The 57,671-nt window shown below is 66.7% G+C and carries 53 protein-coding genes (2 of these 53 cut by a window edge); 32 read left to right on the top strand and 21 right to left on the bottom strand.

What is annotated here, in order from left to right; translation table 11 throughout:
• The 6 genes in view from G1H11_RS14360 to G1H11_RS14385 are tightly spaced (at most 14 nt apart) and all read left to right on the top strand, a layout consistent with a single transcriptional unit that may run on beyond the window.
• Nucleotides 1-138: the final stretch of an ABC transporter substrate-binding protein gene (locus G1H11_RS14360; protein ID WP_163819273.1), read on the top strand. It extends 1,131 nt beyond the left edge of the window; 138 of the gene's 1,269 nt are visible here — the last part of the coding sequence; its start codon lies beyond the left edge, outside the window; its stop codon occupies nt 136-138.
• Nucleotides 135-1,028: an ABC transporter permease subunit gene (locus G1H11_RS14365; protein WP_163819274.1), complete on the top strand. Its 894-nt coding sequence runs from the start codon at nt 135-137 to the stop codon at nt 1,026-1,028. Before G1H11_RS14360 ends, G1H11_RS14365 begins: the two co-directional genes overlap by 4 nt.
• Nucleotides 1,015-1,857: a carbohydrate ABC transporter permease gene (locus G1H11_RS14370; RefSeq protein WP_163819275.1), complete on the top strand. Its 843-nt coding sequence runs from the start codon at nt 1,015-1,017 to the stop codon at nt 1,855-1,857. Before G1H11_RS14365 ends, G1H11_RS14370 begins: the two co-directional genes overlap by 14 nt.
• Nucleotides 1,854-2,783: a dihydrodipicolinate synthase family protein gene (locus tag G1H11_RS14375; RefSeq protein WP_163819276.1), complete on the top strand. Its 930-nt coding sequence runs from the start codon at nt 1,854-1,856 to the stop codon at nt 2,781-2,783. Before G1H11_RS14370 ends, G1H11_RS14375 begins: the two co-directional genes overlap by 4 nt.
• Complete coding sequence (locus G1H11_RS14380; RefSeq protein WP_163819277.1) at nt 2,780-4,417, top strand: FAD-dependent oxidoreductase; 1,638 nt, start codon at nt 2,780-2,782, stop codon at nt 4,415-4,417. Before G1H11_RS14375 ends, G1H11_RS14380 begins: the two co-directional genes overlap by 4 nt.
• A 14-nt stretch (nt 4,418-4,431) precedes the next feature.
• The gene (locus tag G1H11_RS14385) at nt 4,432-5,904 is read left to right on the top strand and encodes an FAD-dependent oxidoreductase (protein WP_163819278.1); all 1,473 of its coding nucleotides are present in this window, start codon (nt 4,432-4,434) and stop codon (nt 5,902-5,904) included.
• 117 nt (nt 5,905-6,021) lie between these two features.
• Here G1H11_RS14385 and lhgO read toward each other — a convergent pair whose 3' ends face one another.
• On the bottom strand, nt 6,022-7,236 hold the full coding sequence (gene lhgO / locus G1H11_RS14390; protein WP_163819279.1) for an L-2-hydroxyglutarate oxidase: 1,215 nt from the start codon (nt 7,234-7,236) through the stop codon (nt 6,022-6,024).
• Between the two features lie 58 nt (nt 7,237-7,294).
• Between lhgO and G1H11_RS14395 the strand changes: the two genes are divergently transcribed.
• The 11 genes from G1H11_RS14395 (at nt 7,295) to G1H11_RS14445 (ending at nt 20,307) form a co-directional block, all read left to right on the top strand.
• On the top strand, nt 7,295-8,332 hold the full coding sequence (locus G1H11_RS14395; protein ID WP_163819280.1) for a GntR family transcriptional regulator: 1,038 nt from the start codon (nt 7,295-7,297) through the stop codon (nt 8,330-8,332).
• Entirely contained in the window at nt 8,329-9,291 is a 963-nt protein-coding gene (locus G1H11_RS14400; protein ID WP_163819281.1) for an ABC transporter permease subunit, read from the top strand. Before G1H11_RS14395 ends, G1H11_RS14400 begins: the two co-directional genes overlap by 4 nt.
• Nucleotides 9,288-10,196: an ABC transporter permease gene (locus G1H11_RS14405; protein ID WP_163819282.1), complete on the top strand. Its 909-nt coding sequence runs from the start codon at nt 9,288-9,290 to the stop codon at nt 10,194-10,196. Before G1H11_RS14400 ends, G1H11_RS14405 begins: the two co-directional genes overlap by 4 nt.
• On the top strand, nt 10,193-11,197 hold the full coding sequence (locus tag G1H11_RS14410) for an ABC transporter ATP-binding protein (protein ID WP_163819283.1): 1,005 nt from the start codon (nt 10,193-10,195) through the stop codon (nt 11,195-11,197). The genes G1H11_RS14405 and G1H11_RS14410 overlap by 4 nt, the downstream gene beginning before the upstream one ends.
• A gap of 98 nt (nt 11,198-11,295) precedes the next feature.
• The gene (locus G1H11_RS14415; RefSeq protein ID WP_163819284.1) at nt 11,296-12,021 is read left to right on the top strand and encodes an ATP-binding cassette domain-containing protein; all 726 of its coding nucleotides are present in this window, start codon (nt 11,296-11,298) and stop codon (nt 12,019-12,021) included.
• An 18-nt stretch (nt 12,022-12,039) separates the two neighbouring features.
• On the top strand, nt 12,040-13,707 hold the full coding sequence (locus G1H11_RS14420; RefSeq protein ID WP_163819285.1) for an N-acyl-D-amino-acid deacylase family protein: 1,668 nt from the start codon (nt 12,040-12,042) through the stop codon (nt 13,705-13,707).
• Nucleotides 13,704-14,738, top strand: a complete 1,035-nt coding sequence (locus G1H11_RS14425) for a dipeptidase (RefSeq protein ID WP_163819286.1) — start codon at nt 13,704-13,706, stop codon at nt 14,736-14,738. Before G1H11_RS14420 ends, G1H11_RS14425 begins: the two co-directional genes overlap by 4 nt.
• Before the next feature lie 52 nt (nt 14,739-14,790).
• Entirely contained in the window at nt 14,791-16,404 is a 1,614-nt protein-coding gene (locus tag G1H11_RS14430) for an ABC transporter substrate-binding protein (RefSeq protein ID WP_163819287.1), read from the top strand.
• 2 nt (nt 16,405-16,406) lie between these two features.
• On the top strand, nt 16,407-17,213 hold the full coding sequence (locus tag G1H11_RS14435; protein ID WP_163819288.1) for an amidohydrolase family protein: 807 nt from the start codon (nt 16,407-16,409) through the stop codon (nt 17,211-17,213).
• A 31-nt stretch (nt 17,214-17,244) separates the two neighbouring features.
• Nucleotides 17,245-18,741 (top strand): amidase, encoded by a 1,497-nt coding sequence (locus tag G1H11_RS14440; protein WP_163819289.1) that lies wholly within the window; start codon nt 17,245-17,247, stop codon nt 18,739-18,741.
• A gap of 108 nt (nt 18,742-18,849) precedes the next feature.
• Nucleotides 18,850-20,307, top strand: coding sequence for an aldehyde dehydrogenase family protein (locus tag G1H11_RS14445; RefSeq protein ID WP_163819290.1), 1,458 nt, complete (start codon nt 18,850-18,852; stop codon nt 20,305-20,307).
• A 497-nt stretch (nt 20,308-20,804) separates the two neighbouring features.
• Here G1H11_RS14445 and G1H11_RS14450 read toward each other — a convergent pair whose 3' ends face one another.
• Both G1H11_RS14450 and G1H11_RS27445 read right to left on the bottom strand, forming a co-directional pair.
• Nucleotides 20,805-21,695 carry a 2-hydroxy-3-oxopropionate reductase gene (locus G1H11_RS14450; protein ID WP_163819291.1) on the bottom strand — a complete coding sequence of 297 codons (891 nt, stop codon included), beginning with the start codon at nt 21,693-21,695 and terminating at the stop codon, nt 20,805-20,807.
• Nucleotides 21,692-21,862, bottom strand: a complete 171-nt coding sequence (locus G1H11_RS27445) for a hypothetical protein (protein ID WP_425501228.1) — start codon at nt 21,860-21,862, stop codon at nt 21,692-21,694. Before G1H11_RS27445 ends, G1H11_RS14450 begins: the two co-directional genes overlap by 4 nt.
• Nucleotides 21,863-22,440: 578 nt before the next feature.
• Here G1H11_RS27445 and G1H11_RS27450 point away from each other — a divergent pair.
• Together G1H11_RS27450 and G1H11_RS14460 are read left to right on the top strand one after the other, a co-directional pair.
• Nucleotides 22,441-22,758 carry a TraR/DksA family transcriptional regulator gene (locus G1H11_RS27450; RefSeq protein ID WP_163819292.1) on the top strand — a complete coding sequence of 106 codons (318 nt, stop codon included), beginning with the start codon at nt 22,441-22,443 and terminating at the stop codon, nt 22,756-22,758.
• 600 nt (nt 22,759-23,358) lie between these two features.
• Nucleotides 23,359-23,829 (top strand): DUF4383 domain-containing protein, encoded by a 471-nt coding sequence (locus tag G1H11_RS14460; protein ID WP_163819293.1) that lies wholly within the window; start codon nt 23,359-23,361, stop codon nt 23,827-23,829.
• A 60-nt stretch (nt 23,830-23,889) separates the two neighbouring features.
• On the opposite strand, the gene G1H11_RS14465 is transcribed toward G1H11_RS14460, so the two are convergent.
• From G1H11_RS14465 to G1H11_RS14475, 3 genes are all read right to left on the bottom strand, one after another.
• Nucleotides 23,890-24,591, bottom strand: coding sequence for a dienelactone hydrolase family protein (locus G1H11_RS14465; RefSeq protein ID WP_163819294.1), 702 nt, complete (start codon nt 24,589-24,591; stop codon nt 23,890-23,892).
• A 51-nt stretch (nt 24,592-24,642) separates the two neighbouring features.
• A complete protein-coding gene (locus G1H11_RS14470) occupies nt 24,643-25,602 on the bottom strand; it encodes a TIGR03557 family F420-dependent LLM class oxidoreductase (RefSeq protein ID WP_163819295.1) in 960 nt (319 codons plus the stop codon).
• A 239-nt stretch (nt 25,603-25,841) separates the two neighbouring features.
• On the bottom strand, nt 25,842-26,447 hold the full coding sequence (locus tag G1H11_RS14475; protein WP_163819296.1) for a flavodoxin family protein: 606 nt from the start codon (nt 26,445-26,447) through the stop codon (nt 25,842-25,844).
• A gap of 119 nt (nt 26,448-26,566) precedes the next feature.
• Here G1H11_RS14475 and rfbA point away from each other — a divergent pair, with 119 nt between their 5' ends.
• On the top strand, nt 26,567-27,427 hold the full coding sequence (rfbA, locus tag G1H11_RS14480) for a glucose-1-phosphate thymidylyltransferase RfbA (RefSeq protein WP_163819297.1): 861 nt from the start codon (nt 26,567-26,569) through the stop codon (nt 27,425-27,427).
• Nucleotides 27,428-27,511: 84 nt separating this feature from the next.
• Here rfbA and G1H11_RS14485 read toward each other — a convergent pair whose 3' ends face one another.
• The 12 genes from G1H11_RS14485 to G1H11_RS14540 all read right to left on the bottom strand — a co-directional run bounded on the left by G1H11_RS14485 (nt 27,512) and on the right by G1H11_RS14540 (nt 39,974).
• The gene (locus tag G1H11_RS14485; RefSeq protein ID WP_163819298.1) at nt 27,512-28,438 is read right to left on the bottom strand and encodes an RNA polymerase sigma-70 factor; all 927 of its coding nucleotides are present in this window, start codon (nt 28,436-28,438) and stop codon (nt 27,512-27,514) included.
• A complete protein-coding gene (locus G1H11_RS14490; protein ID WP_163819299.1) occupies nt 28,435-29,355 on the bottom strand; it encodes an NAD-dependent epimerase/dehydratase family protein in 921 nt (306 codons plus the stop codon). Before G1H11_RS14490 ends, G1H11_RS14485 begins: the two co-directional genes overlap by 4 nt.
• A 304-nt stretch (nt 29,356-29,659) precedes the next feature.
• Nucleotides 29,660-31,156 (bottom strand): amidohydrolase, encoded by a 1,497-nt coding sequence (locus G1H11_RS14495; protein ID WP_163819300.1) that lies wholly within the window; start codon nt 31,154-31,156, stop codon nt 29,660-29,662.
• A gap of 72 nt (nt 31,157-31,228) precedes the next feature.
• Entirely contained in the window at nt 31,229-32,113 is an 885-nt protein-coding gene (locus G1H11_RS14500; RefSeq protein ID WP_163819301.1) for an arginase family protein, read from the bottom strand.
• Between the two features lie 54 nt (nt 32,114-32,167).
• Nucleotides 32,168-32,638, bottom strand: a complete 471-nt coding sequence (locus G1H11_RS14505; RefSeq protein ID WP_163819302.1) for an Lrp/AsnC family transcriptional regulator — start codon at nt 32,636-32,638, stop codon at nt 32,168-32,170.
• A 2-nt stretch (nt 32,639-32,640) separates the two neighbouring features.
• The gene (locus G1H11_RS14510) at nt 32,641-33,870 is read right to left on the bottom strand and encodes a M24 family metallopeptidase (RefSeq protein ID WP_163819303.1); all 1,230 of its coding nucleotides are present in this window, start codon (nt 33,868-33,870) and stop codon (nt 32,641-32,643) included.
• A complete protein-coding gene (gene lat / locus G1H11_RS14515; protein WP_163819304.1) occupies nt 33,863-35,200 on the bottom strand; it encodes an L-lysine 6-transaminase in 1,338 nt (445 codons plus the stop codon). The genes G1H11_RS14510 and lat overlap by 8 nt, the downstream gene beginning before the upstream one ends.
• Before the next feature lie 45 nt (nt 35,201-35,245).
• Nucleotides 35,246-36,535: a TRAP transporter large permease gene (locus G1H11_RS14520; RefSeq protein WP_163819305.1), complete on the bottom strand. Its 1,290-nt coding sequence runs from the start codon at nt 36,533-36,535 to the stop codon at nt 35,246-35,248.
• Entirely contained in the window at nt 36,532-37,056 is a 525-nt protein-coding gene (locus G1H11_RS14525; protein WP_163819306.1) for a TRAP transporter small permease, read from the bottom strand. The genes G1H11_RS14520 and G1H11_RS14525 overlap by 4 nt, the downstream gene beginning before the upstream one ends.
• On the bottom strand, nt 37,053-38,078 hold the full coding sequence (locus tag G1H11_RS14530) for a DctP family TRAP transporter solute-binding subunit (RefSeq protein WP_163819307.1): 1,026 nt from the start codon (nt 38,076-38,078) through the stop codon (nt 37,053-37,055). The genes G1H11_RS14525 and G1H11_RS14530 overlap by 4 nt, the downstream gene beginning before the upstream one ends.
• Before the next feature lie 56 nt (nt 38,079-38,134).
• Entirely contained in the window at nt 38,135-39,103 is a 969-nt protein-coding gene (locus G1H11_RS14535; RefSeq protein WP_163819308.1) for a DctP family TRAP transporter solute-binding subunit, read from the bottom strand.
• 388 nt (nt 39,104-39,491) lie between these two features.
• Nucleotides 39,492-39,974, bottom strand: a complete 483-nt coding sequence (locus G1H11_RS14540; RefSeq protein WP_163819309.1) for a hypothetical protein — start codon at nt 39,972-39,974, stop codon at nt 39,492-39,494.
• A gap of 146 nt (nt 39,975-40,120) precedes the next feature.
• Between G1H11_RS14540 and G1H11_RS14545 the strand changes: the two genes are divergently transcribed.
• Nucleotides 40,121-41,026, top strand: coding sequence for a transglutaminase-like domain-containing protein (locus G1H11_RS14545; protein WP_216843760.1), 906 nt, complete (start codon nt 40,121-40,123; stop codon nt 41,024-41,026).
• A gap of 24 nt (nt 41,027-41,050) precedes the next feature.
• Here G1H11_RS14545 and pruA read toward each other — a convergent pair whose 3' ends face one another.
• Nucleotides 41,051-42,682, bottom strand: coding sequence for an L-glutamate gamma-semialdehyde dehydrogenase (gene pruA / locus G1H11_RS14550; protein WP_163819310.1), 1,632 nt, complete (start codon nt 42,680-42,682; stop codon nt 41,051-41,053).
• Nucleotides 42,683-42,909: 227 nt separating this feature from the next.
• Between pruA and G1H11_RS14555 the strand changes: the two genes are divergently transcribed.
• The 3 genes from G1H11_RS14555 (at nt 42,910) to G1H11_RS14565 (ending at nt 44,826) form a co-directional block, all read left to right on the top strand.
• Nucleotides 42,910-44,064 carry a PucR family transcriptional regulator gene (locus tag G1H11_RS14555; protein ID WP_163819311.1) on the top strand — a complete coding sequence of 385 codons (1,155 nt, stop codon included), beginning with the start codon at nt 42,910-42,912 and terminating at the stop codon, nt 44,062-44,064.
• A 97-nt stretch (nt 44,065-44,161) separates the two neighbouring features.
• Entirely contained in the window at nt 44,162-44,401 is a 240-nt protein-coding gene (locus tag G1H11_RS14560; RefSeq protein WP_163819312.1) for an AbrB/MazE/SpoVT family DNA-binding domain-containing protein, read from the top strand.
• Nucleotides 44,401-44,826 carry a PIN domain-containing protein gene (locus tag G1H11_RS14565; protein WP_163819313.1) on the top strand — a complete coding sequence of 142 codons (426 nt, stop codon included), beginning with the start codon at nt 44,401-44,403 and terminating at the stop codon, nt 44,824-44,826. Before G1H11_RS14560 ends, G1H11_RS14565 begins: the two co-directional genes overlap by 1 nt.
• 63 nt (nt 44,827-44,889) lie before the next feature.
• Here the strand turns inward: G1H11_RS14565 and G1H11_RS14570 are convergent, their stop codons facing one another.
• Both G1H11_RS14570 and G1H11_RS14575 read right to left on the bottom strand, forming a co-directional pair.
• A complete protein-coding gene (locus G1H11_RS14570; RefSeq protein ID WP_163819314.1) occupies nt 44,890-45,078 on the bottom strand; it encodes a PspC domain-containing protein in 189 nt (62 codons plus the stop codon).
• Between the two features lie 72 nt (nt 45,079-45,150).
• Nucleotides 45,151-45,981, bottom strand: a complete 831-nt coding sequence (locus tag G1H11_RS14575; RefSeq protein ID WP_163819315.1) for an endonuclease/exonuclease/phosphatase family protein — start codon at nt 45,979-45,981, stop codon at nt 45,151-45,153.
• 263 nt (nt 45,982-46,244) lie between these two features.
• Between G1H11_RS14575 and G1H11_RS14580 the strand changes: the two genes are divergently transcribed.
• The 8 genes from G1H11_RS14580 to G1H11_RS14615 all read left to right on the top strand — a co-directional run.
• Complete coding sequence (locus tag G1H11_RS14580; RefSeq protein WP_216843761.1) at nt 46,245-47,270, top strand: PHP domain-containing protein; 1,026 nt, start codon at nt 46,245-46,247, stop codon at nt 47,268-47,270.
• A gap of 324 nt (nt 47,271-47,594) precedes the next feature.
• Complete coding sequence (locus tag G1H11_RS14585; RefSeq protein ID WP_163819317.1) at nt 47,595-48,641, top strand: dihydrodipicolinate reductase; 1,047 nt, start codon at nt 47,595-47,597, stop codon at nt 48,639-48,641.
• 11 nt (nt 48,642-48,652) lie between these two features.
• Nucleotides 48,653-50,419, top strand: a complete 1,767-nt coding sequence (locus G1H11_RS14590) for an amidohydrolase family protein (protein ID WP_163819318.1) — start codon at nt 48,653-48,655, stop codon at nt 50,417-50,419.
• On the top strand, nt 50,383-51,327 hold the full coding sequence (locus G1H11_RS14595; protein ID WP_163819319.1) for an ABC transporter permease: 945 nt from the start codon (nt 50,383-50,385) through the stop codon (nt 51,325-51,327). The genes G1H11_RS14590 and G1H11_RS14595 overlap by 37 nt, the downstream gene beginning before the upstream one ends.
• Nucleotides 51,317-52,222 (top strand): ABC transporter permease, encoded by a 906-nt coding sequence (locus G1H11_RS14600; RefSeq protein WP_163819320.1) that lies wholly within the window; start codon nt 51,317-51,319, stop codon nt 52,220-52,222. Before G1H11_RS14595 ends, G1H11_RS14600 begins: the two co-directional genes overlap by 11 nt.
• A gap of 69 nt (nt 52,223-52,291) precedes the next feature.
• Nucleotides 52,292-53,944 (top strand): ABC transporter substrate-binding protein, encoded by a 1,653-nt coding sequence (locus G1H11_RS14605; protein WP_163819321.1) that lies wholly within the window; start codon nt 52,292-52,294, stop codon nt 53,942-53,944.
• A 12-nt stretch (nt 53,945-53,956) separates the two neighbouring features.
• A complete protein-coding gene (locus G1H11_RS14610; protein ID WP_163819322.1) occupies nt 53,957-55,861 on the top strand; it encodes a dipeptide ABC transporter ATP-binding protein in 1,905 nt (634 codons plus the stop codon).
• Between the two features lie 190 nt (nt 55,862-56,051).
• Nucleotides 56,052-57,671: the 5' portion of a gamma-glutamyltransferase family protein gene (locus G1H11_RS14615; protein ID WP_246211436.1), read on the top strand. Its footprint extends 129 nt past the window's final position; 1,620 of the gene's 1,749 nt are visible here — the first part of the coding sequence; it begins with the start codon at nt 56,052-56,054; its stop codon lies beyond the right edge, outside the window.

A 57,671-nucleotide genomic window follows, 5' to 3' on the forward strand; every position in this document is an offset into this window, starting at 1 on the left:
CCGTATCCGGAGTTCCATTTCTTTCACTGGCCCGAGACAGAGGCCGCCATCACGGCTGCCGTCGATCAGGCGTACGCCGGCGACATCACGCCCGAGGAGGCTGTGGCGCAGATCGTCGAGGAGCTCGGCGCGCTGTGAGCGCGAGCGGTCGCCGCCGAAGCCAGAAGTATCACCAGTCGACGCCGTACCTGTTCATCGCGCCGTTCTTTCTGCTGTTCATCCCGTTCGGCGCGGGCTCGGTACTGCTGGCACTTGGGATGTCCTTCGTCGACTGGCCCCTGGGCCAATCGCCCGAGCTCGTGGGCCTCGACAAGTTCGCGACGGTGCTGGAGGATCCGCTCTTCGGCCGAGCCATGCGAAACACCCTCTACATGCTGGTCGGGTTCCTCCTGGCGTTGCTCCCCTTGTGCCTGTTGGTCGCGGTGCTTCTCAAGCAGCTTCGGCGTCGGACCGCCAACGTGGTACAGGTCGTGATCTTCGCGCCGATCACCATGTCCCTGATCGCGGTCGCGCTTGTCTTTGACCTGCTCTACAACGAACGGGTCGGCTTCGTGAACGGCATTCTCGACATGATCGGCGTCGGTCCGGTTCCATTCCTCAGCGATTCCGACCTGGCGCCTTGGTCGATCATCGCCTTGAGGATCTGGCGAGTGCTGGGCTATTACGCAATTATCCTCTTTGCTGGACTCCAGGCCATTCCGGACGAGTTCTACGAAGCTGCGGAACTCGACGGTGCCGGAGCCTGGCAACGATTCCGCCATGTGACGTTCCCCCTGCTTAAACCCGTGACAATGTTCGTGCTCGTCGCGTCGAGCATCGCCGCTTGGGAACTTTTCGCCGAGGTCGACGTGCTGACGGACGGCGGTCCGGCTCGGTCCACGTTGACAGCCGTGATGTACATCTTCGGGGCATCGTTCGAGCAGTTCGACCTCGGCAAGGGCGCCGCCGCCTCCGTTGTGCTGGCATTCGCGATCATCGTCAGCACCGTCGTCGCACATCGCCTGCTGAGGAGTGATGACCGTGCCTAAGGGATCGTTCGCCGGACGCATGGGGCGAGGGACCGTCATCGGGCTCATCGTCATCGTGACAGCGTTCCCGCTCTACTGGCTACTCATATCCTCACTCAAGCCGAGCACGCGTCTGGGTGAGGTCTCGCTGATCCCGTCGAGCGTGACCCTCGGGAACTACGTCGCCGCGTTCGACACGCAGATCCCACGGTGGATGCTCAACACGTTCGGCATCGCACTTCTCACGACACTGCTCGGGGTTGTCGTCGCGGCCCTCGCGGGGTTCGGATTCGCCCGATACCGATTCCGAGGCCGCTCTCTGCTGTTCGGAGTCGTTCTCGCGAGCTTGGCTATACCCGAGTACGCGTTGGTGCTGCCGCAATTCACGATCATGCGGCAGTTCGGCCTGCTCAACACGTGGGCTGCGGTCATCCTCCCGCTCGCCGCGAACGCTCTGGTCCTCTTCCTCCTTCGGCAGTACTTTTCACAATTGCCCGAGGAGTTGTTCGATGCGGCACGGCTGGACGGGAGCGGCGAGTTCCGGCTGTTCTGGACGATCGCGGTGCCGCTCGTCCGTCCCGGTCTCGGCGCGGCCGGGCTGCTGTTGTTCCTCAACGCGTGGAACGCGTACCTGCTCCCGCTGGTCATGCTCACGAACTCGGAGCAGTTCACCATGCCGATCGGGTTGGCGTTCCTCCACTCACAGCTCAACTTCGGGATCGTCGAGAAATCCCCGTGGGGAGCGATCACCGCCGGCACGGTCATCTCGATCGTGCCGCTCATCCTCTGCCTGCTCGTCATGCAGCGCCAGTTCATCGGAAGCCTCACCGCCGGCGCGGTGAAGGCGTGATCACATCGAAGGCGGAAGACACCATGAAAGATCACCTGTCCGGGATGATTCCCCCGGTCATCTCGCCTCTGACCGCCGAACACCGGCCCGATACCGGCGCCGTGGAACGCCTCACCGCGCATGTGATCGACGGCGGCGCTACTGGCGTCTTCGTCCTCGGATCCTGCGGTGAGGGCCCGACCCTGGAGCCAGACGTCGCGCGGACGATCACACGGGCTTACGTCCACGCCGTCGCCGGCTCCGTTCCGGTGCTCGCCGGCATTGGTGAGGCGAGCACCGAGCGAGCTATCCGGGCAGCGATGGAATACGAGCAGGTCGGTGTCGACGCGCTCGTGGTGATGGCGCCCATGTACTTCAATACAGAGACCGACGACGCGGTGGTGCGCCACGTCACAGCGATCGCGGAGGCGACCACCCTTCCGCTTGTCGTGTACAACATCCCGCACCTGACGCATCACCCGATCACACCCCGGGCGGTGCGCGCCATCGCCGCGATCGACTCCGTCGTGGCGCTCAAGGAGTCGTCCGGGGACTGGACCACCTACTCCGCACTCGCAGAAGCGGCCCGTGCCGCCGGGCTTCGGGTGTTCCAGGGTGCTGAGGCGCTGATCGCCCGCAGCCTTGCCTCCGGGGCGGACGGCGCGGTACCCGGGATCGCCAACGTGGTTCCCGATCTAGCCGCAAGGCTCGTTCGGGCGGGTCTCGTCGGCGACACTGTGCTGGCAGAAGACCTGCAGAGGCAGCTTAACGACGTGTGTGCGCTGTATCAGTCCGGATTCTGGCTCACCTCCCTCAAGTCGGCTCTGGCAGAGCTCGGTCTCACGGGCTCCACCGCTGGCCGGGCGCTGTCGCCGCTCGACGCCGACGGGTTGAGCGAGGTCCGCAGTGTGCTGAGGGTTGTTGGCGTGATCGGGGCATCGGCATGACACGTCCCGACGCCGACGTCCTGGTCGTGGGTGGTGGAGTCGGAGGCGTCGCCGCAGCTCTCGCGGCCGCTGACGCCGGTGCGACGGTCATCCTCACCGAGACGACGCGGTGGATCGGCGGCCAGTTCACCGCACAGGCGGTGCCGCCGGACGAGCATCCGTGGATCGAGCAGTTCGGCGGGACTGCGAGCTATCGGCGATTCCGCGATGCCGTCCGGAAGCACTACCGCACGTGGTATCCGCTCGCCGAGAAGGCTCGCTCGGCGCTCTATCTCAATCCTGGGAATGGTGCGGTGAGCGCGCTGTGTCACGAGCCCCGGGTAGCACTCGCCGTGCTCCAGAGCATGCTCGCGCCACATCAGCGGGCGGGCCGACTGGTCATCTATACGGAACTTACTCCACACGACGTCCGCCGCGACGGGAGCACGATCACTTCCGTCGGCTTCCGCTACGCAGACGGATCCGATTGGTGGCTCAGCGGGCACTTCGTCCTTGACGCGACCGAGACCGGTGAACTCCTTCCCCTCGCGGGGATCCCGTATGTCACGGGCACCGAGTCCGCCGCCGACACGGGAGAGCCCGACGCGCCGGAGATCGGCGACCCGCAGATGATGCAGGGGTTCACGGTCTGCTTTGCCATGGATCACATCGCGGGCGAGAACCACGTGATCGACAGGCCCGAGCAGTACGACCGGTGGACCGCTGCCGGCGCACCCGTTCGGGCGGCTCCTCAGATCGGCTGGCCGAAGCCGTCCGCAGATCCGGCCGAGCGTACCCGCCGGGTGCTTCGCCCGAATCCCGACCCGGCGACGGACTCCAAGGTCATTGTCTCGGCCAGCCACCAGGGTAGGTTCGGCGACAACGGTGACTACAGCCCGATCGAGGACATCTGGCGATTTCGGAGACTCGTGGCCCGCGGAAACTTTGAGCCCGCTCCACCCAGCGACATCACCTTGATCAACTGTTCGGCGAACGACTACATCGCCGGCTCGATCGTCGATGTCGAACCCGAGGTCGCCGCCGCGAACCTACAGGGAGCACGGCAGCTCAGCCTCAGCTTCTTCTACTGGCTGCAGACCGAAGCTCCCCGAGCGGACGGTGGAACGGGATTCCCGGGACTGCGCCTCCGCGGCGACGTCACTGGCACGTCGGACGGCTTGGCCATGGCCCCGTATATCAGGGAAGGCCGGCGCCTACGGGCACTCGAGACGATCACGCAGAACGACATCGCGGCCTCGGTGCGCGGTGTCGCGGGAGCCCGGGAGTACCACGACAGTGTCGGCATCGGAAGCTACAAGATCGATCTGCATCCGTCGACTCGCGGTGGTGAGCGCAAGTACGACCCCGCCTGGCCGTTTCAGATTCCGCTCGGGGCTCTCCTGTCGTCTGAGGTCGGCAATCTCGTTGCTGCTGCGAAGAACATCGGCACGACACACATCACGAACGGGTGCTATCGCGTGCACCCGGTCGAGTGGAACGTCGGGGAGGCCGCGGGCGCTCTCGCCGCGTTCTGCGTCGCCACGGGTACTGACCCTGTCGGGGTTCGAGAGTCACCAGCACGTCTCACCGAGTTTCGCAGAACACTCATCGCACGCGGAGTCGAACTTGCCTGGCCACGCGTGGCCGCATACTGACACGAGGTTGGTTGATGCACAGCAGTGAATGGGACGTCGTGGTCGTCGGTGGCGGAGCGGCGGGGATCGCTGCCGCGCTGGCTTCAGGCCGGTCGGGGGCGCGGACCCTTCTCATCGAGCGCTCCGGATTTGTCGGCGGGGTGTCAGCGACTCTTCCCTGGCTCGGGTTCCATGACCAGCGTTATCAGCGGGTGGTCCGAGGTCTGGCCGACGAGTTCGTCGGGGCGCTCGGGCGTGCCGGGCATGCCTCCGCGATCACTCTCGACCCGAAGTGTGGCTCGCTGGCCGCCGTGCATTCTCACTACTGGAAGGTCTTGGCACTTCGGCTGCTCCGCGAGGCAGGCGTCATGGTCCTCATGCATGCCGTGTTCGTCGACACGGTCAGGCGCGGAGACCGGATCACCGGTGTGGTTGTGGAGTCGAAGTCGGGCCGAGAGATCGTCAGCGGACGCGTAGTGATCGACTGCTCCGGTGACGGCGATGTAGCCGCGCGTGGTGGCGTTGCGTGGGAGAAGGGGCGGACCGAGGACGGGCTCGTCCAGTCGCCGACGCTCGTCTTCCGGCTCGGGGGGATCGACGACGATGCGTTCCGCCGGGCCTGTCAGAATCCGGCGTTCAACTATCGGGAGTGGCTCGCTCCGTACCCGCATCTGTTCACCCAGATGGCCGAGAAGCTCGAGACGGTGGACACATACGTCCTCGGTGGCTTCGCCGGCCTGGTGGAGCAGGCACGCGATGCCGGCGACTTGCATGTCCCTCAGACCCGGATCGTCGGCGTCAAGCTCCACACACGTGAAACGCCGCATGAGCTGAGCGTCGTCATGACGCGCGTTCTGGGCCTCGATCCGACCGATGTCGATTCGCTCAGCGAAGCGTACGCGCGAGTCTATGAACAGGTTCCGGAGCTCATCCGCTTCTTCCGTGCCTATGTTCCGGGGTGCGAGGGGACACATCTTGTCGAGATCGCGCCGATGCTGGGGGTTCGTGAGTCACGCCGGATCATGGGCGACTATGTGCTCACCGCAGAGGACCTGGTCGCCGGTACACGTCACGAGGACGACGTTGCCATGGGCGGATACCACATCGACATCCATCGGCCGAGCGGAAGTTGGGTCAGCTCGAGGAACGTCCAAGCCTATGGTATCCCGTTGCGGGCGCTCATCGCTCGTGACGTGGACGGCCTCATGATGGCCGGCAAATGCATTTCCGCTACGCACGAGGCCATCGCATCGACGCGAGTTATTCCGATCTGCATCGCGGAAGGACAAGCGGCGGGCACGGCCGCCGCGCTCGCGGCACTGTCCGGTCGCGACGTTCGCTCCGTCCCCGTCGCCGGTATCCAAGGTGCCCTGGTCGCGGCAGGCGCCGAAATAGGATTGCACGGCCTCGAGCGACACCCTGACGCCGACTCGTGGCCCGAACTGCCTCTCGAGGAGACCGACGCGGCTCCCGATGCCGTGATAGCAGACTCAGCGTGGCTCACGTGAGCGACAAGGCCTCTGCCCACGCGTCACACCTGGAGGACCGGTCAAGGTCGCGCTTCTGTCGGGACCCGGCTTTCATGGTGAGCTGAGCGAAGGCACCTCGCTTGTTCCTACGATGTGTCAACTGTCGCCATGCCGTTGCAGGACTCGCGCGGCCAACGACTCGCCGATGGCCATCGATGCGGTCGCGGCCGGCGACGGGGCACTGAGCACGTGGGTGACAGGGCCGTCGTCGCGGATGAGGAAGTCGTCGATCAACCGGCCGTCACGCAGCATGGCCTGAGCACGGATCCCAGCAGGTCCGCGCTCCAAATGCTTGGCCTGGACACCGGGCAGGTAGCGGCCGACCTCACGGGCATAGCGCGTCCGGGACAGCTCATGGCCGAGTTCCACCCGGGCCGCTCCGATGTTTCGCATGGCGAATCGCCACAGGCCTGGAAAGGTGAGCGCGTCGCGGGTGTCGCGGGCGTTGGCCGAGAACCGACGCCGGCCCTCTCGGGCCAAGGTCAGTAGTGCGTTCGGCCCGGCCCAGACTTGGCCGTCGATCCGCCGCGTCACGTGCACGCCGAGAAACGGGAAGCGGGGATCCGGCACGGGATAGATGTTCCCGCGTATGGCATCGGCCTGAGGCCCGGTGAGCCTGTACCACGTGCCGCGAAACGGTACGACTCGCACCTCATGGCGGACGACGGGGCCGGTCAAGCGGTCTGCCTGCACTCCGGCGCAGCACACCGCAGTCGTAGCCCGGATGACCCCTCGGTCACCTTGAACAACGACGCCGGTCGCGCCGGCCTGGGTCACGGACGACACCGGCCACCGCGTGTGGACTAGGCCACCTGACGCCGCGATGTCCGTTGCCATGGCGCGGGCGACCGCGGCGAAGTCGACTACTCCGGTAGACGGCGACAGCAGAGCCGCGACGCCCACCGCAGCCGGTTCGTGCTCCGGAATCTCGGCGGCGTCAATCATCCGAAGTTCGGGGACCGCGTTGAGTCTGGCCCGTTCGGCAAGCGACTTCAGCCGGCCAAGCTCGGCGGCCGAGGAAGCGATCACGAGCTTGCCGTTGGTGAGCACCGGAATGCCCCGGTCAATGGCGTATTCATGCAGCATACGCGCGCCGCGCCGGCAAAGCTTCGCCTTGAGCGAGCCGGGCGGGTAGTAAATGCCGGCGTGCAAGACGCCGGAGTTGTGACTGCTCTGGTGAGCCGCCACCGCGGCCTCCTTCTCGACCACCACGACTTTGAGGCCAGGCCGCTGCCTGAGCAGGGTCAGGCTGAGTGCCAACCCGATGATCCCGGCTCCTACTACCACGACGTCCGCACGTTCATCGTCCATAGAACAACCCTCTTTCGGCATTGACACGGCCAGTATCACGCCTCTAGCATCTCGTGGCATGGGCCACTTGACAAGTGAACTAGTACACCTCCTGTCCGGGTTGAACATCGTCCGGAAGGCCGGTGCGCCCATCCATGAGCAGTTGCGCCACCATCTCCAGTACCTGATCACGACGGCGGCGCTGGGTCCGGGGGCGCCTTTACCCTCCGTCCGTCAATTGGCCGAGGAACTGCACGTCGCCCGGGCCACGGTTCAGCGGGCCTATACCGAGCTACAAACCCTCGGTCTGATCGAGGCCCGACACGGCGCCGGCACCTTTGTCGTCGACTTCCGGCGAGCCGTCGGCTCGATCGAAGGCAGCAAAGAACTGTCCGCCATTGTCGAGACCGCTATCAGTGATGCCCGTCGGCTAGGCCTCGATCTGCGGGACCTCGAACGACTCCTGCACGTCCAGGTCCGAGCCGAGCTGCGCTCGGAGGGGGAGTTCCTGATCTGCTACGTCGACGAGTTCGACTTTTCCGTCGGTCACACGGCGGTTCTGATCGAAAGCTTGACCGACTTGCCGGTTCGTATCGTGCGGGTGGATTGGCGTCGTTGCCGCAACGGTGACCGTGAACCGCTCGCAGCGCTGGAGGCCGCCGACCTCATCGTCTGCGCGCCCTATGTGTTCGGTCCGGTCAATAGGATGCTCGAGCTGCACTCGGCTGACGTCGAAGGCATCACCTTCGTCCTCCACGACGAGGTTGCTGCCGCTTTGTCACAGCTGGATCCGGCCAGCCGGGTGGGTATCGTCGCCACCCGTCCCGAGTACATGTCGTGGACATCTGCTGTGGTCACCTCGAGGGTTGTGACGGCAGAAGAGATCCGGCAGGCGGCGCTCACCGACGTGGCCGGCACTGAGGCCATGCTGCGCGAAGTTGACGTCGTCGTCTACGGCTCTGGAAGCCGCCCGGAAATCGAGAAGCTGCTGCCGGCCGGCGTACGTTCGGTCGAACTTCGACATGTGCCAGACCCCAACTCACTGATACGGCTCCGGGACCTGGTCACCCGGCGGATCGACGGTCAGGCCCTTTCCCACGGCGGAGCAGTCCGGTGACCCGCTACCTCATCCGCCGACTGCTCCAGCTGATCCCGGTCGTGGCCGTGGTGATCACGCTGAGCTTCTTCCTGGTGCGCTTGGCGCCCGGAGACGTGGCGACCATGATGGCCGGGGAACGTGCCGACCCTGCGTTCATCGAGTCGGTCAGACAGCGTTACGGTCTCGACCTGCCGATGCACGAGCAGTTCATTCGGTACGTGGGCAATATCCTGCAGGGCGACCTCGGCATGAGCTACCGCGAGGGCCGGCCGGTACTCGACGTCATCCTGGACCGGCTCCCGGCAACCCTGCTCCTGATCGGTGTCGCGCTAGTCGTGGCGGCCGTCGGGGGAACGCTCGTCGGGACCTTGCTCGGCCGGCATGCCGGCACCCGATTCGACGCCGCCGCCTCGGTAGTCGCCGTCGGCGCCTACAGCATCCCGGTGTTCTGGCTGGGCCTCATGATGATCCTGGTCTTCTCGGTGACCCTCGGCTGGTTCCCCTCGTCCGGCATGACCAGCCCCGTCCCGCCAGAAGGGTGGATCGCACAGGCCGCCGACGTGGCGCACCATCTCGTGCTGCCGGCCGGCGCGCTGGCCACCGTGTGGTTCGGGGAGTACGTCCGGTTGTCCCGGGCCAGCGTCTCCAATGTGCTGGCCGAGGACTACATCACCGCAGCCCGCGGTACCGGCTATTCCGAACGGAACATCCTGGTCAAGCATGCGCTGCGCAATGCCATGCTGCCGATCACCACGGTGTTCGGGCTCCAGTTGGCCGCACTGCTCGCCGGCGCAGTCCTCACCGAGACCGTCTTCGCCTGGCCGGGACTCGGCCGCCTGCTCTTCGATGCCGTACTTGCTCGCGACATGCCGGTGATTATGGGCGCCTACATTGCCATGAGCGTGACCGTGGTCATCGCCACCTTGCTGACCGACATCGCCTACGCCCGCCTCGATCCGAGAGTGGTTTACCGATGACCGCCATCACGCCGCAGCCGCCGACCCCACCCGTTGTTCCGCCGAAGGCATCTCGGCGGGGGCAGTCGCAGCGGATGTTCTGGCGCGAGTTCGCGCGGCACACCGCCGCCCGCTGGTCGCTGGCGATCATCGCGCTTTTCGTCTTCGCAGCGCTGGCCGCAGACGTGCTCCCGTTGCAGGATCCGACCGCGATCAGCAGTGAAGCGTACACAGGACCGTCGGGTGAACACTGGTTCGGCACGGATCACCTCGGCCGCGACATGTTCAGCCGCACCGTGCACGGAGCCCGAGTCGCGATCATCGTGGCGCTGGGGTCCGCGGGCCTCGCCACTGCCATCGGCATCGTCGTAGGCGCAATAGCAGGATATACCGGCGGCCGGCTGGACGACCTGCTCTCGAGGACTGCCGACGTCTTCCTGCTGATTCCGGTCTTCTTTCTGGTCGTGTTGATCGTCGCCCTGTTCGGTCAGGGGCTGTTCTTCGTCGTGCTGATCATCGGCTTGACCACATGGCCGCAATCGGCTCGGTTGATGCGGGCCGAGGCCATGGTGCTTCGGGAGCGGGTCTTCGTGGTGGCCGCTCGAGCTTCCGGTGGCCGGGGCATGCAAGTGCTGTTCCGGCACGTTATCCCCAACGGTCTCTCACCGGTGATCACCAACGCGACCATCCTGATGGGACAGGCGATCCTGGTCGAGGCCGGGCTGTCGTTCCTGGGGCTCGGCGATCCCCAAGTCATGTCCTGGGGGCGAATGATCTTCGACGGTCGCGGCTATCTGGACCTCTCGCCGTGGATGAGCTTCTTTCCCGGCCTCGCCATGTTCCTGCTCGTGCTGTCGCTGAACCTCGTGGGCGACGGCCTGACCCAGGCGTTCAATCCGAAACTGCGACGACGGGGACGAGCATGACGGGCGGGAGTTTTGTCGAGGTGCGGGGCCTACGCGTCGGCTATAAGGTGCCGCACGGCGTGGTACAGGCGATCGACGGCGTGGACCTGACGATCGACCGTGGCGAGGCCCTCGGCATCGTGGGTGAATCCGGCTGCGGCAAGTCCACGCTCGGCCTCGGGCTTCTCCGCCTGTTGCCATCGAACGCGACCACCTCCGTGGATACCTTCCGTGTCGGCGACACCGACGTCGCAGGGCTGAGCCAGGCCGCGTTCCGTCGCGAGGTTCGCTGGAAGCGGGTTTCGATGGTCTTCCAGTCGGCGATGAACTCGCTGAACCCGGTTCGCCGCGTCGGCGAGCAGGTGGCAGACGCCTACCGCCTCCATCACCCCCAGGCGAGCAAACGCGAAGTGCAAGCCCGGGTGGACCGGCTGTTCGAGCTCGTGGACATCCCACGCGCCCGGCAGCGCAACTACGCGCATGAATACTCGGGCGGAATGCGGCAGCGCGCGGTGATTGCACTCAGCCTGGTGTGCGACCCCGACGTTGTGATCGCCGACGAGGCGACGACGGCGCTGGACGTCGTGGTGCAGAACCAGATCCTCGACGCGCTGGCCGACCTGCGCACCGAGCTCGGAATCGCATTGATCGTCATCTCCCACGACATAGGAGTCATCTCGCATACCTGCGACCGGGTGGCGGTCATGTACGCGGGTCAAGTCGTCGAATCCGGCGCGGTGGCCGATGTACTTGCTTCTCCGCGGCATCCATACACGGCTTCCTTGATGGCAGCGTTACCCCGGTTGACCGGACCTCGGTTCCGGCCGGTATCCCTGCCCGGATCACCTCCAGACCTCGCCGACCCACCGACCGCGTGCCGATTCGCTCCCCGGTGCCCGATAGCCGCCGACATCTGCACCGATGTGCCCCCGGCCTTCGATCCCGACCACAGGTGGCCGGCTCGTTGTCACTTCGCGGGTGACGAGCGACTACGCCAGCTCGGAACGGAGCGGACATCATGACCCCTAACCTGATCCAGACCCGGAGCCTGAGTAAGACGTACCACCTGCGAACGGGCCTGATCGCCGGGATTATGGGTCGTCGGGACGACGTCCACGCGGTGCAGGACGTCGACCTCGTCGTCAAGGAGGGCGAGGTCGTGGCGCTCGTCGGCCAGTCCGGCTCCGGTAAGTCGACCCTGGGCAGGCTGCTGGTCCGCCTGGAGGATCCGTCCAGTGGCCAGGTGTTGAGCGAAGGCAGGAACGTCACGGCCATCACAGGAGCTGAGCTGCGCAAGTACCGCCGGAGGGCGCAGATCATCTTCCAGAATCCGTATGAGTCGCTGGATCCCAGGTACACGGTCGCCATGTCGGTGGGGGAGCCGCTGGCGTTGTTCGGCATCGGCACCCGGCGGGAGCGCGCCGAACGGATTCGTCAAGCCCTGTCCGATGTCGGCCTCACCCCAGTCGACCGCTATCTAGGGTCACACCCGCACGAGCTTTCCGGCGGGCAGCGTCAGCGGGTGTCAATTGCCCGTGCACTGGTGGTCGAGCCGGCACTGATCGTTGCCGACGAGCCGGTCAGCATGCTGGACGCATCGGTGCGCTCCGGCGTGATGAACCTGTTGTTGGATATCCAGCAGGCGAATGGCATCAGCTGTGTTTTCATCACTCACGACCTCGCAGCGGCGCGGCATATGAGTCAGCGGGTCGCCGTGATGCACGCGGGCCGGATTGTCGAGCAGGGGCCGACCGACGATCTTATCGCCAATCCCCAACACGAATACACCCAGAAATTGATCGACGCCGCGTTGGTCAACGAAATTGGGCATCAGCCCTCCGCTTAAGTCGAAAGGACACATCACATGGCGTCCGCGTCATACGACCTCATTGTGCACGGCGGCCAAGTGGTCGACGGCACCGGCAACCCATGGGTACGCCTCGACATCGGAGTCCGGGACGGCCGCATCGCCGCACTTGGCAACCTTGCCGATGAGCCCGCCGAGCGGCGCATCGACGCCTCCGGTCGGTGGGTGACGCCTGGTTTCGTCGACGTGCATGCCCACTCCGACTTCGGCATCATCGCCAACCGTGAAGCCCAGTCACAGGTCCGCCAGGGCATCACCACGGAAGTCGTCGGCAACTGTGGTTTCGGGGCGTTCCCTCGACGCAAAGAGACTCTGAACCTGCTCTTCGACCCTCCCGGGGTTGACGGCGAATGGAGCAGCGCCGACGAGTACTTCCAGGTCCTGGGCAGTGAACCGACTGGCGACAACATCGCGCCGCTGCTCGGCCTCGGTACCGTCCGCAAGCTGGTCATGGGCGACGACTCCGGTCGTGCCAGCCCAGAACAGATTGAGCTGATGCGCGCCGAGGTGGACGCCGCGATGCGAGCCGGAGCGTTCGGAGTTTCGACCGGGCTCGACTACGCGCCGTCGTCGTACGCTGACCTCGACGAGCTGGTGTCCATGTGCGAAGTGGTCGCTGAGTACGGCGGCGTGTATGCCTCACACCTTCGTGGATACACCGACACCGCGGTTGAGTCCGTGCAGGAAGCCATCACGATCGGCGAGCGTTCCGGCGCTTCCGTGCAGTTGTCGCATATGAATGTATTCGGCCGCCGGAGCTGGGGAAAGATCGACGAGATCATCGCGTTGATCAATGACGCCCGGGCTCGCGGTGTCGACGTGACCGCTGACATGATGGCCTACCCCACCGCCGGCGCGTGGTGGGCGCCTCGTGCCATCCTGCCCGCTTCCCACTACGAGTGGTCCGCTGACCAGACGGAGCAGCTGGCCCGGGTCCGGGCATACCTGCGAGATCCAGCCGAGCGGGCTGTCATCCGGAAAGCCGTCGAAGAACGTCGGACGATGTCCAAGGCCGGCTTCCACGAGGAACTGCTGATCTTCTCGGACTGGCGAGACGTGTATCTGGCCGGAACGGCGAAGGGCAGCGTGAGCGCCGATCGGGTGGGCGAGTCGTTCGCGGCGATCGCTGAGTCGACCGGAGCCGAGCCTGTCGACGTATTCCTCGATGCGATCAGAGACGAGGGCGACGATTTCTCCGCCGTGCACATCGGCATCTCGCAAGACGAGGCTGACGCGCTGATGGTGCAGCCGTGGATGATGTTCGGCACCGACTCCATCGCCACCTCGATCGACCGGTGGACCGAACCGTACAACACGATCCAGTCGCATCCACGACACTACGCCAGCTACGTTCGACTGCTGGCGACCTTCGTCCGGGACCGTGGCCTTCTCACCATCGAAGACGCGGTACGAAAAATGACCTCCCTCGGTGCTCGCCGGTTCCGGTTGGCCGGGCGCGGAATCATCGACGTCGGCGCCTGGGCCGACCTGGTGGTGTTCGACCTGGACTCACTAGACGAGGTGGCCAGCTGGCGGCAGCCCCGCCGCTATCCCGCCGGCATCGACACCGTGGTCGTCAACGGCGTGCCCGCCGTATCCGACGGCGACTTCACCCACGAGCTCGGCGGCCGAGCCCTACGACTCACGCCTGAGAGGACGGCATGACAACGACAGACGAAACCACCGCCCTGGTCCTGGATGCCGACGCCGAAGCCAGGGCACAGCGCCTGCACCGCGAGTCCCTCGTCATCGATGCGAGCGGGGTCGTCGCTTGTGAGCCCGAGCACTTCGAACGGACCGCCGCCGGGGGCGTCGACGTGGTGAACCACACGGTGGCGCGTCCTGGTCAGGGACTGGCGGACTCGCTCGCCGCGATCAATGCCTGCCGGCGTTGGATCGACGCGAATTCCGGCAAGGTCCGGCTCGGTCTCACCGCGCAGGGCATCCTGGACGCCCGGAGCGAGGGCAAAGAGAGCATCGTTCTCGGCCCGCAGCATTCGGAGTTCCTCGGCACCGACCTGTCCCGGGTCGGTACGTTCGCAGATCTCGGAGTGCGAGTAATCCAGCTCACCTACCAGACCCGCAACTGGATCGGGGATGGATGCGGCGAGCCCAACCCAGGTGGGCTCAGCCGATTCGGCCGCGACGTGGTGGCGGAGATGGACCGGGTCGGTGTGGTCGTCGACCTGTCACACGTCAGCCACCCTACGTCGTTCGACGCCATCGAGGCCGCAGCCGGGCCAGTGATCTTGAGTCATGCCCATCCAGCGGCAGTCACCCCGCATGTAAGGGCCAAGAGCGATGACCTGATCAAGGCGCTCGCCGACAAGGGCGGCGTAATCGGGCTGACTGCCTTGTCGCCGTTCAACGCCTTGGTGCCGGGTCGCTGGCCAGGGCTGAATGAGTTGCGAGTTCACTTCGAGCACCTCCTTGAGCTGGTTGGCCCCGATCACGTCGGCATCGGGTTCGACTTCGACGAGACCATCTCGTACGACTCGTGGTTGCGCTCGAAGAAGGCGAACCCGGAACTGGCCACCGAGTACTCGTTCGAACAGCGGCGGATCCGGGATCTTCAAGACTCCTCCGACGCTCTGAACGTCACACGGGTTTTGGTGTCGATCGGTCTCGACGACGAGACGATCGCCAAGATCCTCGGACTCAACTTCCTCCGGGTGTTCGCCGCAGTGTGGCAATGAGCCCCCGAACCGAGCAAGAACTCCACTTGGCCGAGGCCGAGAAGGGATTGTCATGCGACGAATAACAGCGCTCTGCCTGGCTACGGTAGTGGCCGTCTCGGTCGCCGCGTGCGGCGGCGATGACGACCGCTCTGCTGGTCAGAACAACGATAGCAACGGCGGTGACGAGCAAGTGCTGGTCGTGCCCGTGCAGTCCGCGCCGCAGAGTTTGAACCCCAACTGGCAGGATGACGTGGGCTCGTACTACGTCTCTGGCAACATCTTCTCCACACTCGTCATCCTCGACTGGGGGGTCGCGGAGGGCACCACCGCGTACGGTGACCTCGCCGAGTCGTGGGAGGCCTCGGAGGACGGGACCACCTACACCTTCACTCTCCGCGATGGTGTGACCTGGCACGACGGCGAGGCGTTCTCATCGGCCGACGTGCTGTACACCTACCAGACGGTGATGGACAACGACTATCCCGGAGCCGAGGTGTTCGCCGGTGCGACGTTGAGTGCGCCGGATGAGAGCACGTTTGTGGTGAGCTTCCCAGAGCCCAACGTCAGTTTCATCCCTCTGCTGGCCCAGGTATCCAACTGGTACCTGAAGGTCTTGCCCCAGCACATCTACGACGGCGAGGACTGGGCCACCAGCGCCGCGAACGAGAACCCGGTCGGCACGGGCCCGTTCGTCTTCGACTCCAGCGGCGCCCAACAGGCAACCCTGACGGCCAATCCTGATCATTACCTCGGTGAACCCGAGGTGGACCGATTGGTGTTGCGGGTGGTGCCCGACGCCTCGGTCGCCAATGAGGCGTTCAACGCGGGCGAGTACCCGTACTTGCCGAGCCAATACGTTACGTCCTACGAGGACATCCGCCGCCGGCTGGACACCGAGAGCGGCACACGGGTCATCGAGACACCGTCCACGTACGGCCGCGACGTGATCTTCAACATGACCGTCGAACCTTTCGACGATGTCGACGTCCGGCGGGCCATCGCTTACGCCATCGACCGTGCGCAGATCTCCGAATTGGCCTTCCGCAACCTGTGGGAGCCCGCGTACACGGCAGGCAGCCCATATGTGCCGACCTACCTCAACGAGGACGCGACCTTCCCGGAGTACGACCCGGGGGAGGCGGAACGGCTGCTCGATGAGGCCGGATATCCACGCGGAGACAACGGCACCCGATTCACCATGAGATTCACCAACGCGACTCAGGAAGACTCTCGGCTGATCGCCGAGGTTCTGGTCGAGCAGCTCAAGGCGGTCGGGATCGATGTGCAATGGGAAACCTACGACCAGGCCACCTGGAGTGAGCGAGTCAAGGCTGGTGGCGATTGGGTGACCTCGACCTACTTCACCCGGTATGGTCCCGACCCCGAGGCGTACTGCGAGCACTTCCAGACCGACGCCAACCGCAACTTCGGCGGGTACTCCAACCGCCAGGTCGATCAGGCATGTGACGACGCCCGGCAGACCACGGACGAAACCATCCGCACCGCCGCGTACGACCTTATCCAAGAGCAGGTCGTCACTGATCTTCCCTACATCAATCTGTTCGGCCAGCTGCGGTTCTCGCTGGCCGACGATGCCTGGCAATGCCTACCCGTCGACGAATGCGGATTCGACCAGTCCCTCGGCTGGTTCGGCTTCCGTTCGGTTATCCCACCTGGAGAATGAACATGAACACCGATTCCAGCATGGACATCGTCATCGACACCCACTGCCATATCGGCCGGTCGGAGAACTCACCGGAGAACAGCATCACAGGAGAATCGCTGATCGCCGGCATGGACAAGTTCGGTATCACTCACGCCATCGTGTTGCCACTGCCCAGCGTGCACGACTTCCGTGGCGAACATGACTCCATCGCCGAACTGGCCGAGCAGCATCCCGGGCGCATCTTCGGCTGTGTGTGCATCCCTCCCCAGGAGGGAGCTGACGTGGTGCGGGAGGAAACCCGCCGGTGTGTCGAGGAGTACGGCTTCGTGGCCATGAAGTTCCATCCCTTCCACCACGGCGGCGGTCCGGCGTCCGTGCGCGGAGACATGGTCTTCACCGTTGCCCGAGAGTTCGACCTTCCTGTCATGTCGCACACCGGGTCCGGCGCGCCGTGGTCGCTGCCCACTCAGTTGATCCCGGCCGCGCAGAAGTATCCGGAGGTGAGCTTCATTGCCGCGCACTCCGGTCAGGAGATCTACGCCGACGATGCCTTGCTGGCGGCGGAGGTGTGTTCGAACATCTACCTCGACTCGGCTTGGACCAGCGCCGGGCCGGTGCGCAAGTTCATCAAGGCGCTGGGGGCGGAGCGGGTCATGCTTTCGACCGACCTGCCTCCGAACAATGCCACCGAGATGGCGAAATGGCGGCATTTGCCGATCAGCCCGGAGGAGAGAGTGGAGAGCCTCAACACGATGCCGCGACGGCTGTTCAAGCTCGATGAGCACGGGTTCGACGACACGATCCGACTGCCTGACGCGGCGCGTTGAGCCTGACTGACCGAGTGGGGGTGGCCGGGTAATGACACATGTTGGCGATCTGGGGCTGGTGGAAGCGTCCCGGTCACTCGCGGTTGGGGAACTGTCTGCAGTGGATCTCGTGGAGGGGTGTCTGGATCGGATCGCAGAGCGTGACCCCTCCTACGGCGCGTGGCTGAACGTGTACGCAGATCGTGCACTGGAACAGGCGCGCGGATCCGACCAGCGCCGGACAGCGGGCATGGCGCTTTCCCTGCTGGACGGTGTACCGGTGGGACTCAAGGACGTCATCGGTGCTGCGGGCTATCCGCTGACAGGCGACAGCGCCGTGCTGGCGGGGAACATCGCGACGGTGGATTCCGGAGCATGGTCCGCCTTGCGCCGAGCAGGAGTGATCCTGCTCGGACATCTGCACTGCGGTGAGTTCGCTTGTGGCGCCGGCCAACGGAATCCGTGGGGGCCGGACTTCAGCGCAGGCGGCTCGAGTAGCGGTTCGGGGGTTGCGCTGGCAATCCGGACGGTTCCAGCCACCCTCGGTACCGACACCCGCGGAAGTATTCGCAATCCGTGTGCGCAGAACGGTGTCACCGGCGTCAAGCCGACGTACGGTCTGGTCGACGCCGCGGGCATCATCCCGCTATCCACCAGCTACGACGTCGTCGGGCCGATGGCCCGGTCGGCGGCGGACTGCTCGGCGTTGATGTCCGTACTCGCCACCCGTCCCGTTCAGCCCGCTCAGGATGACTTGACCTGGCCCGACGGGCCCCGTCCCGGGAAGCGCCCCCTGTCAGGCACCAGAATCGGAGTGCCACAGTTCGCTGCCGGAGTTTTGGCCCCCGGCGTTGCGGCTGTGCTCGAACGGTTCACGGGCGAACTCCGTGATCTGGGGGCGCAGATCGTGCCGCTGCAGCGCCCGGACAACCCGCTGGAGGAGAACGGCGGCCGGGCTGGTGGCTACAAGACGATCATCGGCGCCGAGGCGGCCGCGCTCCACAACGGGCTTGCCGACCGCTGGGGGCTGTTCCGCGAGGAGTTCCGTAAGATCTTTCCACCTTTGCTAGACACCGACGGTACCGCGGCGCAGTACGTCGATGCCCAGCGCAAACGGACCATCCTCGCCACGCGTTGGCGGACGATCTTCGATGAACTGGAGCTGGATGCTATCGCAGAACCCTGTATGACCGGCGAGATACTGCGGGTCGGCTATTCCGCGCGCGATCCCAACCTGCCGCCCCGACTGTTCGGAATGTGGAGCGATACGAACTTCCCGGTTGTGTCCTTGCCGGGCGGGCTGAGCCATGTTGATTCCGGTCCGGTGGGCCTGCAACTGATCGGTGTGCCCTTTACTGAGCCTTTGCTGCTGCAGATCGCCATCGACTACCAAGCTCGAACCGCGCATCACCTGGCAGAGCCACCCGGCCTCGCCATACTGCCCGAGCCGCTGACTCCAGCCAAGGCAACCGACCCCGTCGATGATGCCTGGGTCACAACACCGTTCACCGCACCGGTTCATCCCTTCAAGGTTCTCTATGCCACGTAAAACATAAATGCGCCAAATTGCCCCCGACGTGAGCGGTTGCTCAAACAGGACAGGTCGATCTGTAATTCTCCGGCGACCAACCATGTTCGTGATGCGGAAGTGAGACCCATGCTCTTTGACAGAAGTGCTTGCACAGCGCTCACCGGCGGCAGCGTCCTTGTGGGTGGACGTTGGCTGCCGTCTGCCGGCGAGCGCACGGCGGTAGTCAGCGCTTCGAACGCGGTCGAGATTGTCGGCGAAGTCGCAGATGTGACGGCGCCGGAGATCGACGCGTGTGTGGATGCTGCGCTGAAGGCGTCTCGCGAGTGGAAGGCGTGGCCGATGCCTGCGAGGGCTGAGGCGCTTCGGAGATGGGCGTATCAACTGCGTGAGAATCGTGAACAGCTGGCGGTTCTGATGACGCGGGAGATGGGCAAGCCTCTCCGGGAGTCCCGGGGAGAGGTCGATCGCGCTTACAACGAGCTGCAGCACACGGCCACGGAAGGCACGCAGGCCTGCGGGACTGTTCTGCCGTCCTTGGTGGAGGGGCGGTCAGTGGCGGTGCATGCTGAGCCTGTCGGTGTGGTTCTTGGCATCACGCCGTGGAATTTCCCTCTGATGTCCGTTATCCGAAAGGCTGCACCGGCCCTGTTGTTCGGTAACAGCGTGATCATCAAGCCTGCTTCCGAGTGTCCTTTCACTGCGAAGTTGGCGTGCGATCTGGCCCTTCAAGCGGGCGTTTTGCCGGGTGCAATTTCCTTGCTTACGGGCAGTGGCCGCACGGTGGGCTCGGTCCTGGCGATGGACTCTCGGATCAACGCGATTTCGTTCACCGGCTCTACTGAGGTTGGGCGGCAGCTGTACACGACCGTCGCTAAACGTTTCGCTAAGGTGCAGCTGGAGCTCGGCGGCAAGAACGCCTTGTATGTGCATTCGGTGCGAGACGCGGGGGCCGTGGTAAAGGAGATCACGCGAGGGGCGTTGGAGGTCTCGGGACAGCGTTGCACGTCGATCAGTCGCCTTGTCGTGGAAGAGTCGCTCGCGGACGGGCTGGTTGAGAGCTTGGCCGAGATGTGGGATGGGCTCACTGTTGGGCCAGGCGACGTGGAGAGTAGCGACGTCGGTCCCATGGTCAGTCAGGAGCATGCCGATCTGGTCCGTTCGTACATACGAAGCGGCGTCGACGACGGTGCGGCACTCGCGTGTGGAACAGAATCGGGGCAAGGGGGCAGCTTTGTCCAGCCCACTATTCTCGATCATGTTGGAACAGACATGTCTGTTGCCGGCGAGGAGATTTTCGGCCCCGTGCTTTCCGTGATTCGAGTGGATGGCCTTGAAGAAGCAATGCGGGTGGTGAACGGCACCGAGTACGGGCTGGCCGCCTCGGTATTCACCACCGACCGTGACATCGCAGCAGAATTCGCCGCTGAAGCTGAGGTCGGGATGGTGCATGTGAATCATGCGACGGCGAGTCAGCCCCACGTCCCCTTCGGGGGCAGGAAGGCATCCGGCGTAGGACCCTTCTCCATCGGCTACACGAACCGCGAGTTCTTCACCCAGACCAAGACCATCTACTGGGAGGGCTGAGGAAGTCCAACCCGAGCGACCCGAAAGGCGCGAGTATCCAACCGAAGAAGATGCGCGTGGCTGTGCGGGCCTGGGCGCTGGATGTCGGAAGACGTCCACAGCCGGTTCACCATCCCCACCGAGCGGTGACTACCGATCGCAGCATGCGACACCGAGCACGGCGGGGTCGGCGAGAGGTCTGGAAAAGCGGACCGGGAGCCATCCCGAAACCGCGCTGTGGGAGCCAGAATCGCAGCCCGTAAACACGGGACGCGGTCTTCCGCCCGCGGTGTCACCCCATCAGCAGCGACATCCCACCGTCGATCCAGACCTCCGTGCCGGTGATGACCCGAGCCTGGGACTAACGAGGAACGCCACCAAGTTGGCGACGTCGTCGGGGTGCAGACCTGTGTCCGTCCCGGCCTGCGGCGCCCAGGCTGCTGGCCTCGCAAAGGTCCTCGACCGCTGGGCTCAGGCCAACCCCGAGCTCTAGACCAGGGCAGGACGACGAGCGGGAGTTAGGACGATGGGCCACTGCGCCCGGAGAGCTGCTCGACCTGGAGCAAGAGTGCCGAGTGGTCCAGGGCGCCGTGGCCCTGTGCCCGCGCCGCGCCCATGAGGCTGGCGACAAGCGCGCCCAGAGGTATCGCCACCCCGGCTTCTCGGGCTGCAGACGTGACTATCCCCAGGTCTTTGTGGTGCAAGTCGACCCGGAAGCCCGGGCTGAAGTTCCGGGCCAGCATCCCGGCCGCCTTGCGGTCCAGGACGGCGTTGCCGGCCATGCCACCGGCAAGTACCTGGACGGCCCGTTCGAGGTCCACGCCATGGGCGTCGAGGAAGACCAGCGACTCCGAGACCAGCTCGAGGACACCGGCGACGATCAGCTGATTGGCGGCCTTGACGGTCTGCCCGGCGCCAGCCGGGCCGACGTGCACCACCGTGGTGCCCATCGCGTCGAGAACTGGCTTCGCGGCCTCGAATGCCGCCGCGTCACCGCCCACCATGATCGACAGCTTCGCGTCGATGGCGCCCTGTTCACCGCCGCTCACTGGTGCGTCCAGTACCTGAATGTCACGCGCTGCCCCGGCTCCGGCGAGCCGGCGGGCGACGTCCGGGTGGATGGTGCTCATGTCGATGACGAGCGTCCCCGGTGCCACGTGCGCGAAGACGCCGTCGTCGCCGAGAACCACCGCCTCCACGTCCGGCGAGTCCGGCAGAACGGTGATCACCACATCGGCCCCGCGTACCGCATCGGCCACCGAAGGGGCAGCGCTGCCGCCTGCCTCGACCAGCGGCTCGGCCTTCGCCGGCGTGCGGTTGTAACCGGTCACGTCGAACCCGGCCGCGACCAGGTTGGCCGCCATCGGCGCCCCCATCACGCCGAGGCCGATGAACCCGATTGTCGTCATGCGCGTATCCCTTCGTTGATCCAGGCGAACGGGTCGGCTGTATCGCTGAGGTACTCCAGAGCGATCCAGCCGGCGTATCCCGTGGCAAGCATTTCATCCACCCACGCGCCGATCGGGCGCTCCCCTGTGCCAGGAGCTCCGCGGCCAGGGGCATCCGCGATCTGCACGTGCCCGATTCGCGAACCATGCCCGGATCACACCGGGAACGTCGTCGCCGTGGACCGCGAGGTGGTACATGTCTAGCAAGAGTGCCACGTTGTCCGCTCGCGGATGAAATCTAATCTGGCCGTCGACGCGCTCGCATCACCCGCTTACGAACAGAGGCATCGGTCTTCCTCGGCATAGTGCGCATCCTTCTAACTCAGAAAATGCGGCGCCAAAACAGGGCCGGTTCAGTTATCACCTGCCGACAGCAGGCCATTGGAAACTTGCGTGGTCCAGAGTTCGGAAGACCGACTAGGTGAAACTTGGGTTCGTTGCTATGGTGCATAAATGATCGAGAAGTGGGGATGGGGGGACTCGGCTAGAGCCGAGCGAGGCCGCGTCGCTCTAGGAGCGGCCCAGCCCGTCCTCGATCTTGCCAAGACGGCCTGCGGCCTCTTCGGCTTGGACGCCCTGGGTCGAAGTGTCGACCGCGCCCCGCCCGCCTGCCTTTGACTCGTGCCTAGCGCGTACTCGAGTTGCGCGATCACCCGAGCGTGGCCCAGACAGGGTCGCGCCCTTTTGCACGCTCAAAGGACAGGACATGCACATCCAATCACGAGATCCACAGGCCACGATTCCGCCAGAGGTCAGGGCGCGTATCGAGGAGGCGTTGAACGACGCCGCCACAAGTCGCCAGCGTCAACTCGAAGACCTGCCTCCGCCCACTGATGGAGATTCCACTCCGAACTCCGCCCTTCGCGGAACCGTCGAACGGATCCTGACCGAGATCCGCGCCGCCCAAGATCGGCTGGCGGTCGGAACGTTCGGTATCTGCCGACGATGTGGCGCGACGATCCCGATCGAGCGTCTCGAACTGCGCCCTTGGGTCGATACCTGTGTCCGTTGCGCGGATCGGTGACAGTGTCGTCCTGAACGTTCGAACGGGCGGGAATTGCGAAACGTGGCACGGCTGTTTTCGCCCCCCAGGGCAGATGGCTTTTTCTCTGGCGCTGGGCTATGGTCGGCTATGAGCCCGCCAACCGACGAGGGGAAGCGAGTGAATTATGGCCGGCAAGGCGCCCCGCGGAACAAACGCGAAGAAGCCCGCGAAGCTGACGCTTAAGGAAAGGCGAGCAGTGAAACGCGAAAAGACCGAAGGTGCGGAGTTCATCAAACCCCGTAAAAGCGCGACGAAATAGATCTGAACCTTCCGCGCCTATTGCCTTCGCATGCCGGGGCTGCGTTGTCCCTTTCGTCCAATCGGACGGCCTTCGCAGCCCCGGCACCCTCCCTCGACTTCGGCCGTCGGCGTCGGCCGAAGACCAAAAGTAGCCATGACCGTTGAGTCTCCATGTCGGCGGCACGTCCGCGCCGCTGGATAGACAGTGCCTGGCTTGGCGCATCAGGAGGCCGCCCGTGCCACCACGGCATGCCGCGCGGCCGCTGAGCCGAGATCACCGCGGTTTGACAAGCCATAGCCCGGGTAGCGAGATGGTGAGTCCACTCATGGAGGTGTGTCATGACTCCAGCGCCGCAGTCGCCCGACGATCCGGCGGCGGTTCGGAGTCCGGTCCGGATGGGTGCTTACGTGGTGGCGGTCGTCTTCCTCCTGGTCGGCATCCTCGGTTTCGTTCCGGGCTTCACGACGAACCTCGACGAGCTGTCATTCGCCGGACACGAATCGAACGCGTTGCTGTTCGACGTCTTCGCCGTGTCGGTGTTGCACAATGTGATCCACCTGCTCTTCGGTGTGGTGGGGCTCATGATGGCTCGCGGAGCCCGGAAGGCGCGGATCTATCTCATCGCCGGGGGAGCGATCTACCTGGCGCTGTTCATCTACGGGCTGATCATTGACTATGACAGCGAGGCCAATGTCGTGCCGTTGAACGACGCCGCGAACTGGCTGCACCTGGGCCTGGGCGTCGGCATGATCCTGCTCGGGCTCTTGCCTGGGTGGGGCGTGCGTGGCCGCCGAGGCGCCGAGCGCTGACTCGAACCACGGTGAAGCGCGGCCAGCACAAGCTGAGTGATGCGAAGGCCGTGACGATGATCAGCCGCCTGACGGCGGCACGGCATGGGCGAGGAACCAGTCTCCCGCGAGGCGGGCGACGTCGTCGAGTGCGCCGGGTTCCTCGAACAGATGGGTGGCCCCGGGGATCACCTCGAGCTCGCACGTCTCCGGCAACTGCGCTCGCGCGTGCTCGTTGAGTTCAAGAACCTGTGTGTCCAGGCCGCCGACGATGAGCAGCGTGGGTGCTTGCACGAGCCCGAGTGCGTCACCGGCGAGATCCGGGCGGCCGCCGCGGGAGACGACGGCCATGACCCGGCCTGGTGCCCGCGCGGCGGCGACGAGCGCGGCCGCAGCCCCGGTACTTGCGCCGAAGTAGCCCAGCGGTAGGCCGGCGGTGCCCTCCTGGTCGGCCAGTACGGCTCCGGCCGTGTGCAGCCGGTCGGCGAGGAGCCCGATGTCGAAGCGCAAGTGCCCTGTGGTCGAGTCGGCGCGTTCCTCGTCGTCGGTCAGCAGATCCAGAAGCATGGTCGCGAGGCCGCGCCGCTGGAGCGCCTCGGCCACCCGGCGGTTGCGTGGACTGTGCCGGCTGCTGCCGCTGCCGTGGGCGAACAGGACGATGCCAGGGGCGCCGTCGGGAAGAGCGAGGTCGCCGTGGATGGTCCCGGTGCCGTGTACCTCCAAGCCGACGGTGTGTTCGACGACGCCGGCCGCACCGTCGTCGTCGCGCCCGCTGAACGACATGGACGCCACCTCCTGTGCTGTCGCGGCGCCGGCTGTAGATGCCGGAATCACTTAGGCGCTGCGCAGTTCCGGTAGTACCTCGTCCTGGTAGAAGCGGAAGAACGAATCCAGGTCGGTGCCTATCTGGTTGACGTAGACCTCGTCGAACCCGCTGTCGACATACTCGCGGAACGCTCCCACGTGCGCCTCGGGATCGGGACCGCAGGTCACCGCGTCCGCCAGGTCCTCCTTCGACACCATGCCGGCGGCCTGCATGATGTGCTCCGGGGTGCGCAGCACCTGGGACAGCTCTCCACCGACGCCCTCGTTGGGCCAGCGTCTTTGCACCGTGTCCAGGGCCTCGTCCTCGGACGGTGCGAAGGCCACCTTGAGCCCGCCCTGCTTGGGCTTCCCCTGGCCCCCGGCTGCCTCGAAGCGATCCACCATCTCGCGCGACGGGCTCATGCCGATGTAGCCGTCGGCGATCCGCCCGGCCACGTCGATCGAGGCGGGTCCCAGCGCCGACACGTACACCGGCGGCGGCTCCTCGGGCAGCGTGTAGAGACGTGCGTGCTCGACCGTGTAGTGGTTCCCGTAGTGCGTGACCACCTCGCCGGTCCAGAGTTGCCGCATCACGTCGACGGCCTCCTCCAGCATCTCCAGCCGAGTCTTCGCCAGCGGCCATGGTGCGCCGGTGATCTGCTCGTTGAGGGCCTCCCCGGTTCCGACGCCCAGCACGAACCGCCCCTCGAACATGAGGGCGGTGGTGGCGGCGGCATGGGCCACGATGGCCGGGTGCGTGCGGACCATCGGGCAGGTGACCGCGGTGGCCACGGGAAGGCTCGTCTCGCGGGACAGCGCTCCGAGCACGGACCAGACGAACGGGCTCTGGCCCTGCTCGTGGGTCCAGGGGTGAAAGTGGTCGGAGATCCACAAGGCGTCGAAGCCGGCCTCTTCCGCGAGATGCGCCTGGCGGATCAGCTCAGCCGGTTCCCAGTCCTCGCAGGAGAGGAAGTATCCGAACCGTGCCACGGGTGCTCCCTTCGTACGCTGGTGCCGCGCATTTACCCACGAGCCCCGGCGTGAAACCGCCCGTCTCCGCCGGCGTCACCGAGTTCGAGACCGCGACCTGACGCCGTTCAGTCGTCCTGACACTCGTTTGTCGCGCCAACCGGCTCAACACCGGGCTTTGGCGCGACTGGAAGGTGTCAGGACGACTGAAGGGCGCCAGGACGTCGTCGTACGCGGCCAGTCAGGACGACTGAACGGCGTCAGGACGGGGGAGGGCCGAGCGGGTTGTCCCGGAGCGCCACAGCGACGCCGTGCAGGTTGGCCGCCATGGCTCGCCCGGTGGAGTGCGACCACTCACGGCCGCGTTCCTCGTCGAGGTAGTCCGGCCCTGGGCCGGGCCCGAGATGCCAGTAGGTCCACGACTGGCCGGGGACGGTGTAGCCGATGTCGACGAGCGCGCCGCTGATCTCGCTGATGACGTGGTGCGCTCCGTCCTCGTTGCCGGTGACCACCACGCCCGCTACGCGGTTGAAGGCCACCGGCCGGCCGTCGTCGTCGGTTTCGCTGAGCATCGCGTCCATGCGCTCGAGCACGCGCTGAGTCACCGACGACGGCCGGCCCAGCCAGGTGGGCGACGCGACCACGAGGATCTGCGCGTCGAGGAGTCTGGCATGGACCGACGGCCATTCGTCGTCGCCGCCCATGTCGGTCTCGACACCCGGCGCTAGCTGGAGATCCACCGCCCTGATGGTCTCCACCGTGACACCGCGCCGGCTGAGCTCGCCGCTGACGACGGTGGCCAGTGCCTCGGTGTTCGACGTCTGCGGGGACGGCTTCAGCGTGCAGTTGATCACGAGGGCGCGCATGAAGGCAGCCTTACCCCTGGCAGGTGCGGCCATAACGGGCGGTGCAACCTGTCCCCTTCAGCGCCGCCGCGCCGCCGTCTAGCGTGCGTGACAATCGCACGATCACGGAGGGCGGAGCGGTGAAAGGGATCATCCTCGCCGGAGGGACCGGGTCTCGGCTGTTCCCGCTGACCATCCCGGTCAGCAAGCAGCTCATGCCGGTGTATGACAAGCCGATGATCTACTACCCGCTCACCACCTTGATGCTGGCTGGTGTCACGGACGTTCTGGTGATCACCACTCCGGACGAGGCGGAGGCGTTCCACCGCCTGCTCGCCGACGGTTCCGACTTCGGGCTGTCCATCTCCTACGCCGTCCAGCCGCGACCCGAAGGCCTGGCACAGGCGTTCCTGATCGGTGCGCGGCACATCGGCCGGGATCCGGTGGCTCTCATCCTCGGCGACAACATCTTCGCCGGCCCCGGGCTCGGGTCCCAATTGCGCAAGCATCGCGACCCGCACGGGGGAGTGGTCTTCGCCTATCACGTGGCCGACCCGACGGCCTACGGCGTGGTGGAGTTCGACGCCGACGGGCGGGCCGTCTCTCTCGAGGAGAAGCCGGTCCGCCCGCGCAGTGCGTACGCGGTGCCGGGCCTGTACTTCTATGACAACGACGTCGTCGAGATCGCCCGCGGCCTGCGTCCGTCCGCCCGAGGCGAGCTGGAGATCACCGACGTGAACCGGCAGTACCTGGAAGCCGGCAGGCTGCAGGTGGAGGTCCTCCCACGAGGCACCGCCTGGCTGGACACCGGCACCTTCGAGACACTGATGGCGGCAGGAGAGTACGTCCGGGTCATCGAGGCTCGCCACGGCGAGAAGATCGGCTGCCCGGAGGAGGCCGCCTGGCGGCTCGGGCTGATCGACGACGAGCAACTCCGGCGCCGGGGGAGTGCCCTGGCGAAGTCCGGATACGGCGCGTACCTGCTGAACCTGCCCGCGTGACGCGGCCCCCGGCCGCGGTAGGTCAGGCGTGCTCACTCGTCCGGTTGCTGAGCATCTGGGACAGGTCGTGGGATCCGTAAGATTTCAGTCACTGGGGGTGCCGCGTGCCTGCGCGGTCTGGCGAATGACTGCCCAGGGGTCTGCGACTGGACCTATGTGCGCGAGCTTGTCGGGGTTGATGATGGTGCGAATCATCTGGATCTCTCCGTTGAGTATGTCAAGCGTCCACGTGTTGATGACGTTGTTGTCCCAGTCGCGGAAGATGGCGCCAGGTTGGCCGTTGATCTCGTGTGGCTCCACTGCGCCGCCGATATGGACGAACGGCTTCAGGATGGTAGTGAGGACACGTGCGACGTTCTCGGCGCCGACGACGCCACTGCCCCATTGCGGGGCCTTACCGCCGCCATCCGCTGTCAGATGGACATCGGCTGCGAGAAGTTCCCTGAGGCCATCGACATCACCTTCGGCGAAGGCGCCGAAGAATCGGCGGGCAAGTTCCTCGCGCTCACGGCGGTCAGCATCGAATCGGGGCCGCCCTGCATCCATGTGGCGGCGCGCCCGGACTGCGAGTTGGCGGCACGCCGCCTCCGATCGGCCCACCGCCGAAGCGACCGCAGGGAAGCCGAACCCGAACACCTCCCGCAGCACGAACACCGCCCGCTCCAGCGGGCTGAGCCGCTCGAGCAGCAACAGAGCCGCCATCGACACCGAATCGGCCAGCTCCGCCGACCGTTCCGGATCCTCATACGGGTCGGTGAGCAGCGGCTCAGGAAACCACTGCCCGACGTAATTCTCCCGCCGGACCCGGGCCGAGCGCAGCACATCGATCGAGACCCGGGTTACCACGGCCGAGAGAAACGCCTTGGTCGACGTCGGGAGCGTCGGGGAGGCGTCGTACCGCAGCCAAGTGTCCTGGACCGCGTCCTCCGCCTCGCTGACGCTACCGAGGATCCGGTAGGAGATCGAGAAGAGCAGCGGCCGTAACGTCTCGAACTCCTCTGCCCTGGTCACGCCAGCTCTTCCCTGAAGCCCTGGCGCCACGAGGGATAGCTCGGCTTCCAGCCGAACTCCCGCTTAGTTTTGGCGTTGGAGAAGCCGCGGCCCTCGGTCATCACTCTCACCGCCACCTCTCCGCCCAGCGGCCGGGCCAGCCACACGGGGACCTTCATGGGCCGCCTCGCCCCGACGCACTCCGCGAGAAATGGAAGCCACTCGTTGGCCGGAGCGGGTTCGTCATCGACGATGTTGAACACGCCACTCGCCTGGTGCTCGACGGCCAGAACCGTAGCGCTCGCCGCATCCTCCAGATGCACCCACGAACTGTAGCCGGCACCGTCCCCGACGAGAGGGAACTGCCGTCTGCGTACGGGTCCCACCAGGCTGTCGATGGCTCCCGGCCCATAAAGCCACCCGTATCGCAGGATCGCGCCGCCAACCTTGCTGACGACCTCTTCGACATAACGGATCGCCTCCATGCTTTGTTGCGCCGCCGTCCCGTCATGCAGGTCCAGAGGGTCCTCCTCTGTCTTCACCCAGCCGCCGGTGCGGATTCCGTTCCAACTGGCGTAGCTCTGCGCGACGAAGTGAGCCACGCCGGTCGCCTCGGCAGCGGCCAGCAAGTGATCCGTTCCTTCCGTGCGCAGCCGATTCGTGGTGGCAAACCAGCGGTCGAAATGCTTCATATCGGGCTTGCCGCCGATGGACGTCATCTGATGCACGATGGTATCCGGCTGAGCTGCTGCCACCGCCTCACCGACTGACGCCGCGTCCAACCCGTCCATGACGACCGCTTCAGCACCCATCCGTCGAATGACGTCCAGATTGGCTGGTCCGGACGTCGTCGCCGTCACCTCATGTCCGCGTGCTATGAGTTGAGGCACCAACCGCCTCCCCAACACACCGGTCCCTCCCGCTACGAACACCCGCACAGCCGTCTCCCTTCATGTCGCTTAATCGCTCTCCTAGCCCTGAGACGAGACAGCACGACCGTCGTGTGACATGGAATGAGGAAAGATCGAGACCCATCCGCTGCGCGGACTCCCGGCGTCAAGACCCCGACCGTGGGCGAGCCTGCGTCAGGGGTGGGTGGCACACGTCCATGGCGAACTCCGCACCGCCGGCATGGCGCGCTTCTGCAAAACGTGGACGGATTCGCACGTCGATGTGGTGTAGGCGATCTCAGGGCGAGCCCCGGATGTCCAGCGTTGACTTCCGGCAACCCGAGTCCGGGCTTCAGAAGGTCCGATACGTCCAGTTGCCTGCGACCATCGTGCCCACCACTCCCGGATCGGCAAGCTGGGTGAGATCGGCGCGGATGGGATCGTGTTCCAGGACGACGAGATCGGCACGGGTACCTGGATGGAGCCCAGAGCGCCCGCGGCAGGCTGCCGTGAGTGTGTCGGCGATTCCCATCCGCTGTTCCGGATGCCATGGCTCGTCGTCGGCGCCTTGTGCCCGCAGCACGGCGGCCCTGATTCCCAGCCACGGATCGAGGGGAGTAACCGGAGCATCTGACCCCAGCTCCACCTGGATCCCGGCGGTGACCATGTCGGCGTAAGCGAAGGCACGATGGGTACGGCCGGCCCAGTGCCGATCGGCGACGTCACGATCCCCGAGGAGATGCGCAGGCTGAACGCCGACGGTCAGCCCGAGCTTTGCCAGCCGTGCCACACCGTGTGGTGGAAGCAGTTGGGCGTGCTCGATCCGGCCGTCGCACGCCAACTCCTCGAACGCGTCAATCGCCATCTCGGCGGCGAGGTCGCCGATGGCATGCACTGCACTGTGGATCCCGTGCTCGGACGCTTTACCCATCAGCCTGCGCAATTCGTCGGGTGGTGTCTCAAGAAGACCGTGGGCGTCCGATGACGCACTGGCCCCTGGATACGCGTCATGACACAGGGCGGACCGGGAGTTCAGCGACCCGTCGACGAACAGCTTGAGCGGCCCGGCTTCGACCATGCCGTCGGTGTCCGGTGCGATGTCGCCCGTCTTCATGCCACGCTCGATGGCCACATCGAGGTGCTCTTTGTAGACCGTGCACGATACGCGGACAGGCAACCGCTGCCGCCGTACCCTGCGCTGCCAGGACGGGAGGCAATCACCGAACTCGAAATCCATCAGCCCGGTGACCCCGTGAGCTGCCGCGTCGTCGAGTGCTTCGGCTATCCACGCGTCGACTTGGTCCACGCTGTACTCCTGCAGCGCAGCCATCGCCCGATAACAGTCGATCTCTCGAAGCACACCCGTCGGGTGGTCTGGCGCGCCGATACGTCGCAGGGCAGTCGGGCTCAGCCAAGCCGTGTGGAGGTCGTTGCTCTGCAGGGCGATGACGCGGTCGGCCGCAACCCCCCGGTAGAGATCCTTGTGCGGCAGATCCGGCCACAGGCCGTCGCGATAGCCATAGCCGATCAGGATCTCGTCGGGGTCCGACATGGCGGCCGCCGCTTCCGCGGCCAGGTCCGCGGCCTCCCGCGCTGACTTCGTCCCGTGGAGATCGAGGCGCCGGCGCGATATCGCCCAGCTCTCGACATGGACATGCGCATCCCAGAAGCCGGGCAGCACGGTGCGCCCGTCGAGATCGAGTCGCTGTGACGGTAGTGCTTGCGTGCCGCCGGCCTCGCCCAGCGAGTGAACCATCCCGTCCGCGAGAATGAGCGAGGTCAGGTCGGTGGCACCTGGCAATCGGGCGTTGTCGAGCAGAATGCGCTCAGGGCAGGGTGTTGCACTCATATAAGTCCTTCGAGTGGGCATGTGTGGCACATGCGGGAAGCCAGCCCGTCGCGGGCTTGGTCTGGAGGTGAGTCAGAGTGTCTTGCGTCGTTCCTGGCCGGACACCGCGAAGTCGAAGATCGCGGTCGCCGCGAGTCGGGAAGTCGTATCGTTGACGTCGATCATCGGATTGACCTCCATCAGGGCAAGCGCGTCGCAGTGGGGCGCCAGGCCAGTGACAAGATCCAGGAAATGCCGCGAGGAGAAGCCTCCGGGCTCGTGCGCACCCGAGCCCGGAGCAAACGCGGGATCGACGACATCGATGTCGACGGTGAGCACCACGTGATCGGCCCCGCCGACACGGTCCACGATGCGCCGTACGGAATCGGTTACGCCGATGTCGATGCTCGTTTTGGCGGTGAGGACCTGTAACCCGACGTCCTCGGCGTAGCGTGCCGAGGAGGGAAAGTTGAAGTTGCGGAGCCCCACCTGGATCGTGGCGCCGGGCGCAACTCGATCGAGCTCCAGGCAGCGGCGCATCCCGCTGGACTGACTGAACCCACCTTGCTTGGCGTTGGTGTCCGCGAGATCGAAATGCGCATCGAGATAAATCAAGCCAACCGAGCCAGACACGGACCGATGAAAGCCCCGCACCGCGCCGAACAGCATCGAGTCGTCGCCGCCAACGAAGATCGGCACCCGTTCCTTGTCCATCGTGTCGGTGATAGCCGACGAGACCGCATCGAGCGAGGCCATCAGATCACTTGGTACGACCTCAGCGTCTCCACGGTCGGTGAGGAAGTTTCCGGACAGATCATGGTGGGACGCACTGTCCAGCCAGTAGACGGCCTCATCTTCGACCCGTCCTCGGATCCAGGCCAGGCTCCGGCGGATCGCTTCGGGCCCATATCGGGATCCAGGCCAGCCAAGGGTCGCTCCACCATCGAACGGGGCGCCCCACAACTCGAACTCACGCACGTCGGTTCCTCCTCGACTTTGAGTTTCCTTGGATCTCAGGTGGTCAACGCCCAACTAGTTGGCATCGGAGCCGGTGAACAGATCGAGCTGGCGGTTCGGCACGGCGGATGACATGAGCAGCAGCGTCTCTGTACGCCCGTACGACATCAGGTCGTCCAGCAGCACTTCCAGCTCGGGTACGCCTTCGCACACCACCCTCAGCAGATGCGAGGCATCGCCAGTGACCCGGTGGCATTCGAGTACGTGCCGGAGGGTGCGAGCATGTGATTCGAAGCTCTTGAACGTCGGCGGCTCGTTGAACACCTTGATGTACGCCTGGACGCTGTATCCCAGACGCTGGATGTTGATCTCGGCGCGGTAGCCCGTGAGGAGACCTTCGTCCTCAAGCTTCGCCACACGTTCCGTCACGGCCGCCGGGCTCAGTCCGACCCGCCGGCCTACCTCGGCATACGTCAGCCTCCCCTCGGCCTGAAGGATCGTCAAGATCTTCCGATTGACTGTGTCGAGTTCGACGGGTGGCTTCATTCTCATTCCCCCTCATACGTCGATCCGGCGGGCGAGGTGTGGGTCGAGATGACAGGCATCACGGGCGCCGGTGTCAGTAACTCGTATCCGGATTCCGTCACCGCGACCATGTCTTCGATGCACAGCATGCCGACGTCCGGCGGTGCCACTATCGGTTCGACGCAGAAGACCATCCCGGACTCGAGGACGGTACTGCGCTCGTTGAAGTACGGTGCCTCGATCAGATGCATGCCGATGCCGTGGCACAGGCTGAAGTCCCAAGCGGTCATTCCCCGCCCCGCCAGGACCGTGCTCATCGCATCCACGACGTCTTGGCCACGCACGCCGGGACGGATCGCGGCCAGGGCCGCGTCTCGGGCCTCGACGCACGCGTCGATGGCGCGGCGCGCTTCGGCGCTGGGGTCGCCGACGAAGCAGTTCCGCGAGACGTCGCTGCGGTAACCGCCGATGGTGGCTCCGAGATCGACCACCACGACCTCGCCGTCCCGCGGGCGCCGGTCGGTCGGCCAGGCGTTTTTGAACATCGACCGGAAGCCGGAGAGGGCGAAGCAACCGAAGTCCATCGCCTCGGCCCCTCGGCGGACACACCCGGCGTGGGCCGCGGCGGCAACGTCTAGCTCAGTTGCTGACGTCGAGACAGTGTGAAGGGACTCCATGAGCGCGGCCGAAACGGCCACACCCAGACGCCGGAGAAGCGCCAGCTCCTCGGCACTCTTGATCCGCCGGATCCGGCGGACCGCATCGCTGCAGTCGACCCATGTCACACCCGGCCGGAGCTCGGCCAGGCAATTGAACGAGGACACGGGTATGGCGCGCACATCGGCAAACCCGATTCGGCCGCGGGTCGGCAACGCTTCGGCGACCTGCTTGAGCAGCCCGTCGGAGGCCGGCCCGGCCTGCTCACCGGCGGCCGGCCGGAGATCGTGCACCCAGGTAGTTTGGGCGTTCGAGTGCATTGGCTCTCCGTGCGCGATCGCGGATGTGCACAGCACCGGGGGTCCGGAGCCGTTCAGCACGGCGAAGCTCTGACCCCACCAGGTCGAGAAGCCGGTGAGATGCCGGGTCGGGGCGTCGTCGGCAGGTGAGCCGTACAGGACGAGCGCATCGCATTCGTGAGCCGCGGCGACGGCTCGGTAGCTTTCCAGTCGCCGACCGTACTCGGACATGGAGAAAGTCAGCTCGAGCACGTCCAGCCGGGCCGGCCAGTTCCAAGGGATTCGCGCCTCAGGCACGGGCGGCCACCTCCGCCTCGCACGCTCGGGCCAAGCCCGCGCACATGATGTCTATCTCGGCAGCCGACACCGTCATCGGCGGGCGGAAACGAATACTGCGTGGTCCACCGGCCAGGGCGAAGATCCGCTGCTCGTCGCGCAGTCGTGCCATGACACGGTCACGGGTACTGGTATCGGGCAGGTCGATTGCGGCGATGACGCCGCGCCCGCGAACGTTGATCACGAAATTGTCGCTGCTCTCCGACAGGGCGTCCAGACCATCCAGGAGGTGATTTCCGACCTCAGCGACATGCTGGAGCAGGTTCCGAGCTCGGATCACTTCCATGACCTTCGTCGCCCGGACCATGTCGGTCAGGTTGACCCCCCACGTCGAGCCGATCCGCGCCGTGGTGGCGAAGACGTTGCTCTCTACCTCGTGCACACGGCGCCCCGCCATGACTCCACATACCTGGAGCTTCTTGCCGAAGGCGATGATGTCGGGCTCGAGCCCGTGTGCCTGATAGGCCCAGGGTTCGCCGGTGGCACCTGCGCCGCTCTGTACCTCGTCGAGGACGAACAGCGCGTCGTTCTCCCGGCACATCTCCTGGACCCGCGACAGGAACTCACCGCGAAGATGGTTGTCGCCGCCTTCGCTCTGGATCGTCTCGGCGATGAAGCAGGCGATCTCCCCGCCTTGTTCGTCGAAGGCTTGCGCCGCGGCGTCGAGCGCGGTTCTCTCAGCCTTCTCGATCTCGTCCAGGTATGTCTTCACCGGGTACCGGACCACGGGTGCGGGGACTCGCGGCCAATCGAAGGCTGGGAAGTGGCGTGTGTAGATCGGGCGGGTGTTCGTCAGGGACAGGGTGTATCCCGATCGCCCGTGGAAACTGCCGGTGAGGTGCAGGACGCGCCACGGGGGGCGGTCATCGGACCGGGCCGGGTCTGAGCGCTGCGCTTTCCAGTCGAAGGCCACCTTGAGAGCATTCTCCACCGCCAAGGCACCTCCTTCGACGAACATCACCTTGTCGAGGGCGGGGTCGGCGAATGTCCGGTCGAACTCGGTGAAGAACTCGGCAAAATCCTCCGTGACGACGTCGGAACACGACGGCTTGTGCAGGGCGGCTCGCAGCAACCGCCCCCGGAACCGATGATCCTCGGTCAGGTCCGGTGGGTTCATGCCCAACGGCTGAGAGCCGTGGAAACCGGCGAAGTCGAGGTAGGGTCGCCCGTCCTCCGCCGACGCCAGCCATGTGCCGTGGCTGCGCTCGAAGTCGAGAACGAACGTGCCGGGCTGATACGGCAAGCGGGAGAGCACACGCGGAGGCACGGGCGCGTCTGGCGGGGGAGTCACGTACGTGTTTCCTTTCACGGGTGGCCAAAGTGTGGGCACGATCGATCACATCCCGTAGCCGAGCAGCCTCGGCAGCAGCAGACTGATGTCCGACCACAAGGTCAAGACCAGCAACGCGGCGATCAACACCGCGATGAACGGCAGGATCTCCCGGATGATCTCGGCCAGCGGTGTCCGAGTCTGGTTGCTGAGTATGAACAAGAGCATCCCGAACGGTGGTGTGGCCAGGCCGACCATGATGTTGAAGGTGATGACCACGCCCAGGTGAACCGGGTCCACACCGGCGGTCAGCAGGGCGGGAAGAACGATCGGAATCATCACCAGCAGGAGCACCATGGTGTCGAGAACCATGCCCAGGAGCAGGAAGACCACGTTGACGATGAGGAGCAGCACGATCGCGTTGGTGCTGACCTCGAGCAACCCCATCGCGATGCGGGCACCGACACCCTCGCTGGCTACCGCGTAGCTCACGATGAATCCGCCGGCCAGGACTACACAGGTACTCGCCGTCTGGCGGGAAGCCGTCCGCAACACCTGGTATATCCGGCGGGGCGAGCGAAGCCCGTACGCCGTTCCCAGGATCAGCGCGTACAGCGCCGCGACACCGGCGGCTTCGGTGGGTGTGAAGGCGCCGCTGTAGATGCCGCCGAGCAGGATGACCACCGTCAACAGGGCAGGCGCGGCGCGGATGAAGGACCGGCCCACATGTCCAAAGCCCTGCCACCCCGGTTTCGGGAAGTCCTGCCGGCGGGCCAGGAAGCCGATGAGGCCCATGAGGAACAGCGCGATGACGACTCCGGGTAGGATCCCCGCAGCGAACAGCATGCCGACGCTGGTGCCGGAAAGATACGCGTAGATGACCATGGTGATGCTCGGCGGGATCACGCCGCCGAGGGTCGCGGACGCCGCGCTCGCCGCGCACGCGAAGCCGGGCCTGTAGCCGGCCTCGACCTGAGCTTTCGTCACCATCTTTCCGGTTCCACTGGCGTCGGCCATTGCGCTGCCGCTCATGCCGCTGAACACGCCGCTCGTGACGACGTCGACCTGGGCCAGACCTCCTCGCATGCCGCCCACCGTGGAATGCGCGAGCGTGAACAGGCGCTCGGCGATCCTCGACACGTTCATCAGCTCGGCGCCGAAGATGAACAGCGGGATCGCCAGAAGGATGAACTTCGAATAGAAACCGCCCATGACCACCTGCGCGACATTGCCCAGGTCACCGCCTCCGACCAGCATGTACACCATGCCGCCGGACAGCATCGTGAAACCGATAGGCGTGCGCAGGAGGAAGCCGGCCACGAGGACTATGAGCATCACCGTGAATTCCGTGCTCATGGCACGACCCCCTCGCTGTCCGGGCGCCATGCTCGGAGATCGGCAAAGAGGCGGACCAACCTGTGTAAGACCGTTGCCACGAGGAAGACGAGGAAAGGCGAGAAGGCGATGCTGAACGGCACGCCGACGCCCGGGACTCGTTCGGCTCCCATGAACTGCAGGTAGCGCACGGTCGGCCAGATGGCCAGGCTGAACGGCACCACGATCAGAAGATCGGACCCGATCCGGCTGGCGAACTGGGCAGCAGGCGGCAAGCGGCGGTAGACCAGGTCGAAGGCGATGTGGTCATCGTCTCGGTGCAGCGGACCGCTGCCGATCGTGATGACAGCGATGAAGGCGAGTGTGCTGATGCTGACAGTCCAGACGAGCGGCTGATCGAAGACATACCGGGACGCCACTCCGGCGATCACCGTCACGAACATAGCGATGAAGAGCACGGCGGTAGCAGTCTCTTCGAGTCCGCGGATGAGCCTGACGCCGTGCGAGACCCGCTGCTTGTCGCGTACCGGCGCCTCCGTCATCGAAGCGACTCGATCTGGTCGTACATATCGGGCAACCACCTCTCGGTGATGGATTCGTCTTGGAGGTACGTTCCTAGGACGTGCTCGCGGAATGCGTCGACGTCCGGTTCGTACACCCGTAGTCCGGCCTCCTCGAACTGCCGTGCCAGGTCGGACTCCAAGGCCAAGGTCTCCGCGGTCGCCTCGTCGCGCGCGGTGCGCCAGGCGTCGACGATCGCGTCCTGGTGGCCGGGGTCCAGACCTTGCCAGACGTCCTCGTTGATGGTCGGCCAGACGGAGTCCGCTACATGGCTGCTGAGGACGACCTGCTCGGTCACCTCGTGCAGCTTGCTGGCGTAGGTGAGGGGGAGGGGTGTCTCCTGTGCATCGATCGTGCCCGTCTGCAGAGCGAGATAGACCTCTCCGAATGCCACCGGTGTCGGTTCCGCGCCTAGGGCGCGCCCCATATAGAGCCAGTTGTCCCGGTCGGGGACGCGCAGCTTGACTCCGTCCAGGTCCGCGGGGGTTCGGACCTCGCGGCTTCCGTCTCGAAGACTGAGTTGCCTGGTGCCGATGTAGAGCGTGGTCAGCGGGCGAATCCCCATCTCTTCGCGAACCAGCTCAAAAAGTTGCTCACCGGGTGGTCCATCCATGACTCGGTAGAGATGCTCGGCGTCGGAGATCACGTATGGCGTCGAGACGATCTCCGCCGCAGGCACGCGATCGGCTACCCATTGGGGGCCGGCGAACGTCATATCGAGATCGCCCCGGAGCAGTGCGGACTGCTCAGCGTTCTGGTCGTACAGACTGCCACTGCTGAAGACCTGGATCTCGACGGCGCCGGAGGTGTTCTCCTCGACCAGCTCCGCGAACCGATTGATCGCCCCGGTGGCGATATCGTCCGGAGCGAGAATGGTCGAGAAGCGCAGGCTAACCTCGCCGCCGCCCTCGGTGTCGTCGTTCGACCCACCACAGCCGGCCAGCACGGCGGAGAGTGTGAGTGCGACGCCAGCGGCCGTATTCGAGAGGAATCGCTTCGTCATCATGCACCTCGAGTTCAGATCGTGGCCGAGAGGTCGGTGATCGTCTCGGCGGAGAGTCAGTAGGTGACAGCTTGCAGGGTCTCGAGGAGCCCTTCCGGCCATTGCCCGACGACGGCTTCGTCGTTCAGGTAGATCCCCTGAACATGTTCACGGAACGCGTCGACGTCGGGCTCGTAGACATCGAGGCCTTCGTCGCGGAAGTAGTCCTGCAACTCGGCTTCGCGCTGGACGGTCTTCCCCGTCGCCTCGTCGCGCGCGACGAGCCACGCGTCATGGATTGCGCGCTGCTCGTCCTCGCTCAGACCCTGCCAGGTGTCCTCATTGATCGTGGGCCAATAGTCCGTGACCACGTGGCCGGTCAGCGAGACACTGGACGTTACCTCGTAGAACTTGCTCGAGAACGTCAACGGGAGTGCGGTCTCCTGTGCGTCGACCGCGCCGGTCTGCAGCGCCAGGTACAGCTCGCCGAACGCCACCGGCGTGGGATCTGCCCCGAGTGACCTCGCCATGTATATCCACGAGTCTTGATCGGGTATCCGAAGTTTGACGCCGTTCAAGTCTTCGGGGGTCATCACACGATGGCCGATGTCGCGCAGATTGAGCTGCCGCGTTCCAACGTAGACGGTGGTCAGCGGCCGGATGTTCAACGTTTCGACGGTGTCGGAGAAGATGCGTTCCCCGACCTCGCTCGACATGACGGCGTACAGGTGTTCCGGATTCTCGATCATGTAAGGAACCGTGACGATACTGGCGGCGGGCACGCGGTCGGAGATCTCCTGCGGCCCGATGAACGTCATGTCGAGATCGCCACGTTGAATCGCCTGCTGGGCTTGGTTCTGATCGAATAAGCTCCCGCTGTCGAAGACCTCGACGGTCACGGCACCGGCTGTGTTCTCCTCGACCTCGGCGGCGAAGCGGCGCACCGCCTCTGTCGCATAATCGTCCGGCGCGAGAATCGTGGAGAATCGCAGAGTACGAGATCCCGAATCCGGATCGTCGCCGGCGCTGTTGGAGCAAGCTGTCAAGAGGGCGGATCCGAGAATGAATGCCACCGCCGTTGATCTATAAAACACCACGCGCTTTCTCATCTTCAACTCCCAAGTCACCGGTATTACCGTGAAGGATCGACAGCCAAGATGCGCTGATGCGGGGATAGCTTAGTGTGCTGGATTTCCATGTGGAAGAGGGATTCCGTGGCCCTTGAGTTAGATCGCCGATGATCTCCTGGATTCGTCGATCGGACGCCGTTGATCGTTCGCCATGCTCTTTCCGCGGTGATTGCCGGGATAAACTCATCTGCCCGCACATAGAAATGATCAGTGTGCGGACGGAATCTATTGACCCTGGCGAAGTCCGGATACGGCGCGTACCTCCTGAACCTGCCCGCGTGACACGGCCCCCGGCCGCGGTAGGTCAGGCGTGCTCACTCGTCCGGTTGCTGAGCATCTGGGACAGGTCGTGGGCGAGCGCGCCGAGATCCTCGGCCTTGTAGACGCCGGCGAGCTCATCCAGCAGCCGGGCGATGACCGTGGCCTGGCCACGGGTCAGCACCGCCGGCGCCGCGTCGTCGGCCTGCTCCATCCGGAGCCGAAGCTGTGCGGCGAAGTCGTCGCGGTTCACCGGATTGCCCGCCCGGTCCCGCATGGCGGCGGTGGGCCGCGGTGGAACGGTGGCCGGGGCTTTGCTGAACTCCGCGTGCTCGGGACAGTAGTCGCTCTCGCGGACGGGGTCATAGGTCCAGTCCGCCGCGTGGTTCCGGGCCCATGACAGAGCGTCGGCGTCGCTGCGCCATCGCTCGGCCGGAGGCGGCTCCACCTGAACCGGGCATCCGGCGACGTCGCAGCTGATCACGATACGTCGTGGTGTGGCCCCTCTGCCGGACAGATGGATGCTCACAGCGGTGCCTCTCTGCTAGATCTGGCTAGGTTACCCCGCCGGTATTGACTCTGCCCTTGGGGCAGACCTGACGATCGGTGGTGCCGGCGCGGCATGTCGCCGCAGGCGCCGGGTTCAATGCGTTGGGCGAGCCATAGGAGGCCATCATGCTCACATCCACCGATCAGCAGCCGATGCAGTCCGTCCTCGACTTCTATGCCCGACCGGCGGCGATGACATCCGCCGGACGGCACGGAACGCTCTTCGACGAGCTGCCCGGGAGCGTCGAGGAGATCGCCGCGATGTTGCCGGGCCTGGTCATACACGAGCACATGAGCCAGGCCTACGGGTACGACCTGCCGGACGAGCGTCGCACCAGCGTCCACCTCCGGCGCGTCGAGGCCTTGCTGGAGCGCATGCTGGCCGATGACGGCGAGCCGCTCAGCGTCGCACGACCGCCGGAGAAGCGGCTGGCCGGCAACTGCCGCCACTTCTCCGTCCTCCTTGCCGCGACCCTGCGGGCGCGCGGAATCCCCGCCCGCGCGCGCTGCGGCTTCGGGAACTACTTCGGCAGCGGGTCACACGAGGATCACTGGGTCGGGGAGTACTGGAACGCCCAGGAGCGGCGCTGGGTCCTGGTCGACGCCCAGATCGACGATGTGCTCCGGGGGTTCCTTCCGATCGACTTCGACACCACCGACGTCCCGCGGGACCGCTTCGTGATCGCCGGCGACGCCTGGGTCGCGTGCCGCGCCGGTGAGGCCGATCCGTCGAGATTCGGTTTCAGCATGCTCGGCCAGGGCGGCCTGTGGTGGATCGCGGGCAACCTGATACGCGACGTCGCCGCCCTCAACGCGGTGGAAATGTTGCCGTGGGATGTCTGGGGCGCGATGCCCGCGGCTGATGAGCCGATCGACGACGACCGCCTGGAGCTCTTCGACCGCCTGGCCGCACTGACCCGGTCACCGGACGCGGGGTTCACCGAGCTGCACGCCGTTTATCAGGACGACGAGCGGATCCGGATCCCGGACACGGTCCACAACGCCATCCTGGGCCGCGACGAAACCGTCTGACCTGGTGCCCCTCGACGCTCGCCGTCAGTCCATGTGCGGGTAGCGGTATTGCGTCGGGGGCTCGAAGGTCTCCTTGATGGCGCGCGTGGAGGTCCAGCGCAGCAGGTTCTGCGTCGAACCGGCCTTGTCGTTGGTCCCAGACGCACGCGAACCGCCGAACGGCTGCTGCCCGACGACGGCCCCGGTCGGCTTGTCGTTGACGTAGAAGTTGCCCGCCACTGAACGCAACGCGTGGGCGGCATGCGTGATGGCGCCCCGGTCCCGGGCGATCACAGCCCCGGTGAGCCCGTACGGGGAGGCGTCCTTGATCTGCGCTATCACGCCGTCCAGGTCGGCGTCGTCGTAGACGAACACGGCCATGATCGGGCCGAAGTACTCGGTGCGGAACACGTCGTTGCGCGGGTCGTCGCACACGAGGACGGTCGGCTGGATGAAGTACCCGGTCGAGTCGTCGTAGGTGCCGCCCGTGAGGACCGTGATGGAGGGGTCGGCGTGCGCGCGGTCGATCGCGGCCTTGAGCCGGGCGAACGCCCGGGCGTCGATGACGGCGCCGAGGAAGTTGCCGAGATCGGTGACGTCGCCCATCGGCAGCGATCGGACCTCCTCCACAAGGGTGCCGGACATCCGCTCCCACACACTGCGCGCGACGTACGCACGCGAGGCGGCCGAGCACTTCTGTCCCTGGTACTCGAAGGCGCCGCGGATCAGCGCCGTGCGGGCGACCGCCGGGTCCGCCGACGGGTCCACCAGGACGAAGTTCTTCCCGCCGGTCTCACCCACCAGGCGGGGGTACGTGTCGTAGCTGCCGATGTTCTCGCCCACGGTGCGCCACAGGTGCTGGAAGGTGGCCGTGGATCCGGTGAAGTGGATCCCGGCCAGTCCGGGGTCGGCCAGGACGACGTCAGAGACAGCGAGGCCGTCGCCGGGCAACATGTTGATCACTCCGGGCGGCAACCCGGCTTCCTCAAGCAGGCGCATCGTCCAGTGCGCGGCGAACTGCTGCGTCGGCGCCGGCTTCCACACCACGCAGTTGCCCATCAGCGCCGGCGCGGCGGGCAGGTTCCCGGCGATCGCGGTGAAGTTGAACGGGCTGACGGCGTAGACGAACCCGTCCAGCGGGCGGTGGTCCAGCCGGTTCCAGATCCCGGGAGCGTTCGCTGCCGGCTGCTCGGCGAGGATCTGCCGGGCGAAGTGCACGTTGAAGCGCCAGAAGTCGATCAGCTCGCAGGCCGAGTCGATCTCTGCCTGTATCACCGTCTTCGACTGCCCGAGCATGGTCGCGGCGTTGAGCGTGTCGCGCCACGGGCCGGAGAGCAGCTCGGCTGCCTTGAGGAAGACCGCGGCCCGGTCGTCGAAGCTCATCGCCTGCCACGGCCCGGCCGCATCGCGGGCCGCCGCGATGGCCGACTTCGCGTCGGCGTGCGTCGCGTTGCGCAGCACGCCGAGTACGGCGCGGTGATTGTGCGGCTGGACGACCGGCATCTCGGCTCCTCCGCCGGGCCGCTGCTCGCCACCGATCGTGGCCGGCAGGTCGATCGGCCCGGCGGCGGCCAGGGCGCTGAGCCTGGCGGTGAGCCGGGACCGCTCGGGGCTCCCGGGGCCGTACTGCAGCACGGGTTCGTTGACAGGTGCGGGGACCTGGGTGACGGCGTCCATGACGGTTCCCTTCGAGGCGGCGGACAGCTGGTCCCTGCCGCCTCGAGTGCGGCGCCGGGACTGCTATGAACCTATGCGGCGGCCGTGTCCTGCGTCTTTGGACAAGCGTCACACAGGTCGAGGCATGGACTAGACATATGCTCAACTACACTGTGGTCGCGGGTAGCGTCCTGCAACACGTGGCCGGGGGCGCTCGTTCTGCAGGACGTTGCGCATTTGGGAGAGCCATGAGACCGGAATTGCAGGACATCGTCGACACGGTCTCCACCGTGCTGGCCAGACCCGCCACGCTGGAAGACCGGGACTTCAACCTGGTGGCATTCTGTTCGCACGGCGACGGGATCGACGACGTGCGGGCGCAGTCGATCCTGCGGCGGAGGTGCTCGCCGGAGGCGACGTCGTGGCTGGAACAGTTCGGCATCGCCGGCACCGACCTGCCGGTGCGAACGCCGTCGTCGCCCGAGCTGGGCCTGTTGAGCCGGCTCTGTCTTCCCGCGCGCTGGCGGGGTGTCACCTACGGCTACCTGTGGCTGCTCGACGACGACCATCGCATCGACGACGCCGACGTGCCCGCGGCCGCCGCCCTGGCCACACGCGCCGGAGCGCTCATGGCGCAGCAGGCCCGGGCCAGGGAGGAGATCGGGTTCAAGGTGCGCGATCTCGTCACGGCGGACCCCCGGACCGCCGAGGACGTCGCCGACGAGCTCGGTGAGCTGAGCAATGTCGCGCGGAGGATGCCGGTGGCGGCCGTACATGTGCGCGCGACGACGCCGTCCGCCGAGCCCGCGCCGCTCAACCTGTGGAGCTTGCCGCGATCGGTGCTGGCAGGCGCCTGGGATGCGGGAACCACCCTGCTCGTCCCCGTGAGCGGCGACGATGTGGCGGCGGAGGAGGTCGCTCACCGGGCCCGGACCGCGTATGCCGAGCACGCCGGCCCGGCGGCGCATGAACTCGTCGTCGGCGTCGGTGGAGCTCGCCCGGACCTGGCCCAGGCCGGTGAGAGCTGGCGCGAGGCCCGGCTCGCCGCCCGGGTGGGCGCCGTGGTGCCTGCGTTGCGGCCCGTGGCGAGCTGGCCGACGCTCGGGATCTACCGGATGCTGGCGTGTGGTTCACGCACCGAGCTGGCGGAGGCGTTGATGGAGCCGGCCGTCCTGCGCCTCGTCGAGCACCCCGATCCCGAGCTGCGCAAGACGGTGGAGACGTACCTGGAGTACGGCGGCGATGTCCAGCGCACCGCGGCCACCCTCAACGTGCATCGCCAGACGGTGTACTACCGGTTGCGCCGGATCGAGCAGCTCACCGGCATGGATCTGTCCGGCGGCGACGGACGGCTGCGGCTTCACCTCGGCCTGCGGATGGCGCCGCTCCTGCTGACCTCATAAGGGCACACGGTGTCCTGGGTGCGGAGCACGCGCTCGGGGACGTCCGTATGCACCCAGCGTGCTGTATGTCGTGGCGTCGTCACTGTATGATTTTGCTATGTCAGCGTATACGTTGAAGCTCTCGTCAAATGGGCAGGTGTCCATTCCGGCAGCGGTGCGTCGTCGTTGGAACGCCACGCACGTGCTCGTCATCGACAAGGGAGATCGGATCATCGTCAGGCCGGTGCCGGACGACCCCATCGAGTCGGTCATCGGCAAGTACGCCGGAGGAGAGTCGTCCGACGAGCTGCGCCGGATCGCTCGTGCGGAAGAAGCGGAACGAGAGCACGCGCGCTGATGGCAGTATTACTCGACGCCTACGCGGCCATCGCGGTGCTCAAGGGGGAGCCGGCGGCACAGGAGGTGCGTCCGGTGCTGGAGAGGGGCGAAGCCGTGATCCACCCACTGAACCTCGGCGAGGTGATCGACCGGATGAGCCGCCTCGCGGGCGCCGATCCAGACGACGTCGAGGCCGACATCGCCCTGCTCGGTGTCAACACCGTTCAGCTCGACGAGGCGACGCTGGTGGACTCGGGACGCTGGCGGGCACGGCACTATCACCGCACCGACCGCGCGGTCAGTCTCGCCGACTGTGTCGCCGGGCTCTGCGCGGTGACACTGAAACTCGTCCTGGCCACGTCGGACTGGCACTGCGCTGAGATGGTCCGGGACGAAGGCGGCGAGGTCATGCCCCTTCCGGATAGTCAGGGCGTACGCCCGTAAGGATCACGCGCAACGGCAGCTCTGTGTCCCATGCTCGGGACTAGTCTCTTGCGGTGCGCGGCACTAGTACTCGGCTTTGGGAATGACGATCCACAGCACGATGTAGGCGATCTCACCGGCACCGACCAGGCCAAAGATCACGAACAGCAGCCGGACGATGCCCGTGGACAAGTTGAACCGCTTGGCGAGCGCGGCGCACACGCCGGCGATCATCTTCCCTCGGCGGGGTCTAACGAGACTCGGGGTAGCCATGCCGACACGTTACCCAGCGCGCGTGTTCCCATCAGCCGATTGCTCGAGAACGCGGCCGGTGGCCGGCGCCGGTCACAGCCGGATGTCCGCGACCACCGCGTAGTGATCGGACGGGGGATGCTCTGCCGGCACGGTCCCGGCAAGGAAGGCGCGGCGCACGCGCGGTGGCGGCCGGTCCGACGCTGAACGGGTGAGCACGTAGTCGATGCGGCGGTCGATCTGCTCGGTGGCCTCGTGCGGAGCGAACGGGTTCTGGCTGCTCAGCGTGACGCCCTCCGGGTCTCCGGAGACGCTCCAGGAATCGACCATGGCGTCGGTGAGCACCTTGATCCCGGGACTCTGCGGCGGCGCGTTCAGGTCACCCAGCAGCACGAGCGGCAGGTCGCCGCTGCTGCGCTCGGTAAGGGAGTCGGTGAGCTCGACCAAATCCTGCGCTTGCGCCAGATGGTCGTCGGCGAGGGACGGTTCCCATTCCAGGCAGGTCGACACGACCGGAAGCGGGCCGAGCGGATGCTCGACGACGGCTACCAGCGCGACGAGAGGATGCGGCCGGCTCGAAGGCAACAGGTGCGTCCAGGTGTGCTTGATCGGCCACCGGCTGATCACGGCGACGCCCAGCTCCACACCTTCCTGGTCCGGTGTCTCCGGAGGCCGCGGCACGGGCGGAAGCGACGGCCCGGCGAAGGCCGAGTGGAAGCCGAAGCCGTCTGCGAGCAGGCTCGACTCCGAGCGGCCGTTGGTGGCCCATGCCTCCTGCAAGCCCACGATGTCTGGTTCCAGGTCGGCGAGCGTGGCCGCGATGGTGTCCTGCCGGTGCTGCCAACCCGTTCCGAACCGCCACCACACGTTCCAGCTGACCATCCGGGCGACCGGCCGCTGTGGCCCTGAGTACCTGTCGTTCATGTGACGCGCCACCTCCTGTGCCGCGCCTGTACCCACCGCGTGCGGTTTTCAACGGCAGTGTCAGCAGGTCACAACGGGCTTTCCCGGTCCGGCCCCCGGCGGGCCGGACCGCGAAAGGGGCGTGTCACATGTCGCTGCGCGCGGCTGCCCGCCGATCGGCGGTGGGCGCGCGGTCCGGGGAGTTGGGACTCGTCGTCGGAACTCGTCGTCGGGATTGCTCGTCGAGACCTGCCGTGCCGGCGGGACCCGGCAGAATGGGACCTGTGAGTTCGCCCGCCCGCCCCGCTGACGCCCTGCGCCGCATCGCCTACCTGCTCGAACGTGCTCGGGAACCGACGTATCGGGTGCGCGCGTTCCGTACCGCCGCGGCCACAGTCGACGAGCTGAGCGACGACGAGCTGGCCGCACGTGCTGAAGCCGGCACGCTGACCGAACTGCGCGGCATCGGCAAGGTCACCGCCACCGCGATCGAGGAGTCGCTGGCGGGGGAGACGCCGGTGTACCTGCGCCGACTGGAGGCCACCGGCGGTCAGCCTGTGGCGGAAGGCGGAGCCGAGATCCGGGCGGCTCTCCGGGGCGACCTGCACACCCACTCCGACTGGTCGGACGGCGGCAGTCCCATTCCGGAGATGGTCGCCGCCGCCGCCGGTCTGGGGCACGAGTACGTCGCCCTGACCGACCACTCGCCACGCCTCACCGTCGCCAATGGACTGTCCGCCGACCGGTTGCGCGAGCAGCTCGACGTCGTCGCAGAGCTCAACGCTGGACTGGACGGCTTCCGGGTGCTGACCGGGATCGAGGTCGACATCAACGAGGACGGTTCGCTCGATCAGTCCGACGAGTTGCTGGACCGCCTGGACGTCGTCGTCGCGAGTGTGCACTCGAAGCTGCGCAGTCCCGCCGATGTGATGACCCGGCGCATGGTCGCGGCGATCGCGAACCCGCACGTCGACGTCCTTGGTCATTGCACCGGCCGGCTGGTCACCGGCTCGCGGGGCAACCGGCCGGAATCGGAGTTCGACGCGGAGGTCGTGTTCGCCGCGTGCGAGCGGTTCGGCGTTGCCGTCGAGATCAACTCTCGCCCGGAGCGGCTCGATCCACCCAAGCGGCTGCTGCGGCTGGCAGTGGAAGCCGGCTGCCTGTTCGCCATCGACACCGACGCGCACGCTCCCGGCCAGCTGGACTGGCAGCCGTACGGCTGTGAACGGGCTGCGGCCTGCGGCGTGCCGATGGAACGGATCGTGAACAGTTGGACCGTGGACGACCTGTTGGCGTGGACCCGGCGCTAACAGCGGCCGCCGTTACCGTTCGCACGTCCCGCGTTCGGCGTTCCGCGTGCCGCCTTCCGCGTCGACCGCGGTGAGCCGGTGCCGGGAGAACCGACATTATCCGGGCCATTGGCCGGATGATGTCGGTTCGCCTGCCCGAGGCCGGCGTGTGTGGGGTGTCGTGTGAGTCCTGGCCGATGGGTGCGGGCTCGTGAAGATCGTTGTGCTGGTTCTGGCGGGTGGAGGCGAGCGACGCGGGGCTGAGGGCGGCACGAGGCATCGCGGGGAAAGTCGAAGTCAACTAATACTTGACGAGATTTCCAGTCCTACCGTACGGTTCTCGCCATGACTGTGACCCACGCCTCGTCCCCTGCAGCTTCGACCTCCGGTGAGAGCCACGAGCGGCTCATCGGTGTCGTCCACGTCGGCCTCGGCCCCATTGGGCGGCAAGTGCTCGCGTTCCTCGCCGGGCGCGGCAGTTACCGCAGTATTGGTGCGGTAGACATCGATCCCCAGCTGATCGGCCGCACCCTGAACCAGGTCACCGACGGTGCGAACGGCGACGCAGTGGTGGTCGGATCCGTGGGCGAGCTGCCGGCCGCAGGGCCGGGGGCGGTGGCGATCCACTGTGCCGGGTCGTCCCTGGAGAAGGTGGCGGGCACGTTCGCCGAGCTGATGCGCGCCGGCTACCACGTCGTGTCCACCTGCGAGGAGCTGTCGGATCCGCGCAGCACCCAAGGTGAGCTGGCCGCCCAGCTCGACCGGGTGGCGGCGGAGAACGGCGTGGTCCTCCTCGGTACCGGGGTCAACCCCGGCTACTCGATGGACTACCTGCCGGTGGTGCTGGCCGCGTCGCAGCGGGCAGTCCACGGTGTCGCCGTGCACCGGGTTCAGGACGCCGGACTGCGGCGGCTGCCGCTGCAGCGCAAGGTAGGCGCCGGACTCACGGTGGAGGAGTTCGGCGAACGGGTGGCGCAGGGCACCATTCGCCACGTCGGTCTGCCGGAGTCGGCCCGACTGGTCGACCGGGCCCTCGGGCTGGGATGCACCGAGTTCACCGAGACGATCGACCCCGTCATCGCCCAGGCTCGGGTGCCCCTCGGCGACTCTGCCGTCGACACGGGCCACGTCCTCGGCATCGACCAGCTCGTCGTCGCTCGCCGGAACGGTGTGGAGGTGATCCGGCTGCACCTGCAGATGGCCGTGGGCCTGCCGGACCCCCGTGACGTGATCACCATCGACGGCGACCCCGGCCTGGAGACCGTCATTCGCGGGCTGCACGGCGACTCCGCCACGGCAGCGGTGGTGGTCAACTCGCTCGGCAGGGTCCGGGTGGCGCCGCCAGGACTGCGCACCGCCGACGAGATCCCCGCCTCCCCGCTGAACTTCTGAGAAGCCACGCCGTGACCAGCTTGCTGATCAAGGACGCCCGAATCGTCGACGGGTCGGGCGCTCCCGCCGAGAAGGGCGACGTGGCGATCGCCGGCGGACGGATCGTCGCTGTAGGCGCCGGTGCCGGTGACGACGCCGGGCTCGGCGCCCACCGGGTGATCGACGCCGGCGGCCGGGTGGTGTGCCCCGGCTTCATCGACACGCACAGCCACGTCGACTTCAGCATCGACCGCTACCCCCGCGCGGACGGGATGCTCCGGCAGGGCGTGACGACCATCGTCACCGGCAACTGCGGCATGAGCCCGTTTCCAGCAGGCTCCGACGGCGACCCCGACACCGACCCCGACACCGACAGCGGCTCCACCGACCGCAGATGGCCGGACCTGGCCGCATTCGCCGCGGCGATGTCGAGGCACCCCCTCGCCACCAACGTCGCCCCGCTCGTGGGCCACGGCGCCGTGCGCCTGGCTGCCATGGCCGATCCCGGAAGCCGCCATCCGAGCGACGACGAGTTGGCCCGGATGCGAGACCTCGTGGCCACCGCCATGGCGCAAGGCGCTCACGGCATGTCCACTGGCCTGATCTACGACCCAGGCAGGTTCGCCGGAACGGAGGAGATCGTCGAGCTGGCCCGGGTGGTGGCGGGGGCCGGCGGCTTCTACGCCTCGCACATCCGCGACGAGGGTGACCACCTGGTCGACGCGGTCCGGGAGGCGTTGGAGATCGGGCACGCGGCCGGTGTCGCCGTGCAGATCAGCCACCACAAGGCGAAGCGGCGGCGGAACTGGGGCGCGGTGGAGAAGACCCTGCCGATGATCGACGACGCGGCCGCTGCCGGACTTGACGTGCTGATCGACTGCTATCCCTACCCGGCCAGCAGCACCAGCCTCTGGGCGTACCTTCCTACCTGGGCGCGCGCCAGCACACTGCTCGGCGAGCGTGACGAGGAGGGCCGCGTCGACGCCGGACTGCGGCAGCGGGTGATCGACGGGATGGAGGAACGCTTCCCCGGTTGCTCCTCGATACCGGGCGCCGATACCGACCTCGACGACCTCACCATCAGCGACATCGCGATCCCCGGCCGGTACGAGCGTTACACCGGGCAGCGGGTGGTCGACGCCGCCCGGGCGGAATCGACGTCCCCGGCGGACCTGGTCCTTGACTTGCTCCTCGCCGGGGAGAAGGTGCAGATCATCGACCACGCGATGAGCGAGGCGGACATGCAAGCCGTGCTGGCGCACCCCAGGTGCATGCTCGGCAGTGACGCCCGGCTGATCCACCCGGAGTTCCCCGGCGTTCCGCATCCGCGCAACTACGGCACGTTCACCAGGTTCCTCCAGCTCGCCCTGGACGGGCTGATGCCCCTGGAGACGGCGGTGCACAAGTGCACCGGCCTGCCGGCCCGCCGGCTGGGCTGGGCACGTCCCGGCCGGCCGAGCCCGGCGGCACACCTGGACCGCGGGCTGATCCGTCCAGGGGCCGCGGCCGACCTGCTGATGTTCGACCCGCAGCGGTTCCGCGACCGTTCCACCTTCGAGGACCCCAAGCGCTTCAGCACGGGCCTGGACCTGGCGGTGGTGAACGGCGTCGTCGTCGTGGAGAACGACGACGACACGGGTGCGGCGGCCGGGCGGTTCGTCCTGCGGACCGGCACGGCGAGCACGCCGCCCCAGCAGTCCGGCACACCGCACCGGCAGTCCGGCACACCGCACCGGCAACCCGGGACGAGAGGAGGGGACCCATGGCCGGATTCGTCGGCAGGCGCCTTCTCACCCTGATCCCGGTCCTGCTGATGGTCGCGCTGATCACGTTCGGCATCCTGCACTTCACGCCGGGCGACCCGACCATTGCGATCCTGGGCATCGACGCGACCATCGAGCAGCGCGAGGAACTCCGGGCGGCGCTCGGCCTGGACCGCGGGGTTGTCGAGCAGTTCCTCAACTGGGCCGGCGGACTGCTGCGCCTGGACTTCGGCCAGTCGCTGTACTTGCGCGTGCCCGTTGGCGAGGCGATGCTCAGGTACCTGGAGCCGACGGCGCTGCTGGCCGTGTACTCGCTGGTGGTGGCGTTGCTGGTGGGGATTCCTGCCGGGGTGATCTCTGGCGTGCGGCGCGGCGGGCTGATCGACCGGCTGGTCATGGGGATGACGGTGGCCATCAACGCGGTGCCGAACTTCTTCCTCGGCATCCTCGTCATCATGTTCTTCTCCGTCCAGCTCGGCCTGCTGCCCACCGGCGGTTACGTCTCGCCCACGGAGGACTTTCTCGGCCACGTGCGGGCGATGATCCTGCCGAGCGCCGTGCTGGGGATCTCGCTCACCTCGTTCGCCCGGATCATCCGCTCGTCGGTCCTGGACGTGATGTCCGCCGAGTACGTCGAGACGGCCTACTCCAAGGGGCTCAGCCGACCACAGGTGGTGATCAAGCACGTCCTGCGCAACGCCGCGATCCCGTCGGTGACGGTGATCGGCATCTCGTTCGGCAACCTGCTCGGCGGCGCCGTGGTGACCGAGTACGTGTTCAACCTGCAAGGGATCGGCCAGCTGCTGGTGGAGAGCATCGCCCGGCGCGACTACCCGGTGATCCAGGCCGGGGTGCTGCTGTCCGCGCTGCTGTTCTGCCTCGTGACGCTGCTCGTCGACGTGATCTACGCCTATCTGGACCCGAGGGTGCGCTATGGCCGTTGACCTCACTTCCGCCGGAGTGCCGGAACCGGACACGCACGACTTGGTCCGGCCCCGAGCTCGGCTGCGAGCCGGCTGGGTCGGTTCCTTCCGGGCCTCCACCCGCGGCATGATCGGGCTCGGGCTGCTGGCGCTGATTGTGCTGGCGTGCCTGGTCGGGCCGGTGCTCTCGGCGCACGACCCGCAGGTGGTCGACCCGGTAGCGCGGCTGGCGCCGCCCAGCGGCAGCCACTGGCTCGGCACCGACCAGTTCGGCCGGGACGTGCTGACCCGGATGCTCGACGGCGGCCGTGCCTCCCTGCTCGTCGCCGCCGCGGTGACGACCATCAGCGTGGTGATCGGCGCCTTCCTGGGGCTGATCTCGGCGATGTACGCCAAGGTCGACGGGCCGGTGATGCGCTTCCTGGACGCGTTGATGGCCTTTCCGTCGGTGCTGCTGGCGATCGCGCTGATGGCCAGGCTCGGCCCCAGCATCGGCAACGTCATCGCGGCGCTGTCCCTCGTGGCCATACCGGGATTCGCCCGGCTGGTGCGCAGCTCCGCCCTGGTGGTCAAGTCGACGCCGTATATGGAGCTGGCCCGGGTCCTCGACTTGCGGCTGCCCACCCTGATGGTCCGCTACCTGCTGGCCAACTCGATGTCACCGCTCATCCTGGCCGCGACGTTCGGCGCGGCCAGCGTGATCCTCGCCGAAGCGGCGCTGTCCTTCCTGGGCGCCGGGCTCCCCACGTCCGTACCGACGTGGGGAAGCATGCTCAACGACGGCCAGACCTACCTGCGCAACGCCTGGTGGCTGGCCGTCGCCCCAGGCGCGATCCTCAGCCTGCTCCTTCTCTCGCTCAACATGATCGGAGACGCGCTACGCGACGCCTTCGATCCCCGTTCGGAACGCATCTGAAGTATCGCCGGGTCTGTCCCGGACCCGTCGTGAACCGCCGCCGAATACGCCTGATTCGTGGAGGATGTTGTGAACGCACGTGTGGTGAATCTCCAGGCCCTTGTCCATCCGGCGCTGCGCCTGATCGCCCTGCTCACCCTGGGGGCACTCGTCCTCGCGGGGTGCGGAGGATCGTCCGGCGGCGACGACGGTGCCGACGGCACCGATGGCGACGCGACCTCGGAGGAGGGAGCGCAGGCCGCCGGCGCGACGACGGGCGGCGTGCTGAACTACGCGCTCGGAGCCGACCCGCCCACGCTGGACATCCAGCAGTCCACCGCGGGTGTGGTGGCCACGGTCGCCTACAACATGGTCGAGTTCCTGTATGTGCGGGACACGGCCGGGGCGAACGTGCCGATGCTCGCCGAGTCGGCCGAGGTGAGCGACGACGGCCTGACCTGGACGGTGCAGCTGCGCGAGGGCGTGAACTTTCACAACGGTGAGGTCATGACGGCGCAGGATGTCATCGCGTCATATGAACGCTGGGCGGAGATCAGCTCCATCGGCCGCGAGGTCGCGGGACGGCTCGCCGAGGTGAGTGCACCGGACGAGCACACCGTCGTCTTCGACTTCGAGCGTCCCTTCGGTGCCTTCCTGTCCGCGATCTCCATCAACACCCAGGGACTGGCCATCTATCCGGCGTCCGTCGTGGAGTCGTCGTCGGAGACCGAACTGTCCGAGGTCGTCGGGACCGGGCCGTACCAGCTGGACGAGTACGACACCGGCCGGCTGATCCGGCTGGTCCGCTTCGACGACTACAGTGCGCTGCCCGGTGACGGTCCCGACGGCTACGGCGGGCACAAGCCGCAGTACCTCGACGCCATCGAGTTCGTCCCCGTGGCCAACGAGGGCGCCCGGCTGGCCGGGTTCGACGCCGGAGAATACGACCTGATCCACGGCTCGTCGGCGGACGCGCTGCTGACGCTGGAGGGCTCGCCGAACCTGACCATCGAACGGGTGGACCCCACCGGCTTCCAGGCGATTCTCGTCAACCATGCCTCGGAGGTCACCTCCGACCTGAAGCTGCGCCAGGCGATCCAAGCGGCGCTGAGCCACACCGAGATCCTCACCGCCGGTCTCGGGGCGGACAACTTCCGGCTGGACCCGAGCATCCAGCTCAAGGAGACCGAATGGCACAGCACGGCGGCCGAAGAGCTCTACGACATGGCCGATCCCGCTCGCGCGGAACAGCTGATCGCCGAGAGCGACTACGACGGCTCGGTGATCCGTATCGTCACCTCCCGTGACCTGGTCCGCTTCTACAACCAGGCCGTCGTGATAGAGCAGCAGCTGGAAGCCGTCGGGCTGAACGTGGAGATCGAGACCTACGACTGGTCGACGGCGCTCGCGCACCGCGACGACGAGGCGGCCTGGGAGCTGTTCGTCACCGACTACGGCATGAAGAACGACCCGGTAGAGCAGCCGTTCATGAAGCTGTGCGCCTACGTGGGCTGGTGGTGCGACGACGAGACACAGGCCGTGGTCGACGCGCTTCAGGAGGAGTCGGATCAGGCGCGCCGCAAGGAGCTCAACGACGAGTTCCAGGAACTGCTGTATGCGCAGGTGCCGCTGATCAAGATCGGCGACACCGGTGGCGTTGTGGCGCACCACAACCGGATCGGCGGTGTGACCCGGCAGGGTGGCGCGTCGGTGCTGGCCTGGAACACCTGGATCACCGAGTAACGGGAGACCGACGTGACCGATGCTGTTCTCACCGTGCGCGAGCTGCGCGTGCGAACCCGTGGCGACGCGCCGCTTGCGCTGGTGGACGGCGTCGACATCGACGTCGGCCTGGGTGAGACGGTGGCGCTGGTGGGGGAGTCCGGGTCGGGAAAGACCATGGCGGCCAGATCGGTGCTGCGGCTGCTGCCGGCGAACGTCGAGCTGACGGCGGGCGGGCTGTCCGCCGTCGGCACCGATGTGCTGGCCGCGGACGGGCCCGCGCTGCGCGGGCTCCGCGGCGGCAGGGTCGGCATGATCTTCCAGGACCCGATGGCGAACTTCAACCCGGTGCTCCCGGTGGGTCGCCAGGTCACCGAGCCGGTGCGGATCCGGCAGCGGATGTCCAAGCGCGCCGGCGACAAGCTGGCCGCCGAGGTGCTGGGGCACGTCGGCATCCCCGACCCGGAGCGGCGCTGCCGGGAGTATCCCCACCAGTTCTCCGGCGGGATGCTGCAGCGCGCCATGATCGCGATGGCGCTGGTGAACCGGCCCAGCCTGGTGATCGCCGACGAGCCGACCACCGCGCTGGACGCCACCCTGCAGGTGAAGATCGTCAAGCTGCTGCGCCTGCTGCAGAGCGAGATCAATGCCGGCATTCTGGTGATCACCCACGATCTTGGCCTGGTGGCGGAACTCGCCGACCGGGCCTCGGTCATGTACGCGGGCCGGATCATGGAGACCGGCCGGGTGGGGGAGCTGTTCGCCCGGCCGCTGCATCCGTACACCCGCGCCCTGCTGGACAGCCGCCCGGAGGGACGTACCGGGGCCGACGTGCGGGCCATCCCGGGAGAGCCGGCCACTCCGGCCACGCGGCCGGGCGGGTGTGCGTTCCATCCGCGGTGCCGGCTGCGAGTAGAGCGTCCAGCCGCGGACCAGGCCCGGTGCGTCGACGAGGTACCGGTGCTGCGGCTCGTCGCTCTGCCAGGAACGACGGGAACGACGGGGTCGACTCCGTCGTCGTCGCTGGCGGCCTGCCATTTCGCCACCGAGATGCTGACGGTGGGGCACCTGGCGCAACCCCGCGCCGACCACGTCCCGCCGGATCCGGACTCCGCACCCGTGGTGACCGTGGCCGGGGTGAGCAAGCGGTTCGTGACGAAGTCGGCGTGGTCCGGGCGGCGCACGGGCGTCACCCAGGCCGTGGACGATGTCAGCTTCACCCTGGGACACGGCGAGAGCCTGGGGCTCGTGGGTGAGTCCGGCAGCGGGAAGAGCACACTGGGCAGGATGATGGTGCGGCTGATCGAGCCCGACACCGGCGGCATCACCGTGCACGCGCAGGACGCCTCCCCGGTCACCGGGCAGCAGTTCCGCCGCACGGTCCAGTGGGTGCACCAGGACCCGTACGGCTCGCTGAACCCGAAGATGACCATCCGGCGGCTGATCACCGAGGTGCTGGCCCGGTACCGGCTGGCGTCCGGGTCCCGCGCGGCCCGGGTGACGGAGCTGCTCGGCTTGGTGGGCCTGCCGCCCGACCTGGCCGAGCGCTACCCGCACCAGCTCTCCGGCGGGCAGCGGCAGCGGGTGGCCATCGCGCGGGCGCTGGCCGTCGAGCCACGGGTGCTGGTGCTCGACGAGCCGCTGTCCGCGCTGGACGTGTCCATTCAGGCCCAGGTGATCACCCTGCTCCGCCGGCTGCGCGCCGATCTGGGGCTGTCCTACGTGCTGATCTCGCACGACCTCAACGTGGTGCGCACCATCTGCGACCGGGTGGCGGTCATGTGCGAGGGCCGGCTGGTGGAGGTCGGCACCGTCGACGACATCTACGACCGGCCCCAGCACCCTTACACGAAGACGCTGCTGTCGGCGATGCTGAACGTCGATCCGGAGGACCGGGCTGTGCCGGCCAGCCCCGTGACCTCCACCGCCCGCAGCTGACCACTCCGCTAGCCGTTTGACCACAGCCGGACCCGACCTCGAGGAGCTGACCCGCACGATGAGCACGGCTGGACACGAGTACACACAAGCTCATTCAGAGGTGGGTCATGCACAAGGACCTCCGGCTCCGACTCCTCAGGTGGGGGCCCGCAGAAGGCACGAGCCCCCACCATCGTCGTCGGACTTGCGCATGACCCACGTGGCGCAGGGGAGGGGTGCGGCCGCGGCGGCCGAGGATCCGCGGGTGCTGGACGCCGTCCGGATCACCCTTGAGCGGGGAGGCAACGCGGTGGACGCGGCGGTGGCCGCGGCTGCGGTGCAGGGGGTGTGCCGGCCGATGTCCGGCGGGCTCGGCGGCGGCGGGTTCATGCTGATCCGGTTGCCGTCCGGGCGCAGCGTGGTGATCGAGCATCGAGAACAGGCGTCGGCCGCGTTCGGACCGGAGAGTATGGTCGGCGCCGGCGGACAGGTACTGCCGGACGGCGAGCGCCGGGTTCACGGGCATGCGGTGGGCGTGCCGGGAGCGCCGCGGGCGTGGGCGGAGGCGATCCGGCTCTACGGCCGGCTCGGTCTCGCCGAGGTGCTAGCACCGGCTATCGCCCTGGCGGACGCCGGCTTCGAGGTGGACGAGACGCTGCACCGCGAGATCGCTGAGCGGCGCGCCGATTTCGCCATGTTCGAGCCGACCGCCCGCATTTACCTGGACGAGGCTGGCACGGCGCTGCCGGTGGGCGCGGTGCTGACGAACCCGGACCTGGCCCGCACCTACGAGACGTTCGCCGCCGACGGGGTGAACGTCTTCTACGACGGCAAGATCGCCGACGCGATCGTGGCCGCTGTCAACGAGCCGCCCGTGGCGACGTCGTATCGCGGTGACGCTGCCCGGCCGGGAGCGATGACCCGCGCCGACCTGAGCGGCTACACCGCGCGCCACCTCGAGCCGGTCCGTTACCGCTACGGCGAATACGAGCTCGTCGGTCCACCGCTGCCCTCGAGCGGCGCCCTGACCATCGCCGAGGCGCTCGGAATCCTGGACAGGGTGCCGCCTGCTGACGGTGGGGATCTCGTCGGGCACATCCACCGCTACCTCGAGGCGTGCCGGCTGGCCTTCGCCGACCGTAGCGCCTACCTCGGCGACGGCCGGATTGTGGATGTACCGGCTGCTGCGCTGACGAGCGACGCCTACCTTCGATCCAGGGCCGCCGCGGTGGACGTCGGCCGGGCCGGGGCTGGGGAGGCCGATGCCTCGTGGACCGGCGGCGTGTCGTCGATCGATGACGTCACGTCCGCGGCGGGCACCGAGCCGGGTGACCTGACGGCCGCTGGGGCTTCCTGGATGCTGCACGAGCCGGAGAGTCCCAGCACCATCCATCTCAGCGTCGACGACGGCCACGGCATGACGGTCAGTTACACGTCGACCATCGTGAGTATGGGTGGTTGCGGGATCGTCGTTCCGGGGACCGGGATCCTCCTCAACGATGCGCTCGCCGGGCGGGCACCCGGCCGGGGCGGCCGGCACGGTGCAGGCCGCCCGATGCCCGGTATGCGCCCGTTGAGCAGCATGGCGCCGACCATGGTGCAGCGCGGCGGGCGGTTGCGGATGACGGTCGGCTCGCCCGGCGGCACCACGATCATCACCACCGTGCTGCAGCTGCTCCACCTGACCCTGGGGGCGGGCATGGGACTGGCAGAGGCACTGGCCCACCCGCGGGTTACCCAGCGCGGCGCCGATGGAGGCGTCGCCGAGGCGGAGCCCGGATTCCTGGCCAGCCCGCTCGCGGGCGCGCTCGAAGAGCTCGGGCACCGGTTC

Origin of the sequence: Phytoactinopolyspora alkaliphila (assembly GCF_010550695.1) — a bacterium.
In the GTDB taxonomy this organism is placed as follows: Bacteria; Actinomycetota; Actinomycetes; order Jiangellales; family Jiangellaceae; genus Phytoactinopolyspora; species Phytoactinopolyspora alkaliphila.

What these genes read in the sequence shown, in the direction of transcription:
- G1H11_RS14465 (WP_163819294.1), bottom strand. Translation starts at nt 24,591, where the DNA reads ATGTCGTTCAGCGGGCGCGACGACGACGGTGCGGCCGGCGTCGTCGAA.
- G1H11_RS14385 (WP_163819278.1), top strand. Translation starts at nt 4,432, where the DNA reads ATGCACAGCAGTGAATGGGACGTCGTGGTCGTCGGTGGCGGAGCGGCG.
- G1H11_RS14545 (WP_216843760.1), top strand. Translation starts at nt 40,121, where the DNA reads ATGCTCACATCCACCGATCAGCAGCCGATGCAGTCCGTCCTCGACTTC.
- G1H11_RS14475 (WP_163819296.1), bottom strand. Translation starts at nt 26,447, where the DNA reads ATGCGCGCCCTCGTGATCAACTGCACGCTGAAGCCGTCCCCGCAGACG.
- G1H11_RS14575 (WP_163819315.1), bottom strand. Translation starts at nt 45,981, where the DNA reads ATGAACGACAGGTACTCAGGGCCACAGCGGCCGGTCGCCCGGATGGTC.
- G1H11_RS14440 (WP_163819289.1), top strand. Translation starts at nt 17,245, where the DNA reads ATGACACATGTTGGCGATCTGGGGCTGGTGGAAGCGTCCCGGTCACTC.
- G1H11_RS14570 (WP_163819314.1), bottom strand. Translation starts at nt 45,078, where the DNA reads ATGGCTACCCCGAGTCTCGTTAGACCCCGCCGAGGGAAGATGATCGCC.
- G1H11_RS14495 (WP_163819300.1), bottom strand. Translation starts at nt 31,156, where the DNA reads ATGAGTGCAACACCCTGCCCTGAGCGCATTCTGCTCGACAACGCCCGA.
- G1H11_RS14380 (WP_163819277.1), top strand. Translation starts at nt 2,780, where the DNA reads ATGACACGTCCCGACGCCGACGTCCTGGTCGTGGGTGGTGGAGTCGGA.
- G1H11_RS14430 (WP_163819287.1), top strand. Translation starts at nt 14,791, where the DNA reads ATGCGACGAATAACAGCGCTCTGCCTGGCTACGGTAGTGGCCGTCTCG.
- G1H11_RS14560 (WP_163819312.1), top strand. Translation starts at nt 44,162, where the DNA reads ATGTCAGCGTATACGTTGAAGCTCTCGTCAAATGGGCAGGTGTCCATT.
- G1H11_RS14460 (WP_163819293.1), top strand. Translation starts at nt 23,359, where the DNA reads ATGACTCCAGCGCCGCAGTCGCCCGACGATCCGGCGGCGGTTCGGAGT.
- G1H11_RS14410 (WP_163819283.1), top strand. Translation starts at nt 10,193, where the DNA reads ATGACGGGCGGGAGTTTTGTCGAGGTGCGGGGCCTACGCGTCGGCTAT.
- G1H11_RS14445 (WP_163819290.1), top strand. Translation starts at nt 18,850, where the DNA reads ATGCTCTTTGACAGAAGTGCTTGCACAGCGCTCACCGGCGGCAGCGTC.
- G1H11_RS14425 (WP_163819286.1), top strand. Translation starts at nt 13,704, where the DNA reads ATGACAACGACAGACGAAACCACCGCCCTGGTCCTGGATGCCGACGCC.
- G1H11_RS14600 (WP_163819320.1), top strand. Translation starts at nt 51,317, where the DNA reads ATGGCCGTTGACCTCACTTCCGCCGGAGTGCCGGAACCGGACACGCAC.
- G1H11_RS14505 (WP_163819302.1), bottom strand. Translation starts at nt 32,638, where the DNA reads ATGAAGCCACCCGTCGAACTCGACACAGTCAATCGGAAGATCTTGACG.
- G1H11_RS14565 (WP_163819313.1), top strand. Translation starts at nt 44,401, where the DNA reads ATGGCAGTATTACTCGACGCCTACGCGGCCATCGCGGTGCTCAAGGGG.
- pruA (WP_163819310.1), bottom strand. Translation starts at nt 42,682, where the DNA reads ATGGACGCCGTCACCCAGGTCCCCGCACCTGTCAACGAACCCGTGCTG.
- G1H11_RS27450 (WP_163819292.1), top strand. Translation starts at nt 22,441, where the DNA reads ATGCACATCCAATCACGAGATCCACAGGCCACGATTCCGCCAGAGGTC.
- G1H11_RS14395 (WP_163819280.1), top strand. Translation starts at nt 7,295, where the DNA reads ATGGGCCACTTGACAAGTGAACTAGTACACCTCCTGTCCGGGTTGAAC.
- G1H11_RS14530 (WP_163819307.1), bottom strand. Translation starts at nt 38,078, where the DNA reads ATGACGAAGCGATTCCTCTCGAATACGGCCGCTGGCGTCGCACTCACA.
- G1H11_RS14405 (WP_163819282.1), top strand. Translation starts at nt 9,288, where the DNA reads ATGACCGCCATCACGCCGCAGCCGCCGACCCCACCCGTTGTTCCGCCG.
- lhgO (WP_163819279.1), bottom strand. Translation starts at nt 7,236, where the DNA reads ATGGACGATGAACGTGCGGACGTCGTGGTAGTAGGAGCCGGGATCATC.
- G1H11_RS14525 (WP_163819306.1), bottom strand. Translation starts at nt 37,056, where the DNA reads ATGACGGAGGCGCCGGTACGCGACAAGCAGCGGGTCTCGCACGGCGTC.
- G1H11_RS14435 (WP_163819288.1), top strand. Translation starts at nt 16,407, where the DNA reads ATGAACACCGATTCCAGCATGGACATCGTCATCGACACCCACTGCCAT.
- G1H11_RS14420 (WP_163819285.1), top strand. Translation starts at nt 12,040, where the DNA reads ATGGCGTCCGCGTCATACGACCTCATTGTGCACGGCGGCCAAGTGGTC.
- G1H11_RS14450 (WP_163819291.1), bottom strand. Translation starts at nt 21,695, where the DNA reads ATGACGACAATCGGGTTCATCGGCCTCGGCGTGATGGGGGCGCCGATG.
- G1H11_RS14520 (WP_163819305.1), bottom strand. Translation starts at nt 36,535, where the DNA reads ATGAGCACGGAATTCACGGTGATGCTCATAGTCCTCGTGGCCGGCTTC.
- G1H11_RS14555 (WP_163819311.1), top strand. Translation starts at nt 42,910, where the DNA reads ATGAGACCGGAATTGCAGGACATCGTCGACACGGTCTCCACCGTGCTG.
- G1H11_RS14585 (WP_163819317.1), top strand. Translation starts at nt 47,595, where the DNA reads ATGACTGTGACCCACGCCTCGTCCCCTGCAGCTTCGACCTCCGGTGAG.
- G1H11_RS14370 (WP_163819275.1), top strand. Translation starts at nt 1,015, where the DNA reads ATGACCGTGCCTAAGGGATCGTTCGCCGGACGCATGGGGCGAGGGACC.
- G1H11_RS14595 (WP_163819319.1), top strand. Translation starts at nt 50,383, where the DNA reads ATGGCCGGATTCGTCGGCAGGCGCCTTCTCACCCTGATCCCGGTCCTG.